The 57,671-nt window shown below is 29.2% G+C and carries 47 protein-coding genes and 1 other RNA gene (2 of these 48 only partly in view); 26 read left to right on the plus strand and 22 right to left on the minus strand.

Annotated features, from left to right (window positions below):
* The 3 genes in view from fusA to rpsL are tightly spaced (at most 27 nt apart) and all read right to left on the minus strand, a layout consistent with a single transcriptional unit that may run on beyond the window.
* On the minus strand, positions 1–884 hold the 5' end (the start) of the coding sequence (gene fusA / locus BW723_RS01580; RefSeq protein WP_068363276.1) for an elongation factor G. The gene continues 1,234 nt to the left of window position 1, outside the view; 884 of the gene's 2,118 nt are visible here — the first part of the coding sequence; its start codon is at positions 882–884; the stop codon falls past the left edge of the window.
* A 5-nt stretch (positions 885–889) separates the two neighbouring features.
* A complete protein-coding gene (gene rpsG, locus BW723_RS01585; RefSeq protein WP_068363273.1) occupies positions 890–1,369 on the minus strand; it encodes a 30S ribosomal protein S7 in 480 nt (159 codons plus the stop codon).
* Between the two features lie 27 nt (positions 1,370–1,396).
* Entirely contained in the window at positions 1,397–1,771 is a 375-nt protein-coding gene (gene rpsL / locus BW723_RS01590) for a 30S ribosomal protein S12 (RefSeq protein ID WP_018943587.1), read from the minus strand.
* A 175-nt stretch (positions 1,772–1,946) separates the two neighbouring features.
* Between rpsL and BW723_RS01595 the strand changes: the two genes are divergently transcribed.
* From BW723_RS01595 to BW723_RS01635, 9 genes are all read left to right on the plus strand, one after another.
* Positions 1,947–2,573, plus strand: coding sequence for a hypothetical protein (locus BW723_RS01595; RefSeq protein WP_076686303.1), 627 nt, complete (start codon positions 1,947–1,949; stop codon positions 2,571–2,573).
* A 107-nt stretch (positions 2,574–2,680) separates the two neighbouring features.
* The gene (locus BW723_RS01600; RefSeq protein ID WP_157578327.1) at positions 2,681–3,598 is read left to right on the plus strand and encodes a ShlB/FhaC/HecB family hemolysin secretion/activation protein; all 918 of its coding nucleotides are present in this window, start codon (positions 2,681–2,683) and stop codon (positions 3,596–3,598) included.
* 137 nt (positions 3,599–3,735) lie between these two features.
* A complete protein-coding gene (locus BW723_RS01605; RefSeq protein ID WP_068363266.1) occupies positions 3,736–6,900 on the plus strand; it encodes a SusC/RagA family TonB-linked outer membrane protein in 3,165 nt (1,054 codons plus the stop codon).
* An 11-nt stretch (positions 6,901–6,911) separates the two neighbouring features.
* Positions 6,912–8,366, plus strand: a complete 1,455-nt coding sequence (locus BW723_RS01610; RefSeq protein WP_068363261.1) for a SusD/RagB family nutrient-binding outer membrane lipoprotein — start codon at positions 6,912–6,914, stop codon at positions 8,364–8,366.
* A gap of 261 nt (positions 8,367–8,627) precedes the next feature.
* Positions 8,628–11,726: a SusC/RagA family TonB-linked outer membrane protein gene (locus BW723_RS01615; RefSeq protein ID WP_068363258.1), complete on the plus strand. Its 3,099-nt coding sequence runs from the start codon at positions 8,628–8,630 to the stop codon at positions 11,724–11,726.
* A gap of 12 nt (positions 11,727–11,738) precedes the next feature.
* Positions 11,739–13,196 (plus strand): RagB/SusD family nutrient uptake outer membrane protein, encoded by a 1,458-nt coding sequence (locus BW723_RS01620; RefSeq protein WP_068363255.1) that lies wholly within the window; start codon positions 11,739–11,741, stop codon positions 13,194–13,196.
* Positions 13,197–13,220: 24 nt separating this feature from the next.
* Positions 13,221–13,916, plus strand: a complete 696-nt coding sequence (locus BW723_RS01625) for a hypothetical protein (RefSeq protein ID WP_068363252.1) — start codon at positions 13,221–13,223, stop codon at positions 13,914–13,916.
* Positions 13,917–13,996: 80 nt separating this feature from the next.
* Positions 13,997–14,740, plus strand: coding sequence for a 23S rRNA (guanosine(2251)-2'-O)-methyltransferase RlmB (gene rlmB, locus BW723_RS01630; protein ID WP_068363249.1), 744 nt, complete (start codon positions 13,997–13,999; stop codon positions 14,738–14,740).
* 137 nt (positions 14,741–14,877) lie between these two features.
* Positions 14,878–15,516, plus strand: a complete 639-nt coding sequence (locus BW723_RS01635; RefSeq protein ID WP_068363246.1) for a peroxiredoxin — start codon at positions 14,878–14,880, stop codon at positions 15,514–15,516.
* Positions 15,517–15,563: 47 nt separating this feature from the next.
* On the opposite strand, the gene BW723_RS01640 is transcribed toward BW723_RS01635, so the two are convergent.
* Complete coding sequence (locus BW723_RS01640) at positions 15,564–16,241, minus strand: rhomboid family intramembrane serine protease (protein WP_068363244.1); 678 nt, start codon at positions 16,239–16,241, stop codon at positions 15,564–15,566.
* A 76-nt stretch (positions 16,242–16,317) separates the two neighbouring features.
* Between BW723_RS01640 and BW723_RS01645 the strand changes: the two genes are divergently transcribed.
* Positions 16,318–17,589 (plus strand): replication-associated recombination protein A, encoded by a 1,272-nt coding sequence (locus tag BW723_RS01645; protein WP_068363237.1) that lies wholly within the window; start codon positions 16,318–16,320, stop codon positions 17,587–17,589.
* On the opposite strand, the gene BW723_RS01650 is transcribed toward BW723_RS01645, so the two are convergent.
* Genes BW723_RS01650 through BW723_RS01665 form a run of 4 tightly spaced genes read right to left on the minus strand, consistent with a single transcriptional unit; the run spans position 17,586 to position 21,082 of the window.
* Positions 17,586–18,398, minus strand: coding sequence for a hypothetical protein (locus BW723_RS01650; RefSeq protein ID WP_083139849.1), 813 nt, complete (start codon positions 18,396–18,398; stop codon positions 17,586–17,588). The genes BW723_RS01645 and BW723_RS01650 overlap by 4 nt on opposite strands.
* Positions 18,399–18,400: 2 nt before the next feature.
* Positions 18,401–19,774 carry a DUF5723 family protein gene (locus BW723_RS01655; RefSeq protein ID WP_068363235.1) on the minus strand — a complete coding sequence of 458 codons (1,374 nt, stop codon included), beginning with the start codon at positions 19,772–19,774 and terminating at the stop codon, positions 18,401–18,403.
* A 1-nt stretch (position 19,775) separates the two neighbouring features.
* On the minus strand, positions 19,776–20,324 hold the full coding sequence (locus BW723_RS01660) for a hypothetical protein (protein WP_068363232.1): 549 nt from the start codon (positions 20,322–20,324) through the stop codon (positions 19,776–19,778).
* Positions 20,325–20,380: 56 nt separating this feature from the next.
* Positions 20,381–21,082: a YjjG family noncanonical pyrimidine nucleotidase gene (locus BW723_RS01665; RefSeq protein ID WP_068363229.1), complete on the minus strand. Its 702-nt coding sequence runs from the start codon at positions 21,080–21,082 to the stop codon at positions 20,381–20,383.
* A 125-nt stretch (positions 21,083–21,207) separates the two neighbouring features.
* Here BW723_RS01665 and BW723_RS01670 point away from each other — a divergent pair, with 125 nt between their 5' ends.
* Both BW723_RS01670 and BW723_RS01675 read left to right on the plus strand, forming a co-directional pair.
* Positions 21,208–22,410, plus strand: a complete 1,203-nt coding sequence (locus BW723_RS01670; RefSeq protein ID WP_068363222.1) for a lipopolysaccharide biosynthesis protein — start codon at positions 21,208–21,210, stop codon at positions 22,408–22,410.
* On the plus strand, positions 22,403–23,014 hold the full coding sequence (locus BW723_RS01675) for a DapH/DapD/GlmU-related protein (protein WP_068363219.1): 612 nt from the start codon (positions 22,403–22,405) through the stop codon (positions 23,012–23,014). Before BW723_RS01670 ends, BW723_RS01675 begins: the two co-directional genes overlap by 8 nt.
* On the opposite strand, the gene BW723_RS01680 is transcribed toward BW723_RS01675, so the two are convergent.
* The 4 genes from BW723_RS01680 to BW723_RS01695 are packed head-to-tail and all read right to left on the minus strand — an operon-like array spanning position 23,004 to position 28,123.
* Positions 23,004–23,867: a hypothetical protein gene (locus BW723_RS01680; protein ID WP_068363217.1), complete on the minus strand. Its 864-nt coding sequence runs from the start codon at positions 23,865–23,867 to the stop codon at positions 23,004–23,006. The two genes, BW723_RS01675 and BW723_RS01680, sit on opposite strands and share 11 nt — an antisense overlap.
* Positions 23,868–25,172 (minus strand): polysaccharide deacetylase family protein, encoded by a 1,305-nt coding sequence (locus tag BW723_RS01685; RefSeq protein WP_068363214.1) that lies wholly within the window; start codon positions 25,170–25,172, stop codon positions 23,868–23,870.
* A gap of 39 nt (positions 25,173–25,211) precedes the next feature.
* Complete coding sequence (radC, locus tag BW723_RS01690) at positions 25,212–25,898, minus strand: RadC family protein (RefSeq protein WP_068363211.1); 687 nt, start codon at positions 25,896–25,898, stop codon at positions 25,212–25,214.
* Positions 25,899–25,936: 38 nt separating this feature from the next.
* Positions 25,937–28,123 (minus strand): tetratricopeptide repeat protein, encoded by a 2,187-nt coding sequence (locus BW723_RS01695; protein ID WP_068363208.1) that lies wholly within the window; start codon positions 28,121–28,123, stop codon positions 25,937–25,939.
* A gap of 226 nt (positions 28,124–28,349) precedes the next feature.
* On the opposite strand from BW723_RS01695, the gene trkA reads away from it, so the two are divergent.
* The 3 genes from trkA to BW723_RS01710 all read left to right on the plus strand — a co-directional run bounded on the left by trkA (position 28,350) and on the right by BW723_RS01710 (position 32,564).
* Positions 28,350–29,696, plus strand: coding sequence for a Trk system potassium transporter TrkA (gene trkA, locus BW723_RS01700; RefSeq protein WP_068363203.1), 1,347 nt, complete (start codon positions 28,350–28,352; stop codon positions 29,694–29,696).
* Between the two features lie 3 nt (positions 29,697–29,699).
* Positions 29,700–31,199: a TrkH family potassium uptake protein gene (locus tag BW723_RS01705; RefSeq protein ID WP_068363200.1), complete on the plus strand. Its 1,500-nt coding sequence runs from the start codon at positions 29,700–29,702 to the stop codon at positions 31,197–31,199.
* A 237-nt stretch (positions 31,200–31,436) separates the two neighbouring features.
* Positions 31,437–32,564 carry a phosphoenolpyruvate carboxykinase (ATP) gene (locus BW723_RS01710; protein ID WP_068363197.1) on the plus strand — a complete coding sequence of 376 codons (1,128 nt, stop codon included), beginning with the start codon at positions 31,437–31,439 and terminating at the stop codon, positions 32,562–32,564.
* A gap of 518 nt (positions 32,565–33,082) precedes the next feature.
* Here BW723_RS01710 and BW723_RS01715 read toward each other — a convergent pair.
* Positions 33,083–34,435 carry a UDP-N-acetylmuramate--L-alanine ligase gene (locus BW723_RS01715; RefSeq protein WP_068363195.1) on the minus strand — a complete coding sequence of 451 codons (1,353 nt, stop codon included), beginning with the start codon at positions 34,433–34,435 and terminating at the stop codon, positions 33,083–33,085.
* A 170-nt stretch (positions 34,436–34,605) separates the two neighbouring features.
* On the opposite strand from BW723_RS01715, the gene BW723_RS01720 reads away from it, so the two are divergent.
* A complete protein-coding gene (locus BW723_RS01720) occupies positions 34,606–41,262 on the plus strand; it encodes an alpha-2-macroglobulin family protein (RefSeq protein ID WP_068363192.1) in 6,657 nt (2,218 codons plus the stop codon).
* Positions 41,263–41,364: 102 nt separating this feature from the next.
* On the plus strand, positions 41,365–41,811 hold the full coding sequence (locus tag BW723_RS01725) for a hypothetical protein (protein WP_068363189.1): 447 nt from the start codon (positions 41,365–41,367) through the stop codon (positions 41,809–41,811).
* An 81-nt stretch (positions 41,812–41,892) separates the two neighbouring features.
* On the opposite strand, the gene BW723_RS01730 is transcribed toward BW723_RS01725, so the two are convergent.
* Together BW723_RS01730 and BW723_RS01735 are read right to left on the minus strand one after the other, a co-directional pair.
* The gene (locus BW723_RS01730) at positions 41,893–42,411 is read right to left on the minus strand and encodes a DUF4136 domain-containing protein (protein WP_068363186.1); all 519 of its coding nucleotides are present in this window, start codon (positions 42,409–42,411) and stop codon (positions 41,893–41,895) included.
* Positions 42,412–42,416: 5 nt separating this feature from the next.
* The gene (locus tag BW723_RS01735) at positions 42,417–43,460 is read right to left on the minus strand and encodes a M28 family peptidase (RefSeq protein WP_068363183.1); all 1,044 of its coding nucleotides are present in this window, start codon (positions 43,458–43,460) and stop codon (positions 42,417–42,419) included.
* Between the two features lie 69 nt (positions 43,461–43,529).
* Here BW723_RS01735 and kdsA point away from each other — a divergent pair, with 69 nt between their 5' ends.
* Together kdsA and BW723_RS01745 are read left to right on the plus strand one after the other, a co-directional pair.
* Positions 43,530–44,348 carry a 3-deoxy-8-phosphooctulonate synthase gene (kdsA, locus tag BW723_RS01740; protein ID WP_068363180.1) on the plus strand — a complete coding sequence of 273 codons (819 nt, stop codon included), beginning with the start codon at positions 43,530–43,532 and terminating at the stop codon, positions 44,346–44,348.
* A gap of 262 nt (positions 44,349–44,610) precedes the next feature.
* Positions 44,611–45,567, plus strand: coding sequence for a transglutaminase domain-containing protein (locus tag BW723_RS01745; protein WP_068363177.1), 957 nt, complete (start codon positions 44,611–44,613; stop codon positions 45,565–45,567).
* 63 nt (positions 45,568–45,630) lie between these two features.
* On the opposite strand, the gene BW723_RS01750 is transcribed toward BW723_RS01745, so the two are convergent.
* A complete protein-coding gene (locus BW723_RS01750; RefSeq protein WP_068363174.1) occupies positions 45,631–46,002 on the minus strand; it encodes a DUF1801 domain-containing protein in 372 nt (123 codons plus the stop codon).
* Positions 46,003–46,034: 32 nt separating this feature from the next.
* On the opposite strand from BW723_RS01750, the gene BW723_RS01755 reads away from it, so the two are divergent.
* The 6 genes from BW723_RS01755 to BW723_RS01785 all read left to right on the plus strand — a co-directional run bounded on the left by BW723_RS01755 (position 46,035) and on the right by BW723_RS01785 (position 50,406).
* Positions 46,035–46,598, plus strand: a complete 564-nt coding sequence (locus BW723_RS01755) for a hypothetical protein (RefSeq protein WP_068363171.1) — start codon at positions 46,035–46,037, stop codon at positions 46,596–46,598.
* Positions 46,599–46,673: 75 nt separating this feature from the next.
* Positions 46,674–47,282, plus strand: a complete 609-nt coding sequence (locus BW723_RS01760) for a hypothetical protein (RefSeq protein ID WP_068363168.1) — start codon at positions 46,674–46,676, stop codon at positions 47,280–47,282.
* A gap of 29 nt (positions 47,283–47,311) precedes the next feature.
* Entirely contained in the window at positions 47,312–47,608 is a 297-nt protein-coding gene (locus tag BW723_RS01765) for a winged helix-turn-helix domain-containing protein (protein ID WP_068363165.1), read from the plus strand.
* A gap of 52 nt (positions 47,609–47,660) precedes the next feature.
* On the plus strand, positions 47,661–48,134 hold the full coding sequence (locus tag BW723_RS01770) for a Coq4 family protein (protein ID WP_068363162.1): 474 nt from the start codon (positions 47,661–47,663) through the stop codon (positions 48,132–48,134).
* A 2-nt stretch (positions 48,135–48,136) separates the two neighbouring features.
* A complete protein-coding gene (locus BW723_RS01775) occupies positions 48,137–49,552 on the plus strand; it encodes a DUF4153 domain-containing protein (protein WP_068363158.1) in 1,416 nt (471 codons plus the stop codon).
* A 488-nt stretch (positions 49,553–50,040) separates the two neighbouring features.
* Entirely contained in the window at positions 50,041–50,406 is a 366-nt protein-coding gene (locus BW723_RS01785; RefSeq protein ID WP_068363152.1) for a ribosomal maturation YjgA family protein, read from the plus strand.
* A gap of 8 nt (positions 50,407–50,414) precedes the next feature.
* Here the strand turns inward: BW723_RS01785 and BW723_RS01790 are convergent, their stop codons facing one another.
* The 3 genes from BW723_RS01790 to BW723_RS01800 form a co-directional block, all read right to left on the minus strand.
* Complete coding sequence (locus tag BW723_RS01790) at positions 50,415–51,641, minus strand: mechanosensitive ion channel family protein (protein ID WP_068363148.1); 1,227 nt, start codon at positions 51,639–51,641, stop codon at positions 50,415–50,417.
* A 64-nt stretch (positions 51,642–51,705) separates the two neighbouring features.
* On the minus strand, positions 51,706–51,933 hold the full coding sequence (locus BW723_RS01795; RefSeq protein WP_068363145.1) for a DUF3820 family protein: 228 nt from the start codon (positions 51,931–51,933) through the stop codon (positions 51,706–51,708).
* Between the two features lie 75 nt (positions 51,934–52,008).
* On the minus strand, positions 52,009–53,217 hold the full coding sequence (locus tag BW723_RS01800) for an NAD(P)-dependent oxidoreductase (protein ID WP_068363142.1): 1,209 nt from the start codon (positions 53,215–53,217) through the stop codon (positions 52,009–52,011).
* 174 nt (positions 53,218–53,391) lie between these two features.
* On the opposite strand from BW723_RS01800, the gene ssrA reads away from it, so the two are divergent.
* Positions 53,392–53,785: a transfer-messenger RNA gene (gene ssrA, locus BW723_RS01805) on the plus strand.
* Between the two features lie 128 nt (positions 53,786–53,913).
* Here the strand turns inward: ssrA and BW723_RS01810 are convergent.
* The 3 genes in view from BW723_RS01810 to BW723_RS01820 are tightly spaced (at most 38 nt apart) and all read right to left on the minus strand, a layout consistent with a single transcriptional unit that may run on beyond the window.
* Positions 53,914–54,954, minus strand: coding sequence for a YncE family protein (locus BW723_RS01810; RefSeq protein ID WP_068363139.1), 1,041 nt, complete (start codon positions 54,952–54,954; stop codon positions 53,914–53,916).
* A 38-nt stretch (positions 54,955–54,992) separates the two neighbouring features.
* Entirely contained in the window at positions 54,993–56,036 is a 1,044-nt protein-coding gene (locus tag BW723_RS01815; RefSeq protein WP_068363136.1) for a beta-propeller fold lactonase family protein, read from the minus strand.
* Positions 56,033–57,671, minus strand: partial view of a GMC family oxidoreductase gene (locus tag BW723_RS01820; RefSeq protein ID WP_317197674.1) — the 3' portion only. It continues 38 nt past the right edge of the window; the window shows 1,639 of its 1,677 coding nt (coding positions 39–1,677); the start codon falls outside the window, past its right edge; its stop codon occupies positions 56,033–56,035. The genes BW723_RS01815 and BW723_RS01820 overlap by 4 nt, the downstream gene beginning before the upstream one ends.

Here is a 57,671-nt window from a genome sequence, read left to right on the forward strand (position 1 = left end):
GTAGGAGATGGTAAATAACGACAAACAGCATCTAATAAGAACTGAACACCTTTATTTTTAAACGCAGACCCACAAATCATAGGAATGATAGCCATATCCATTACAGCAGCTCTAAGTGCGGCATGCACTTCTTCTTCTGTAATTGAATCTTCATCTTCCATAAATTTTTCTAAAAGATTCTCATCATAACTTGCTACTTCTTCAATTAAAAGTGCACGATACTTACGAGCCTCTTCTTTCATATCCTCAGGAATATCGATAACATCGAATGTTGCTCCTTGAGTTTCATCATGCCATACAATAGCACGATTCTTTACTAAATCAATAACACCTTTAAACTCATCTTCGTCACCAATGTTTAAAACGATTGGCACCGCGTTTGATTTTAACATATCTTTTACTTGTTGACAAACACCTAAAAAGTCTGAACCTTGACGATCCATTTTGTTAACAAAACCAATTCTTGGCACTTTATAGTTATCTGCAAGTCTCCAGTTAGTTTCAGATTGTGGCTCTACACCATCAACAGCTGAAAATAAGAAAACTAAACCATCTAATACACGTAAAGATCTATTTACTTCTACAGTAAAATCAACGTGACCAGGAGTATCAATTATATTAAAGTGATATCCTTTAGTATCTGGTGTTTTTGCTCCATTTTCAATTGGAAATTCCCACGTACAAGTTGTAGCAGCAGAAGTAATTGTAATACCTCTTTCTTGCTCTTGCTCCATCCAGTCCATAGTTGCTGCACCATCATGAACTTCTCCAATTTTATGAGAAACACCTGTATAATACAAAATACGTTCTGTAGTTGTAGTTTTACCAGCATCAATATGTGCTGCAATTCCAATATTACGAGTAAATTTTAAATTTCTAGCCATTATTATTAAAATCTAAAGTGTGAGAATGCTTTATTGGCTTCTGCCATTTTATGTGTATCTACTCTTTTCTTAACAGCAGCTCCTTCTTCCTTAGCCGCAGCTAAAATCTCAGCAGCTAAACGCTGTGCCATAGTTTTTTCGTTTCTCTTACGAGTATACAAAATCATCCATTTAATTGCCATAGACACTTTTCTATCTGGTCTAATTTGCATTGGAATTTGAAATGTTGCACCACCTACTCTACGAGATCTTACTTCTACGTGAGGCATTACATTAGATAAACCTTCTTTCCAAATTTCTAAGGCTGTTTTTTCTTCTCCTTCACCTTTTCTTTCTTCTACGATATCCATTGCATCATAAAATACCTTAAACGCTACTGACTTCTTACCACTCCACATCAAGTTATTCACAAAACGCGTTACTAACTGATCATTAAACTTTGGATCTGGTAATAAGACTCTTTTTTTTGCTGCTCTTTTTCTCATGTCTTTACATTAAAAAAGTTACTAATTTTACTTTTTTGGGCGTTTTGCACCATACTTAGACCTACGTTGAGTTCTTCCCTCAACACCTGCTGTATCTAATGCTCCACGTACCACGTGATATTTAACACCTGGTAAATCTTTTACCCTTCCACCTCTAACTAATACTATCGAGTGCTCTTGTAAGTTATGTCCTTCACCTGGAATGTATGCATTTATCTCATTACCATTTGTTAATCTAACTCTAGCAACTTTACGCATTGCTGAATTAGGTTTCTTTGGTGTTGTAGTATAAACACGAGTACAAACTCCACGTCTTTGAGGACAAGACGACAAAGCAGCCGATTTACTCTTCTTAGTTATTTTGGTTCTTCCTTTACGAACTAATTGTTGAATAGTTGGCATACTAAATAATTACTGTTTTTCGTTTATAATTAAACTTTGCTCTTTTTTAAGAGTGCGCAAATGTACGATTAATTTCTAATTATTCAAATATCAGTGAGTTATTTTTTGTTAATCATTTTTTATTCGTAGTTTTTTATGATTTTAAATTACATTTGAATCACATATTTAATTCAGATTGAAAAGAAACCCAACCACATACTTACTAACTATTTTTGCTTTATTATTAGTGAATACAACTTTGGCACAAGATTTATCACTCAAAATTACTTCTCTAAAAAAAAGCGAGCAATCTGTAATTGAAAAAATAGAATATCAAAAAAAACATAATGATTCTGTTTCAATTATTAATGAAGTAAATAGAATTTCTAATTATTTGAAAAACATTGGATACTTCACAAACACTATAGATAGTATCAAAAAAGAAAAATCTAACTATTCTGTTTACATTTCTTTAAAAAACAAAATTACACAAGCTATTTTAAATACATCTCATATTACAGATCTTACATTAAGTAATATTGAAATTATTGATAAAAAAATTTCAATCTCTATAAATGAATTAGAGACTTCACTTTCTAATATTTCTATGAACCTAGAAAAGCAAGGCAAATCCTTTTCGAAAGTTCGATTAAAAGATGTTGTAATAAAAAAAAATATTCTATATGCAGATTTGAATATTTATCAATCTAAAAAAAGAATCATTAACAAAATAATTATTAAAGGGTATGAAGATTTCCCAAAATCATATTTAAAAAATTATTTTAACATAAAACCAAACACTGTTTTTAATCAAAAAAAATAAAACAAATTTCTGACTACTCAAAAAACCTAGATTTTATAGAAGAAATAAAATCGCCTGAAGTATTATTTACAAAAGATTCTACCTTAATATATATGTATCTTAAAAAATTGCAAAATAACAGTTTTGATGGTATTGTAAATTTTGCATCAAAAGAAGATGGTGGTGTTTTATTTAATGGAAACCTAGACCTCAAACTAAATAACATTTTAAACACTGGTGAAAAATTTGAGCTATTTTGGAATCGCATTGGCAATGAGAGAGAAGAATTTACACTTAGTTCAGAAACACCTTATATTTTCAATTCTAAATTTACACCATTTGTATCATTATCAATTTACAAACAAGATTCAACTTTTCTAAACACCAAATTTGATTCAAAATTATCTTATAACATCAACTCTAAAATTAAAATTGCTGCAACATATAACTCTGAATCATCCGATAATTTAGAAGAATCAATAAACAACAATGTAGCAACATTTAACAACAACTTCTTTGGATTACAATTCAGTTATAATATCCCTAAAAATGATTATTTCTTTAACAACAAGTTTTCACTAGAAATTAATCCGACTTTTGGAACAAGAAAGCACAACAATACAAACACTAATCAATTTAAGATAGAAGCATCTACCTCTTATATTTGGGACATAAACAGACGGAACAGTTTCTTTGTAAAAAACGTTTCAGGACATTTAAACTCTACTACTTATTTAGATAACGAAATTTTTAGAATCGGAGGATCTAATTCACTAAGAGGTTTTAACGAACAAAGTATTTTTACAAATAGTTACTCCTATTTTAATTTAGAATTAAGACACCTCAACTCAAACACTTCATACTTTTATAGTATCACAGACTATGGAATTCTAAAAGATAATAAATTATTAGGTTTAGGGTTAGGATATCGATTTAAAAAAAACAATTCCATATTTAACTTAAACACAGTAATTGGTAATAGTTTAAATGACAGTTTTAAATTAAAGAATCCTCAACTAAATGTCAATTGGAAGACATTTTTTTAAATTTAAATTATCATTTACTTATTTTTAACTAATTATTTTTACCATTTTAACATTTTTAACATTTTTTTCATAATTTTTTATTGTTAGTTTATTTTATTTTTTCATATTTGACTTAACTAATTCAAATTAAATAAATAATGAAAACAACGTTTAAAGAAATTTTAACACTATTACTAGTGTTAGTTGTGCACACAAAAATACTTGCACAAGAAAAAACAGTTTCTGGAACAGTATCTGAAGAAACTGGTCCCTTACCTAGCGTAAGTGTTTCTATAAAAGGAACCGGAAAGGGTACTGAAACAGATTTTGATGGTAAATTTACTATTATAGCTAAACCAGGAGATATCTTGAGTTTTAGTTATGTTGGCTACAAAACTATTGAAAAGACTATAGGCAGCTCTTCCATTATTAATGTTACAATGATTGAAGACTCTAGTGTACTAGAAGAAATTGTAGTTACTGCCTATGGTATTAAAAGAGAAAAGAAATCCATAGGTTACGCTCAGCAAACCGTAAAAGGTGATGCAATTGGTAAAGCCCGTGAAATGGATATTTCTAATTCTATAGCTGGTAAAATATCTGGTGTACAAATAGTTGGTAATAATAGTTCTACTTTTGGAACTTCGGAAATTAAGCTTCGTGGTGAAGACAATGTACTTTATGTTGTAGATGGTATTAGAATAACAGATATAACAGATATTAACCCAGACAATGTTGCTTCTATGTCTGTTTTAAAAGGTGGTTCTGCAACAGCTCTTTATGGACCAGATGGAGTAAATGGTGTTGTAGTAATTACAACTAAAAAAGGAGAAAAAGGTAAAGCTACGTTTCAAATTAACCACGCTACATCATTTAATACTGTAACTAATTTACCAGAATATCAAAATGAATATGGTGGTGGATACTCTCAAACCTTCAATACATTTTCATACGACCCTACAATAGACCCTGTTTCTTGGGCTGCATTTGATGGTCAAAAAATAGTAGAATATTATGCTGATGAAAGCTGGGGACCTAAATTAGATGGTACTCTAGTACGTCATTGGGATTCTTGGATTGAAGATAGCCCAGAATTTGGACAACTTAGAGCTTGGAGCCCTACACCTAATGATGTAGACCATTTTTTTTCTACAGGAATCACAAACAATACTACTTTTTCTTTTTCTAAAGCAGACGAAGATTATAGTATTAGAACATCTCTTACTTATATAGATCAAGAAGGTGTTGTACCTAACTCAAAACAAGAAACAACAAGAGCTTTAATTAATACAAGTTATAAAATAAGCGACAAATTTGAAATTTTTGGTAATTTAAATTACGAAAGCAGAGGACGTTTAAATAATCCAGACCAAAACTATGGTAATTTAGGCTCGAACTTTAACCAATGGTGGCAAAGACAATTAGATTTTAGCAAATTAAGAGAATACGAACTTAATGGACAAGTATATTCTTGGAATATAAAAGGCGTAAGAGATACTGCACCTCTATATTGGGATATGCCTTATTTTGAATCTTATGAAAACATAAGAAATGATGACAAAACATCTTTCTTTGGAAAAATTGGAGGAACATATACCTTTAACGATAAGTTAAGTGTTTTGGTTGAAGGACGTAGCACTTTTAACTCATATTTTAGTGATGATAGAGGTACAACCAAAAGTCAACTAGTAACACCTTTTTACACAGAATACACATCTAGAAGAAAAAGAAATGAAGTTTTTGGTATGTTAACATATACAGACGAATATTTAAATGGCAACATTGATATAACTGCTAATATTGGTGCAGAAACAACAGATTATTTTTTTAGAAGTATAGATTCTGATACTTCAGGAGGATTAACTATTCCTGATTTTTACAACTTAGCAGGTTCTAAAGATGCTGTTACCACAACTTCATATACTTCTGAATGGAAATCAAGAGGACTATTTACAAAAGTCTCATTAGGCTATAAAGATTTAGCTTATTTAGATGGCTCATATAGATTTGACTGGAGATCAACTGCAAACCCAGATAACAACAGAGTAGACACTTACGGAGTTTCTGGTAGTTTCTTAGCCCACAAAATAATACCCAAAAATGATATATTAACTTTCGCAAAAGCAAGAGTAGGTATTTCTACTTCTCCATTATTTCCAACTGTTTATCAAATCTCTGCTGTTTACGATGTTTCTGATCCTTTATATCAAGGCGAAGGAACAATGCTGGTAGATGACACACAAGCTAACTCTGAACTAACAGGAGGATTAAGAGAAGAAATGGAAATTGGTACAGAATTAAATTTATTTAATAATAGAATTTCATTAGACTTTACATATTTTAATAGAAAAGACAAAGAAATACCAGTAAGTGTAGACTTAGACGGCGCTACTGGATACTCAAATACTTACGTTAACGCAGGACAAACTACATCTAAAGGTGTTGAAATAGGTATTTTTGGAGATGTAATAAAAAAAGAAGACTTTACCTTTGAATTGGGTGTAAATTTTGCAACTTTAAGTAAAACTGTAGATGCAATTTATGGAGACATACAAGCAAGAGATTTAAGCACCTATACTACTAGCATGAGACTGCAAGAAAGAGTTGGTGAAGAATGGGGCTTATTTTACGGTACTGGTTTTGCATTAGATGAAAATGGAAACCGAATAATTAACGAAAGTAATGGTAGTTATTCTTACGCCCTACAAAACAACAAAAAACTTGGTTCACTATTACCTGACTTTACAGGAGGTTTAACAACAAACTTTACTTACAAAAACTTTAACCTAAGCCTTGGGTTTGATTTTCAAGTTGGAGGTCAATATTACTCAAGAACAGACAGATACTATATACACTCTGGTCTTTCTCCAGAAACAGCAGGTTTAAACGATAAAGGAAACCCAAAAAGAGATGCTGTTGCAGATGGAGGTGGAGTACATATAGTTGGGGTTTTACAAACAGGTACAGATGCAGAAGGAAATCCAATATCAGATGGTACAGTTGTAGACACGTACTATGATGCTCAAAGCTGGTATGGATTAGGTAACATTGGATTAGTATATGAAAACAACTTATATGATGCCTCTTATGCAAAATTGAGAACAATCAGACTAAATTATAATTTTGACAAATCAATAGCAGAAAAATTCAAATTAGATTCAGCTTCTATTAGTGTTTTTGCTAACAATGTTTGGCTAATTTATTCAGATCTACCTTGGGTAGATCCATCTGAGTTAGAAAAAAGATCTGGCTACAACTGGGCTGAAAATGGCACTTTACCAAGTACAAGAAACATAGGTTTAAACCTAAAATTAACATTTTAAAAATTAATAAAATGAAAAAAACAATAAAAATATTAACACTATTTATATTTTCTCTAACCATTTTCAATTCTTGTGACACAGTTGACTTTGGCGATATAAATGACAATCCTAATGGACCAACAGCTCCAATTACCTCTCAATTATTAACATCCGCACAATCTTCTGTACCTTCCTTAATTACAGATGTAACAGGCATATGCTATGTACAACATATTACAGAAGGCCAATACCCAGGACCATCTAGATATCAAACAACACAATTTTCTTATGATAGTTGGTACGTTGGACCAATTCAAAATTTAAACAAAATTATTGAAGTAAATGAAGATCCTGAGCAAGCTGAATCTGTTGGAGCTTATGGAAATAATGATAATCAAATTGCTGTTTCTAAAATCTTAAGAGCCTATTTCTTGAATTATATGACAGACAGATGGGGTTATTTACCTTGGACAGAAGCTTTTCAAGGAGTACAAGGAACACAGCCAAAATTTGATTCTCAAGAATTCTTATATAATTATATTTTTGATGAATTAAATGACGCACTAGGAAGAATTAATTCAGGTGCAGGACCTTCAGGAGATGTTATGTTTAGTGGAGATATGGATAAATGGGCAACTTTTGCTAATACTTTAAAATTAGTACTAGCATTAAGAGTATCTGATGTAGATGCTGATTTAGCAAAAACAAATTTTGAATCTGCAATAGCATCAGGAAAAGTAATTTCTTCTAATGCTAACAATGTTGTATTTACATTTGGCTCTGATGATAATAGTGATAATCCTTGGGAAGATAGATTTGAAAGCAGAGAAGATTATATAATGTCAGAAACTTTAATGGAAGAGTTACGTTCGGAATTAGACCCTAGAATATTTAAATATTCACAACCTTCAAGAACTGGTTCAACTTCAAGTCCAGCTTTCCCTGGAGACATAGATGAAAAATATGTAGGCGGCCCAAATGGAAAGGTAAATGGTAATGTTCCTGATTATTCATTTATCTCAGGTACTGTAATTGATGACCAAACATATCAAATACCAATGTTTACTTATGCTCAAGTTAAATTTTCATTAGCAGAAGTTTCATTAAGATTCCCGACCTGGAATTTTGGAAGCGGCACTACAGCTTCATTATTTCAAGAAGGTATAGAAGCATCTATGGAACAATGGGAAGTTGACACTGCAGATATTACAGACTATGTAGCATCACATACAAGTTCTACTATTACAGACATTGCATACGAAAAATGGGTAGCTTTATTTTTAAATGGACCAGAAGCTTGGGCAGAATGGAGAAGACTTGATGCACCAACACTAACTCCATCAATCTATGCCACTGATCAAAGAATACCAGTAAGACACGGATATGACACCTCTATACAAGACAATAATGCAGAAAATTATGCAACTGCAGTTGCCGAACAAGGACCAGATACAAACCATACAAAACTATGGTGGGATATAAATTAAAACCTCATAAAAATTAATTAAAAGCACTTCTATAGAAGTGCTTTTTTATTTTAAAATAACTCATCAAATTGATAGAAAAAAACTAAAAAAAACAGAAAAACAATATTATAATTAGTTAAAAAATAAATTTGACATTATTAACAGAACTTTATTGATATATTAACATTAATTAACAAACTCTTGGTTTTTTTTTGTTAAATAATTGTTTTTTTAAGTTTAATTTAAGACTTTTGGCACTAATTAATTCAAATAATTATACAAATGAAGACAAAGTTTAATGGAATTTTAACGCTTTTTTTAGCGTTAGTGGTGCAAATTTCTTTTGCGCAAGAAAAAACTGTTTCTGGAACTGTTTCTGATGATTCAGGTGCTTTACCAGGAGTAAGTATTTTAATTAAAGGTACCAATAAAGGTACTGATACAGATTTTGACGGTAAGTATACTATTAAAGCTAACACAGGTGATGTTTTAGTTTTTAGTTACCTTGGTTATGAATCTGTTGAAAAAACAGTTGGATCTAAAAGCACTATTAATGTTACTCTTACAGAGGGTGGTGAAATTTTAGATGAAATTGTAATTACAGGGGTTGCAGGTGCAACTAGCAGAAAGAAATTATCTGTAACTGTAAATAAAATTAGTGAAAAAGATTTAGAGAACATTCCTACTACTTCTGCAGCTAATGCATTACAAGGAAAAGTAGCTGGGGTTACTGTAACAAACTTTGGTCAACCTGGTCAAGGAGCAACAATTCAATTAAGAGGTGCTACAAACATTTTTGGTAGCCAATCTCCTTTAGTAATTGTAGATGGTGTTATTGTTGAAAACGGATTACAGGATATTAACTCAGATGATATTGCATCTTACGAAGTTGTAAAAGGAGCTTCTGCTTCTGCATTATATGGTTCTAGAGCAGGTAATGGTGTAATTGTAATTACCACTAAAAAAGGTAAAGTTGGTAAAATGCAAGTTACTTTAAAAAGTGAAGTAGGTATTTCAAAACTTAATAGTTTTATTGAGTTAAATAACTCTCACCACTATCAGTTAGCTTCAGATTGGCAAAGTGCACAAGGTGTTTACACTAAGTATGCGGGTGTAACTTACCCAAGTAACTATAATGGTTCTAATTACCAAAATGTTTCAGGTGCTAGATTAGAAGAAGATGACAGAATTGCTGATAATCCTTATGGAGTTTATTACAACAACCAAGACCAATTCTTCGACTCTGGTATCAACAAAAACTTGTATGCTTCAGTATCTACAGCAACAGAAAGTTCAAATTTATTTTTATCTATTGAAAAAAACAATGTAGCAGGTATTTTAAAGAATACAGGTGGTTATGAAAGAAATGGAGTAAGACTTAATGGAGAATTTAAAGTTAATGAATGGTTAAAAATTAGTTCTAGAAACCATTTTGTACGTTCTTTTGACAACACTCCCGGGGGTGGAACTGGTGTTTTCTTTGCTGTTTCTGTAATGGATCCAGATGTAAATTTAAATGCCCCTAACCCTGATGGTCAACCGTATTTATACGCCCCTAACACTTGGGCTTCTACAGTTACAAATCCATTATATCCATTATATGCAAATCCTGAAAACAGAAACGATGTTAAATTTTCTAGTGCACTATTAACAAACATTAAATTTACAGATTGGTTAAATTTGGATGTGGAGTATGCTATTGAATCTGTAGATAGTAGATTTAAAGATTACACTCCAACAACTACTTATACAGGTGGAGGAACAAGAGCCGATTTATTTGCAACTTACTCAACAGGTAATTATTATACAGATTCTTACAGAAATACTTCTCAGAAATTACAAACAACACTTAATTTTAGAGAAAACTTTGGTGAAGATTTAACACTTACAGGTAAACTAAGTTATTTATTAGAGAATTCTGATTACGAATGGAATTCTGCACAAGGTATCAATGCTGTTGCAGGTGGTAGAACAATATCTTTAGACAACTACACAGATACTTTTATCAGTTCTAATGAAGAAAATGCTGTAACAAACAATTACTTTGCTATTTTAGGAATCGATTATAAAGACAGATATATTTTTGATGGTATGTATCGTATTGACCAGTCTTCATTATTTGGTGAAAACCACAGAACAAATGACTATTTTAGAGCATCTGCTGCTTACCGTATCTCTAAAGATGTAGATATTCCTGGTATTCAAGAATTAAAAGTACACGCTGCCTATGGTACAGCAGGTCAAAGACCTCAATACGATTGGCAATACACTAGAAGAAATATTAGTAATGGTATACCTTCTACGTCTCAAACAGTTGGTAACCCAGATTTAAGACCATCTACAACAACAGAAAAAGAATTTGGTTTAAATGTTGACTTTTTAGATAGATTTTCTTTTGAGGGTGTCTACTCTAATGCAAAAACTGAGGATCAATTTATGCTAGTAGATTTATTTGCACCATCTAGTGCAGGTTCAGATCAATTCCAAAATATTGGTACTGTAGAATTCAATACTATAGAACTTGTTTTAGATGCAAAAATCATTAACACTGCAGATTTTAAATGGAATACTGGTGTAGTATTCTCTACAACAACTAATGAGGTAACTCAATTAAATATTAGCCCTAGAATAGAAGGGCCAACTGACGGTGAAATTTTTAGATTAGAAGAAGGTGTAGAATTTGGTACTATGTATGGTAGAGATTTTGTAAGAAGTTTAGATCAAATGGCTACTCAATTACCTACAGGAATGGCTATTAGCGATTATGTAGTTAACGCAGATGGTGTTGTTGTAGAAGCTTCTACTATTGGTACTGTATATGAAAGTGCAATTTTAAAAGAAAATGCAGATGGTTCTACTTGGGTAGGAGATGTTGGTAATTCTACTGCAGACTTTAACATCGGTTTAAGAAACACGATATCTTATAAAGGTTTTGATTTCTATATGCTTTGGGACTGGAAACAAGGAGGAGACCTATATAATAGAAATGGTCAATGGTTAACTAGAGATAATAGACATGCTATGATTGACCAAAGTGGAAAAGCTGCTGGTGAGCAAAAAACAGTAAATTATTATCAAAGTTTATATGATGTAAATCAAAATAATGGTTTTTGGGTAGAAGATGCTAGTTTTGTAAAATTAAGAGAAGCTTCAATTTTTTACACATTAGATAGTGATAAATTAAAAAATGTTGCTAACGGTTTCTTTAATTCTTTAAGAATTGGTTTAACAGGTAATAATCTATTAACATTTACAGATTACTCTGGTTGGGATCCTGAAGTACAGCTTTATGATGGAGATACTTTCCAATATTATGCAGTAGACTATGGTGTATATCCTGTAAGTACATCTTATACATTATCAGTAACATTAAAATTTTAAATTTTTAGAAAAATGAAAAAAATAAATTTATATATAATGCTAGTTTTCACAATTGTTTTTGCAAGTTGTGAAGATTTAAGCACAGACGTAGCAGTTGATTATACAGAAAATCCTACTTCTGAAGAACTAGCTACTTACGTAGCTGCAAATACCTTTTTTCAGAATTGGTATAATACTGTAAATTCATACAACGGACCAGGTTTAGCCTTAGTCGGTATGGCTGATGCAGGAACTTGTTCTTGGGGTAACCAAGGAATGAGAGATACTTCTAGCGAACCAAGAGTTGCATGGAATAATGAAACTACTTATGGTAATGCAATAGCAACTACTACTTATTTTAACTCTTTATACAATAACATTAATGATATTAATGCTTTAATGGCTAAAACTATAGCTGATGGTGATTTTCCAGATGACCCCTCACCTAGAAGAACAGAATCTATAACAAGATTTTCTCAAGCAGCAACTATGGGTGCTGTAGCTTTAGTTTTTGATCAAGTATGGTTAAAAGATGAAACAGGACCTTTAAACGAAGGGGAGTCTGTAACTCCACAAGAAGCATTAACTTATTGCCTAGAAAAAATAGACTTAGCAATTGCAATTGCTGAAAGTAATAGTTTTGAAATTACTAGTACATTTATAAACGGGCAAACTTTAACTAGTGCTCAATGGGCACAATTTTTAAACACTTTTGCTGCGAGATTAATGGTAAATATGCCAAGAAATGCAACACAAAGAGCTGCTGTAGATTGGGCTAAAGTACTATCTTACACTAACAAAGGGTTAACTTATGATTTAAACGTTGCTTCTGATGGTTGGAATACTTGGTATACAGAATGGGTTTACTATCAAATTTATCCAGGTTGGGGTAGAACTGACATGAGAGTTATTAATATGTTAGACCCTAATACACCTGATTATTTTACTGAAGCTTCAGGCGTTTACCCAGAAAGTTCAAGTGATGATAGTAGATTAGCTTCAGATTTTGAATATTTAACAAGTCAAGATTTTATTGCTTCAAGAGGGGTTTACCACTACTCTACTTATAGACATTCAAGATTTGACGCTCAAGCACATGGATCTACCTGGACAGGTGCAACACCAGAAATGTTAAAAGCAGAAAATGACTTATATAAAGCAGAAGCTCAATTAAGAACAGGTGATTTAGCTGGTGCAGCAGCCACAATTAACGCAGGTAGCAGATCTTTAAGAGGTAATTTACCTGCTATTGGAGCAACTGCAACTGAAATAGAAGATGCAATACACTATGAAAGAATTATTGAATTAATGAATTCTGGTATGGGATTAGCATTCTTCGAAATGAGAGGTAAAGATTTATTACAAGCTGGTACTCCATTACATTTCCCTGTTCCTGGTGAAGTATTACAATCTGGAGGTTTCGAAATATACACATTTGGAGGAACTACAGGTGTAGCTGGTGAAGATTATTCAACTGGTGGTTGGAGATAATAAAATAAATAAAATATATAAATTATGAAGATTAATAAATTTTTAAATATAAAATCATTAGCAATTTTAGCATTAAGTTTAGTTATGTTAGTTGCTTGTAATGATGACGATGACTTGGGAACTGATGCTGACAAAATAGTTGCAAAAATATTTGACTTTACTGGACCTACACTAGTAAATTTAGATGAAGTTATAGAATTTTCTGTATCACCAAGATCTGGATCGACTTTTGTATGGGAAGTTACTGGTGCAGAAATGCAAGTTATTGAAGGTGCTACACACAAAATTAATGTGAACTATAACCAAATTGGTTTGGCAACAATTTCTGTTTATGAAGTAACAATAAATGGTAAAACCTCTGAAACTTCTACTCAAAATGTTGATGTTTTACAACTATGTGATTGGAGTGTAGAAATGAACGATACTTATAAAGATAATTGGAATGGAGCTGAATTACAAATTACTTTTGATGGAGCTGTTGATTTACCACCAGTTGTAATGGCTTTAACTAATGATGATGCTGGTTATAAATTAGAGAATTTTTCAGCACCTGTCGGTTATGAGATGACAGTAACATTTGTGTCTGGAGATTATGATAATGAAATATATTATACGATATTTGATGGTTCTGGAAATGAAGTATATAGTGTAGGCGATAACACTTACACAATAACACCTCCTGCAGGTGTTATTTATACAACGACAGTAGTTTGCCCATAATCTATTGTTATATTAATAATTTTAAAAACCACCTCAAAAAGAGGTGGTTTTTTTATTATATAATACCTTACATTTGCAATATGACTACAGAAACTACAAACATATTTGGTATTAGAGCCATAATAGAAGCTATAGAAAGTGGCTCTACTATAAATAAAGTGTATTTACAAAAAGGTTTAAGAGGAAATCTTTATTACGAATTAGATAAACTCATCAAACAAAATAAGATTGCAACGAGTACAGTTCCTGTTGAAAAGCTTAATCGTTTATCTAAAAACAGCAATCATCAAGGCGCAGTTGCACAAATTTCTCCAGTAGAATTTTATGATTTAGAAAAACTTATAGAATCTACTTTAGATAAAGGAGAAACTCCATTATTTTTATTATTAGATCAACTATCTGATGTTCGTAACTTTGGTGCAATTATTAGAACTGCAGAATGCACAGGTGTTAATGGAATTATTATCCAAAAAAATGGTAGTGCACCAGTAAACGCAGAAACTATAAAAACTTCTGCAGGTGCCGCTTTTAAAATGCCAATTTGTAAAGTAGATCATATAAAAGATGCATTATTTCTATTACAAGCATCAGAAATTAAAACTGTAGCAGCAACCGAAAAAACAGAAGATTCTATTTTTGATATTGATTTCAAGCAGCCCATAGCTATTGTTATGGGTTCTGAACACAGAGGTGTAAATCCGTCAATATTAAAAATGGTAGATTACAAAGCCAAACTACCTCTTTTAGGTGAAATAGCTTCTTTAAATGTATCTGTAGCTTGTGGTGCTTTCTTATACGAAACTGTAAGACAAAGATTACAATAAGCAAAAAAGAGCTATTTATATATAATCATTTGCATTCGTATATTTATTTTTTAACAGCTATTTAGCGCTTAAAATTGATTAAGTGATTGAATAAGTTGTAGTTTTATACTAGATTTTAATCTTAAAAAATAAAAATTATGAGCGTTATTAGATTAGGTGATATTGCACCAAATTTTACAGCACAGTCTTCTTTAGGAGAAATAAATTTTCACGAATGGTTAGGGGATAGTTGGGGAATTTTATTTTCACACCCAGCAGATTACACACCTGTTTGTACAACAGAATTGGGTACAGTTGCCAAATACAAATCAGAATTTGAAAAAAGAAACGTAAAAACCATTGCATTGAGTGTAGATGGAGTTTCTTCTCATCAAGGTTGGATCAAAGACATCAACGAAACACAAAACACAGAAGTAGATTTTCCTATTATAGCAGATGAAGATAAAAAAGTATCTACTTTATATGATATGATTCATCCAAATGCAGATAATAATTTAACAGTTAGATCTGTGTTTATCATTGATCCTGATAAAAAAGTGAAGTTAATAATTGTGTACCCTGCTTCTACAGGTAGAAATTTCGAAGAATTACTAAGAGTAATTGATTCTTTACAATTAACAGCTTATCATAAAGTAGCAACACCTGCAAACTGGAAAAATGGTGAAGATTGTGTAATTTCTCCTGCAGTAACCAATGCCCAAATTCCAGAAATGTTTCCTAAAGGACATAAAGAGGTTAAACCTTATTTAAGGATGACACCTCAACCGAATTTATAATTAATAAAAAAAGGGCATCTATTAAGATGTCCTTTTTTTTATTGCTTCTACTCTACTTCTGAGCTTTCGTTTTCTTCTTCTAAAACTGGCGGAACAAAATTTCCATTTTCATCGAACATTGTATCGAATTCTGTTTCTGTAAATTGATGTTCTTTTTTTACAATTCCTTTGTTTTTAAATATAAAAGCAAATATTAATCCAACCAAAAAACTAGATAAATGTCCTTCCCAAGACATCCCTTCTTTAATTGGTAAAACATACCAAATCATACTGCCATAAAGAAAAATGATAATTAAAGAAAGTGCTACCAATCTAAAATGCTTTTTTATCATTCCACTAAAAAAAACAAAACTAAACAGCAAATAAACAATTCCGCTTGCCCCTATATGATAAGATTCTCTTGCAATACACCAAGTTAAAAATCCGGAGAAAAAACCGCCTAATAATAAAACCTTAAAAGCAACATCTTTATAAAAATAAAAAAGACTACTTAAAAGCACAAATAAAGGAATCGAATTATTAAAAAGATGACTAGTATTACTATGGATGAAATGCGTAAAGAAAACACCTTTAAAACCGTCTAAAGTTCTAGGAAATACTCCATATTTATTAAAGTTGAAATCAAATTGTATTTCTATCCAATAAATAACCCAAATTGAAACTACAAATACAATTGGTACTATAAAAATTGATTTCGATATTTTAAGTTGATTCTCTTCATTCATCAAAATAAAAATAACAATAATCTAACCAAATACTAATTTTGCAAATTCTGTCAGAAATCTTTATTATTTTTACTGAATGAATGAACCTTTGGCAGAAAGAATTAGACCAAAAACGTTAGATGATTATATAAGTCAGCAGCATTTGGTTGGTAAAAACGGTGTTTTAACCAATTTAATTAAACAAGGAATTATACCTTCTTTAATTCTTTGGGGACCTCCTGGAATTGGAAAAACAACACTCGCAAATATTATTGCTAAAGAGTCTAACAGACCATTTTACACTTTAAGCGCTATAAGTTCTGGCGTTAAAGATGTAAGAGAAGTTATAGAAAAAGCGAAAAAAAGTGGTGGATTATTTACTGCTAAAAATCCTATTTTATTTATTGATGAAATACATAGATTTAGTAAATCTCAACAAGATTCACTTTTAGGAGCTGTAGAAAAAGGTTGGGTTACTTTAATTGGTGCAACCACAGAAAACCCAAGTTTTGAAGTAATCCCTGCCCTACTTTCACGTTGTCAAGTTTATATTTTAAATTCTTTTGATAAAAATGATTTGGTTGCTTTATTGCATAGAGCAATAGAAAAAGACACACTTTTATCGACCAAAAAAATTACACTTAAAGAAACTGATGCTCTTTTACAAGTTTCTGGTGGTGATGCCAGAAAACTATTAAATATTTTTGAACTGCTAGTTTCTAGTGATGAGGAAATTGAAATTACAAACGAATTAGTTTTAGAAAAAATTCAGAAAAACACAGTTAGATATGATAAAACTGGTGAGCAACATTATGATATTATTTCTGCATTTATAAAATCGATAAGAGGTAGTGATCCTAATGGTGCTCTTTATTGGTTGGCAAGAATGATTGAAGGTGGTGAAGATGTAAAATTTATAGCAAGAAGATTACTTATTTCCGCATCCGAAGATATTGGTAATGCTAACCCAACTGCATTAATTTTAGCAACAAATACGTTTCAGGCGGTTTCTGTAATTGGTAATCCTGAATCTAGAATAATTCTGAGTCAGTGTGCAGTTTATTTGGCAAATTCACCAAAAAGTAATGCATCTTATCTTGCAATAGATCATGCTTTAAATTTGGTAAAAAATACAGGTGATTTATCTATCCCTCTACATTTAAGAAATGCGCCAACTAAGTTAATGAAGGATTTGGATTATGGTAAAAACTATAAATATTCGCACGATTATCCAAATAACTTTGTAGCTCAAGAATTTTTACCTGATGAAATTTCTGGAACAAAAATTTACGAACCAGGTAACAATTCTAGAGAAAATCAGTTTCGAGAAACTTTAAAAAATAGATGGAAAACTAAATATAATTATTAGAATTTAACCAAGTATTCCTCTTTAACTAATTGATCGTTTTTATAATATTCAGCTACCCAATTATTGCCTTTTTTAGTAAGTGTACCGTCTTTACCTTTAATGATAAAAACATCACTTTTATTGGTTTTTAAGATGATAAAAACAACTTCTGGTTTCATATTAACCAATTGAAATCCGTTGTTTTTTGGTTGCGCGTATAATACTGGAGCTGGTTTTGAAGCTTTTACAACTTCTGGTTTCGCTGGTTTTTCAACTTTAATTGTTTTTTCTACCTTAGGTGTTTTTACAACTTTAGGAACAACTTTTACTGTCTTTGATCCTTCTTTTACAGGATGATGAGCTGGTTGATTAACTTTAGGAGATAATACCAAATCTTGATTATACGTGTATTCAAAATCTTCCATAGTTTCATAAGCCTTTCTTATGGCATCTTGATGACTTTTTTTGAATTCCTTTAGCTTACTTCTACCAACCTGAGATTCATAAACCACTTTATTTGTACAATCTTTAATTTCTATATAACTTTTTGTAGAAAGCATATTAGAAGCATCTTTAACGGTTGCAAACAATGCCAAACATCTATCTTTACTAATTTCTGTAGGAATTGTCTCATTACTTAAAAACACCTTAAACCCTTTTTTCTTCAATAAGAATTTGGTTAATGAACTGGTTTGATATTGATCTACTCCTTTTAAATTTTCGAACTTTACATCAACAATAATATATTGATATTTGTCAAAATTATAATCTTGACTATAAATAGAAATACTTATAAATAAAAGAACCGTAAAGCTTATTTTTTTTATCATTTTTAATTAAATATTAAATTTATACCTAGTTGTAAAGATACACTATTTGCTGATGAGAGGTTTTTGTAAGACAAAATATTATCGAACATTCCATAAAAATTAACTTTACCAAATTGCATAGAAAGACCTGCACCAAGATTGGCAAAAGAAATATCATCTATAGTATATGTAAATTTAGTATGTATTTTATTTGATAAAGATTTTTCATAAAAAGCTGTAAGTGCCAACTGTGGTCTTAGAGGTCTAAAAACACTAAAAAGCTGTACCCCTATTGCATCAGTATAAAAATCTTTGTAACGATTATCATAACAAACCTTACTCCTTTTTTCACCAAAACTGTATTTTACAGCTGCATTTATTTTAGTTGGTCTCCAAGAAATATAGGTTTCTTGATTATCTTCTCTTGGTAATTCTTCATCAAAACGTTCATCAATTTCATTCCAGTAATTGATGTTATCTTCACCAAAAAGAAAGTTTATCCCTTCAAAAACAAAATCGCCATTAACAATTGTGGTTTTTACATTTTTAGAATGAGATATAAATCCTACATCTAGAATACTACCAGAAAACTCTAGTTGTGGAGAAACCCTATAAGTAAAACCAGCATCGAAACCCAAACCTAAATTACCAGCTAAAAAAGTGTTTTTCACATATTCAGCTGCATCTCTATTGTATTTATTTGTTTCTGCATTTACAAGACCAGAAGTTCTAAAATTAGCATTTAAATTATTAAAATAATGCGTGTATAAATTATTTTCTCCTTCTATTGTGGTAAAGGTTCCTGTATTGTTATTTGATTCTACATTTAATGCTGATGAATAAATTTTAAATCTACCACCAATCGTTAATTTTTCGTCTATTTTTTTTGATACTCCAAAGTGCAAAACTCCCAAAACATCTAATTTGTAGCGAATTTTCGATACACTAAAACTTCGATTTAAATGTGCACTATTACCTTCGCTATAAAGATCGTACACATCTTTTGCAAAATACCCAATACCATCAACCTCTTCGTAAAAACCAAAACTGAAATTTATTTTATCATTTAAACGATAACCACCACTAAAAACCTCTATTTGTGTGTTTATTTTTACAAAATCTTCTGTGGATAATTTGCTAAAAGCTGCCGAAATTTTATCATTTATGTCTATATTATCTTTAGCAAATAAATCTGTTAATACTAAGCCTGTAGAACCAACATCCGTAGAAAAACCAGATAATAAAGGAATACCAACATAAAACTTATAATTGGTTTCTGCGGCAGGATTTAATAATTGTGTTTGGGGCAATTCTGCAAAATTGTATAAAATCTGTCTATTTTGGGCAACAGTTTTTTGTAACCAAACAATAAATAAAAGGAATATAATTTTCTTCATATTAAAGATCGGTCTCTACAAATAAAGTTACAGAAGATCTAAACTCAAACTCACTTGTATCTAAAGGGTTCATTTGAGTACCAGTATCTTCTAAAAAAGCTCTAAATCTAACTTTAGTTGCACTTAAAACATTAAGACTTGAGGCTATAATAATTTCTTCTTCGTAAGGTGGTGGAATTGTATCTCCACCTTCAACAATTATCGGAGCAAAAGAATAAATTGCAATATTATTCTCATTTAAAAAATCTACTTCTATTCTTACAGCTCTATCAAATTCATTTTTAAATTCTGCATTAAAAACAATTTTAACGACATTTTCTCGAAAAAATGAATTCTCGAAAACAATAAAATCTGTAATATCTTCTCTACTATTTTGTTGTACTCCATTTTCGTCAAAAAATTGAAAAGGTTGTACGTTAAAATAAGTTAAGGATGCTGTAAAAACAGGTTTTGCTAAATAATCTTCTAACTGATCAAAATCTAAACTTTCTGCACAAGAAGTAAAGATGAAAAAACTTAGTAAAAAGTATATTAATTTTGGTATTTTCATAAATAGTAAGGGGGAGGTTCTAAAAACGTAATATCTAAATGATAACGTGGTTAAAGTTACAAATATTGTTTTATTTCTAATAAAGAAGTAACACTTTTAAAGTTTTGGCTCTTAATATCTACATTATCGAAATTACAATGCAAAGCTTGCATGCCTACATTTAATGCACCCAAAATATCTGCTTCTACACTATCGCCAATCATTAAAGAGTTTTCGCTTTTTGCATTCGCTAAGTTCAAAGAATATGTAAAAACTTCTGAATTTGGTTTTTTAACACCAACAGATTCTGAAGTTATAATCGCATCAAAATAATGAATAATTTTAGAACTTTCCATTTTTTTAAGTTGCACTTCTTGAAAACCATTGGTAATAATATGCAGTTTGTATTTGTCTTTTAAATAGTCTAAAATTTCGAAAGTACCATCGAACAAATAATTAAAATGTGGTAAAAACTCAATATATTCTATGCCTATTGTATCTATTACATCATCTGAAATAGTATAATTTAAAGCATCGAAAGTTTTCTTTAGTCTGCCATATCTTAACTCACTTTTGGTAACTTTATCGCTTCTAAATAATCGCCAGAATTCTAAATTAATAGGTTTGTAAACTTCTAAAAAAGTATCTAAATTTAAACTTATATTTTGCTTTTTAAATACTTTCTGGAGTGCTAATTCTGAGTTTTTTTCGAAATCCCATAATGTATGATCTAAATCGAAAAAGATGTGTTTTATTTTATTTCTATCTATAGTTTTCATAAATTATTCAATAGTTAACTACCGCTTAAAGCCCTAAAGCATTTTTATGTATTTTTGAAAAAAAAAAATTGACTGCTAAAGTAAACAAAAAGCCAATATCTTTTTTCTACAAAAACATCGTTATAATGTTTAGAGGAACTATTATTGCTCAAATCATTGCTGTATTAGTAGGTATTTATCTTGCAAAACTCTATGGTGAAGAGGCTTATGGATATTTAGGTTTTTTTATTAGCATTACTAGCATAGCTTCAATAATTGGAACTTTACAATTAGATAATTGTATTATAACATCAAACACTAAAGAAGAAAGTACAAATTGGTTCAATTTTATTTTAATAATTATTCCAATTATTATCATTTTTCTATTTATACTATTACATCTTTTTTCAAAACTTATTATTTTTGAAAGACTTAATTCAATTATATTTCTTCTATCTCTTGTAGGCTCAGTAGTTATAACGTATAACTTAACTCATCAAAGTCTTTTTACTTTTCAAAAAAAGTTTTCCATTTTATCTAACTCGAAAATTTTTGCAGCAATTTTTAATGTCCTATTTCAATATATTCTTTATGCTTTTTACAATATTCTAGGTTTAATTATTGGTCTTTTGATTTCTCAACTAGTATTACTATCTTATAATTTTTACATTAATAATAAGCATATTAAGTCCATAAATTTTAAGGAAGTAAAGAAAGGTTTTAAATCAAACAACACTCTAATTAAATTTTTATTACCATCTAATATCATTAATAGTTTTGCTAATAATTTAATGCCTATATTAATCCTTACTTTTTTTGGCGCTGAAAAAGCTGGAGTTTACTTCTTTAGTATTAAAATATTAGCAACTCCTTTGTTCTTAATTTCTTCCTCAATATCTCAAGTATATTTTAGAGAATCGTCAGAACTGGTTGTTAAAAAAAATGATGAATTATTTTCCATAACGAAAAAAATTGTTATTTCAAATTTAATAATTATGCTTTCGTTTTTACTCATAATAAATACTTTAGGCATATATATTTTAAACCTATATTTTGAAAATCAATGGAAGGATTTAAATTCTTTTATTTTAATTTTATCGTTTTTAATTTTAGCAAAAAGTTCATTTAATCCGATTAGTAGCTTAATAATAGTTTTAAATAAAAATTTAATTGGTTTAATGTTTAATTGTTATTTATTTTTAATTAATGTAGTTGCTATATATTATGGCACATTATATAATAACATACTATATACTGTAATTATATTATCTTTATTTGGTGGAATAGGTTATTATATAATGTTATATTACTTCTTTAATCATTTAAAATATGATAAAATAAATGTTTAAAAAACTAGATTTTTTCTTTTTTGGTTGGATAATTAACTGGTTATACCCAGAATATTATCGCCCAAAATATGGGTATCAACGTTATTACATTTTGTTTTTTCATTATTTAATTCCGCAGAAATTATTTCGGTTAAATCCTAAAGTAAAATGGCCTGTTCATTTTACTTCTAAAGTAGTATCACCAGAAAATATTACGAAAGGTATTCTTTGTGATCCTGGAGATAATTTAAACAATTATATACAAGCAAACAACGGAATTATATTTGGCTCTAACATAGAACTTGGGCCTGGAGTTCATATTATTTCATCTAATCATAAGTCTAATAATTTAAGAGAACATACTTCAGGAAAACCTATAGAAATAGGCAATAATGTTTGGATTGGTGCAAATAGCACAGTTTTACCAGAAGTAATAATTGGTAATAATGTAATTATTGGCGCGAATTCTTTAGTAAATAAAGATATTCCTGATAATTCTATTGCAGTTGGTAACCCTTGTAAAGTAATCAAACAAAAAGAACTGTATTCTGAAGATTTATCAGAAATAGTTTTTAATAAAAAAGTACCTGAAACATATAAAAATTTTATGATTTCTAAAGCTTAAATAACTTTCTAGAAAACATAGTTAAAGTTTCTTTCTCTGCACCAAAACTTCTAAAAAAATCACCAATACTTTTAATATTACCCCCTTCAAAATCTAAAACTTTATTTTGTTGCTGATTTTGCTCTATAATATAATTTATTAAAAAACTAGCTGCTTGATATTTTCTTCCATTATTCGTAAAAGATGAAAAAAGATAAATAATTCTTTCTTGATGTTTTACAAACAATCCTCCACCTAAAAGTTCATTTTCTTTATAAACTCCTAATACTTCAACCCTGTCAGAATCTGTTGAAGAATCAGAAATTTCTAAAATAATAGTTTCAGAAAAACCATCATAATTATAATTTCTTTTTTGAATTTCAATCAATTTATCAATAACAACTGGTTTAACTTTTAAATTATTTTTTATTCCTAGTTTTACTCTTTGCCTTCTGGTTCTAGAAAAACTTGCTAATAAACTTTGATAATCAGAATTTAAATTTAAAATATAATTTTTTCGGGTATTAGAATCATCATCAAAATAATTAGAAGGATTTAAACACAAAGAAACTTTTACAAATCTTGATGACACTTTTTTAAAAAAAGTTTCCAGCTGATTTTTAGATATTATTTTAGAAGAAAAAACGCCCAATTGCTGACAAAAAAGTGGCTGAGTTACATATTTTAAAAGATATTTTTGTTTCCAAGGTATTGGCATTACAGCTTTGTAATCATCTAAAACTAAAACATCCCAATGGTCTGCAACAATATCTAAATACCAAGACAAAGCATAAATTCTACTTTGCAAGGAATTTTCTATACAAGCATCGTATTTATCGTCTTCTAAATCCTTTCTTTTAATGTACGTTATCATTTAAGAAGTGGCAATTTTAAGCATCGATTCGTACAAACGTTTCCAACCTTTCCAACGAATATAATCGCTTAAACTTTCGTTATGAAACAGCGTGATAAAAGTTCCGTTTACTGCTTTTACTTCATTTTTTAAATCTCTTATTCTACCTAAAGATTGTTTTGGAGTTAGTTTCATATAATCGTTTAAAGTGGTATCCATAACAGCAAAAGGAAAGATTTTTAATGGTGTTTGAATCTCAAAATCTAAATCGTAAAAATAAAAAGGAGTGCAAGTACTTGCTCTAAAACCTACATTACTGGCATATCCCATAGAATAATCTTCTTCTATTTCTAAATCGATTAAATTTTGATAAGTTTCTGGCAGACTAAAACGTAAATAATGTTGCCTAGAACTTTTAACTGGTGTATTAGTAATGCTCTCTAACCTTTCTTTTTCTTTCTTTAATTTGGCTGCATCTTGCATCGAAAAATAAGAAGGATGCAGACCTACTTTTGCATAATCTACCATTTCTTTAATAAGCAATCTGTATTTTTCTTTAGAGGCAGAAACATTGGTATCAAAAGTAGAATAATCGCCAATTAAGAAAAAGAAAATTGTTTTTACATTATAATCTTTTTTAAACCTTAAGAGTTTAGGAAAAGTATTAAAAGGATCGCTTTTTATATTAAACGTAACTGCAAAACGGGTCCAAACATTCAGTAATTTAAAATGAAATAAGTCGTTTACAAAACCACCAACACTTCTTACTAAACTTTTGTGTTTGTAAGCAAAGGCATTATCAATATCTACAGTAGAAATAAAGTTGTAGGCTCTAGTTTTATAAACGTAATCTGGGAATTTTTCTTTTAATGATTTTAAAAATTTGTATGCCCAAATATCTACAACTGGTTTTTCTAAAAACCCTTTTTTAAACGCTAAACTCTGTTCTGCTGTATAACGTCCGTGAACATCTTTAACGTGTGGTAAATATTCTTCGTAACGAGTAATTAGGTAAAAACTTGCCGCAAAAATATCAAAAGGAATAGATGACTTTGCATTGGTTGCAAAAAAACAAGGAACTTCTTCCCATTTGTTCATCATTATTTCTACATCATTTAAACCTTGCTCAAACAACAAATCGTTGCTTTTAATAAAAAATTCGGCACCTAATGGAGTTTTGGTATACGATAATTTAGGACCATTATGCGCAACAAATTCTTCGATTTTAGTTGTGAAATCTACCGAAATCAATAAGGTTCTGGTAAGAATATGCTTAAAAATATAGCGAATTCTTGGTGTTATTGTATGTGTATAAACTAATATCATTAAATGAGTTACGAATTTTGATTTATGAATTTTATGTAATTACAAAATCCCTTCATCTGCAAAGCTAAAATACGCTTTTTGAGTAATTATTAAATGATCTAACAATTTTATATCTAAAGTAACCCCTGCTTCTTTTATTTTTTGTGTAATGTTTTTATCTGCACTACTTGGCTGTAATTTACCTGAAGGATGATTATGGCAAACAATTAACCCCACACAAGCCAACTCTAAAGCTCTTTTAAATAACAACCTAACATCTACAATTGTAGCAGTTAAACCTCCTTTACTTACCTGAGATTTTGCAATAACTTTATTAGAATTACTTAAAAAAAGCACCCAAAATTCTTCATGTTCAAAATCGCCAATAATAGGTTGCATCAAATTAAAAACATCTTTACTACAAGTAATTTTGGGTTTTTCTAAAGCGGTTTCTAATTGCCTTCTTTTACCCAATTCTAAAGCTGTAATAATTGCAATAGCTTTTGCTTCTCCTATACCTTTAAACTCGGTTAATTTTTCTACGGATAATTTTGCCAATGCATTGATATTACCCTCAACAGATTTTAAAATTCGTTTAGATAAAGCTACAGCACTTTCGTTTCTATTACCAGAACCAATTAAAATTGCAATCAATTCTGCGTCAGACAATACCGTTTTTCCTTTTGCTAGTAATTTTTCGCGAGGTCTATCATCTAAAGCCCAGTTTTTTATTGTTAACTTTTCCATAAAACAGTTTCTATAAAAGTACAAAAAACCAAAAGAAACTATAATTGACTTATAAAAGTTCTGTATTGTTGGTTATTTGGGTATAGTTCAATTAACCTTTGTGCAATGTTTTTTGCTTTGTCTTTTTGCTCGGATTTTGCATAAATATAAGCCAACACATACAACAAACTTTCGTTAGTATTATCTACTTTTAAACCTGCAATAATTGTTTTTTCAGCTTGTTTATACTTTTGCTTTTTATCGTACAACAAACCTAAATTATAATACACTCTAATGTTATTTGGCATTATTTTTCGGGCTTTGTTTAGCTGACTAATGGCATCATCTACTCTATTAAGCTCAGCATACAAAAGCGCTATTGAATAATAAACAGGCCCGTATTCTGGCTCTAATTCAATAATCTTTTTATAGGTAGTTTCTGCTTTATCAAATTGTTGTGTATTGTAATATAATGTGGCTAAATTTATACGTATTTGATTGTTAATATTATCTATAGAAAGTGCGCTTTCATAACTTTCTATAGCCTCAAAAAGTTTGCCTTGTTTAATATAATAATCTCCTTTTTTAACTCTTGTACCTACAAAATCTGAATTTGCTTTAACGTGTGTCCAGAATTCATCTTTTACCTTTTGATAACTTTCTTGGTATGCTTTTGGAACCTGAGCTTCATCCAAAGTACCTAAACCAAAAAATGCTTTAATTCTAATACTTCTTTTCGGGTCTTCTAAAAGTGGTAAAAAATAAGATGTATAATCCGTATTATTTATCAAACTTAAAACATCAACACTTGCACCTCTAACAATTGCTGATTCATCGTTTAAGAGTTTTGTAAACTCATCTATAAAACCATCAACATCGTAATTCGATAATGCTTTTGCTGCGGATGCTCTTACGATTTCTGGTTGATGCTTTTCGTTCATCAACTCTATTAAACCCAAATGTCCATTAGGTTCCATGGTAATTCCTGGTGCTAGTTTTTCTGAATAATGTATAGAATCTACAGCTCCAAATAACTTTGTAAAACTTGCTGCTGCCCAAACATCATCTTTGTCTTTATGACAACCAGAACAAGCATTTGGAGTTCCATACTTTACACTTAAATCTGGTCTTGGTATTCTAAAACTATGATCGCGTCTAAAATCGTTACCCATATAATATTTACCTGTCATATGGCAATTAATACATTTAGATGATGCTGTATTGGGTTGATGAAAATGATGTTTTGGAGTATCATATTTTTCGGGTATATGACATTGTGCACACAATTCATTGCCATCGAACTTTAGTTTTAAAGAATGTGGATTATGGCAATTGGTACAAGTAACATCATTTTGATACATTTTACTTTGTGTAAAAGAACCATAAACATAAACCTCATCTAAAATCTGACCATCTGCTTCGTAAATTCGATCTTGTAATAATTGCGGATAATAATGATCTAACAAAGAACCTTCAAAATTAAAATCTTTAGAAAACTGTTCTCTACGCATATGACAACGCGCACATTGATCTACCAATTCTTTTGGCGCTGTTTCTTTCGTCATTTGGAAACTACCTGTAGCTGCATAATTGTTACCTAACTTTTCTACATCTGTTATATGCTGTTGTCCAGGTCCATGGCAGGCTTCGCAATTCACATTTATAACTGCATATTTTGTGTTGTAGCTATGTGTTTTTACATCGTAATTTTTACGAACATTGGTTGAGTGGCAATCTGCACACATATTGTTCCAATTTAAACCACCTCTAGACCAATGCAACCACTCTGAATGCACCACTTTAAAATCTGGATATAAATCGAACCATTTGTTTTTTACAGAATCCCAAGCAGTTCTTAAACATTGATAATGCCCATCTGGAAACTGAACTATATATTGTTGCAAAGGTGTAACCCCAAAAGTATAAACGATTTTATAATCGTGATTTTTACCATCAGGACCATCCGTATTTACATAAAAATCTTTCCCTTTTTTATAAAATGTAGAAGTAACTCCTTGGCTCGTAAATTTTTGATTATTAAAATTTGCCAAAATAGAAGCACTATCTGCAATTTGCATAGCTTTATCATGATGAGAACCTTGCCAATCTTTAAATTCATTTTCATGACATTCTTTACATTTTTGATCTCCTAAAAAATGACTATCAGGAATTACCTTACCAGTAAGAAATACATTTTTATGGGTATCAATCTCTTTATATTTTTCTTTTGTTTGACATGCATACATCAACAAAATAAAAAAAACATATTTAAAGATTATGAGCAATTTTTTTTGTTTTATTAGCAAAATTTGAGTCTTAAAAATTAATTTATCAGTAAAATTAAAATTTCTATTCTTTCAAAAAGAAGATAATTATCATAAAAGCATATTTTTTATCAACCTAAAAAATTAATAATTTGTATTTCCAATAAAACTCTTCATATCTTTGCACACTATATTCTATTTTTTAAATATGAAGATCATTATAGCTGGTGCTGGAGATGTTGGATTTCATTTAGCCAAGCTTCTTTCTTACGAATCTCAAGACACTTACATTATCGATTTTGATGGTGATAAGTTAGATTACCTTAATAATCATTTAGATGTTATCACTAAAAAAGGTGATGCCACTTCTATTAAATTATTAAAAGAGGTTGGTATTGCTTCTGCAGATTTGTTAATTGCTGTTACAGATAGCCAAAACACAAATTTTACAATTTCTGTAATTGGTAAATCTTTGGGTGTTAAAAAAACAATTGCAAGAATAGATAACCCTGAGTTTTTAAATGAATGTGAGGTCGATTTTTCTAAATTCGGATTGGATTTTATGATTTCTCCTCAAGAGTTGGCGGCTAATGAAATTAAAATGCTGCTAAATCAATCTTCTTTTAATGATACAGTTGAGTTTGAAAGCGGATTATTTAATGTTATGGGAACTACCTTAACCTATAAATCGCCATTGGTAGATTTAACGGTTATGGAAGCAAACCAAAAATTTTCTAGTGTAGATTTTACAACTATTGCTATAAAAAGAGAGAATGTTTCTCAAACTATAATTCCTAGAGGAGATACAGTTTATCAAATAGACGATCAAGTTTATTTTTCTGTACCTAATTATAGTATGGCAGATTTGTATCCTATTATTGGTAAAACTCAATTCCAGATTAAAAACGTTATGATTTTAGGTGGAAGTAGTATTGGCGAAAAAACTGCTAGAAATCTATGTGAAGACAACTTTAAAGTTAAGTTAATAGAAAAAAATAGAGAAAAAGCAGAATCTCTAGCTGAAACACTTTGCAGCACTTTAGTAATAAATGGTGATGGTAGAGATTTAGAATTATTAGAAGAAGAAAATATTAGAGAAACTGATGCTTTTATTGCTGTAACTGGTAATTCTGAAACTAATATAATGTCTTGTTTGGTAGCCAAATCTAAAGGTGTAAAAAAGACAATTGCATTGGTAGAAAATATGGATTATATCGATATTTCACAAACTATTGGAATTCAATCACTCATCAACAAAAAACTAATTGCAGCCAGTAATATTTTTAAACATATCAGAAAAGGTGAAATTTTAGAATTAGCCAACTTACATAATATAGATGCTGAGGTTTTTGAATATGAAGTACAGCCAAAAGCCAAAGTAACTGAAAAACAGATTAAAGATTTGCGTTTTCCTAGAGAAGCCGTTTTTGGCGGAGTTATTAGAGATGGTAAAGCTTTAATGCCTTTTGGTGATATGCAAATACAAACTGGCGATAAAGTTATTGTGTTCTGTTTGCCTGAGGCGATTACTACAGTAGAAAGATTTTTTAAATAAAATATGGGGAACTTAAACTTAAAAATAATCTATCGTTTTTTAGGCATAACAGCCATATTAAACGGTTTTTTTATGTTTATCGCTTTTCCTTTTAGTTTTTTTTCTGCTGAAGATGAAGCCTGGGGAATATTAAATGCCGGTGTAATCACCACTTTTATAGGTCTTTTATTATTTTTCTTTAACAAAACTAAGAACAAGAACATTCAAAAAAAAGAAGGTTATTTGATCGTAACACTAGGATGGTTAATTCTCTCCATTACAGGAATGTTACCTTATTTACTCTCTGGTGCTATACCCCATATTTCTGATGCTTTTTTCGAAACCATTTCTGGTTATTCTACAACTGGTTCTTCTATTTTAACGGATATTGAAGCAATGCCAAAAGGAATTCTTTTCTGGAGATCTGCCACACATTGGATTGGAGGAATGGGTATAATTGTACTTACCATTGCCATTTTACCTTTATTAGGTATTGGTGGTATGCAGCTTTTTTTAGCTGAAGCTCCTGGTCCATCTGCAGATAAATTACACCCAAGAATTACAGATACCGCAAAACGATTATACTTAATTTACGTAGTATTAACCTTTGCTCAATTTTTTCTTTTAAAAGTTGCTGGTATGACTTGGTTTGACGCCATTAATCACGCAATGGCAACAGTTAGTACAGGTGGTTTTTCTACTAAAAATAACAGTGTAGCTTTTTACAATAACTTACCTTTTGTACAATACATTATTATCTTTTTTATGTTAGTGGCAGGTACAAACTTTGTACTTACTTACTTTGCTTTAAAAGGTAAAATTCAAAAAGTTTTTCAAAGTGAAGAATTTAAATATTATTTATTTGGTATAATTGGAGTATCGTCTATCATCGTTATAATAATTTACTTTTTTCAAGACCCAAATTTACAAACAACAATTGCACATCCTAAAGTTTATGGAGAAGCAGAAAGCGCTATAAGACACGCACTTTTTATGGTAACTTCTGTAGTAACTACAACAGGTTTTGTAACTGCAGATTTTACAATGTGGAGTTTCTTTGCAACTGGTATTTTCTTTGCTTTATTTTTTACAGGTGGTTCTGCAGGCTCTACAAGTGGTGGTGTTAAAGTAGTAAGACATATTGTAATGTTAAAAAATAGTTTTTTAGAATTTAAAAAAGCGTTACACCCAAATGCAATTATTCCTGTTAGGTATGATGGTAAATCTGTAAGTAAAAACATTGTTTTTAACATACTTTCATTTTTCATAATCTATATGTTAATTTTTATAATCTCATCTGTAATTTTAACGTTCTTCGGATTAGATTTTCTATCTGCTTTAGGTGCAGCGGCATCTTCATTAGGTAACATTGGCCCTGCAGTTGGTTCTGTAAGTCCTGTAGATAGTTTTGCACACCTTTCCTCTTCTGCAAAATGGTTTTGCTCTTTTTTAATGTTAATTGGTAGGTTAGAATTGTTTACAGTTTTAATACTTTTTACTCCTTTCTTTTGGAGAAAAAATTAAATTTTAAAATAATTAATAGATTTCTTTAAAAAACAGGAAATAAGGGAAAATATGCAACTTTAAATGTGCTAAGCACTTATATGATTTTAAACCTACAGAAAGCACAAGTATTCTCTGCTCCAGCAGATCCTGGAACTTGATTTTAATAAAAAAAAACCTTTTAAACGCCTCAAATATTTTGAGACGTTTTTTATTGATATCAATTTAAAATAAGTATTTTTAGCGATATTAGATTCTATGAAAACACTTTATAAAAAAGTTGAGGATAAAACTATTACTTGGTTCGAAGACAGAAATGAATATTTAGTCTTAGAAAATACAACTGCGGATGTTTTAAAACGGTTAGATAAAGGAATTTCGGTTAAAGAAATAGCAATTTCATTATCAAAAAAACTGGATGTACCTGTGGATAAAGCTGCAGATTTTATCATCAATTTAAATCAGGAATTAAATGAATCGAAAAATGAACACCCGAATGAAATCATTAACGATTACAGAGATATAGAAAAACCAAAAAAATATGAATTTATAAAATTCTATAAAGTAAATAATGTTGTTTTTAAAATTTCATTTTTAAGTGAAACAGAATTATCTTTAATACATCATAAATTTGAACATCTTGTTATTGAACAAAATAATCATTTTGATAATGAATTCGAAATTTTCATCAATAATAACTTTATATTTCTATATGTAAACAATACATACATTGGTTCTTGGAGCCATCAAAATGTGCATTATTTTCAGGGTAAGTTTTCTATGGAATTTATCCAAAGAATTCATCAAAAGGAAGAAAATGAATGGCTCGGCGTTTTTCACGCATCAGCTGTAAGTAATGGAAAAAAATCAATGCTTTTTTTAGGCGATTCTGGTAATGGAAAAAGTACTTCATTAGCACTTTTACAAGCTAATGGTTTTACTTGCTTAGCAGATGATTTTGTTCCTGTTGATGTAAAAAAACAGGAAGTTTATAGTTTTCCTGCTGCAATCTCTATCAAAAAAAACAGTTTAGATACTTTATTGCCAATTTACCCAGAATTAAAAAATGGTAAAGAATACAATCTAATTAGGTTAAACAAGGTGGTAAGATACTTAAAACCAAATAACACAAATTATTTTGCACATTTACCTTGTAACGATTTGATTTTTATTAAATATGAAAAAGATAGTGAACTAACGTGTACAAAAATTTCTAAAATTGATGCTTTTCAGCAATTGATTCCAGATTCTTGGTTATCACCTAAAACAGAAAATGCTCAAGTTTTTTTAGATTGGTTTGCTACTTTAAATTGTTATCAATTAACCTATTCAGATAATAATAAAATGATTGCTATTGTGCATAAATTATTCAATAATGACTTATAAAGAAACGCTTTTTTTTGTTGCACAATGCTTAACCATTAATCACTAAGAGCGTAACAAACAAATCGTTGAAAATCAATTAAATTTATCAATATTAGCAAAACAAATTAATGATAAAGGCTATTTATATAAAGACATCTCTTTAAGAAATGCATACGATGTTTTACTGTTATCAAAAAAAACAAATACAAAAAAAGCTTTTGTTCAATTCAACAAATTATTCAATCCTATCAATTGTTTTTTAAGCATATGTTTTACCGTTTTTAACGAAATAAACTCTTTAGATTACATTAAAAATCAAGAAACATCGTCTTATATAAAAACTTTTCGTAAATCAATATTAGATGATTCTTATAGAGAAAAGTTCAATAAAAAATTATCAAAAAAATTATTTATTAAAGCAAGAGTAGATTTTATTATAAAATCATTTTCGAGCAAAGTGCATAGAAAATGGATTTTAAAAAGGGGAACCGATAAAATTTGGTTGAATGAAAAACTAAATCAATTCGGCCTAAAAAAACCTAAACCAAACGTTTAACTTCTTCAAAATCTAAACTTCCATAATTTCCAGAACTCATTAAAACAACTGCTGATTTGTCCAAATTCTGACTAAATAAAAATTCTTTAAATTCAGCAGGATTGGTATAAATAACCAGATCGTCTCTTTGAAAAGCATTTGCTATTTGATCCTTTGTAACTTCATCTAATTGTTTAATCTTAACTGCATGTGGAGAATAAAATACAACAGCTTTATCTGCAAAATCTAATGCTCCTTTGTATTCTGACAGAAATTCGGCATTTAAACTAGAATACGTATGCAATTCTAAACAAGCTAAAACTGTTCTTTCTGAATATTGTTCTTTTACAGCTTTGGTAGTTGCAGCAACTTTACTTGGGCTATGTGCAAAATCTTTAAAAATTACAGTAGAATTACTTTCTGCTATCTTTTCTAAACGTTTACTGGCTCCAGCAAAACTAGCAATAGCTTCATAGAAATCATCTTCATCAATTCCCATATGTTGACAAATCCATTTGGCGCCTGCTAAATTTTGTAAATTATGTTTTCCGAAAACTTCTAGAGGTAAATTTCCTTCTGATGTTTCTAAATATGTAATTCCGTTTTCTATAAAATGACTTGGAGTTTCGTAAGGATATTTTTTAATATGATTCTCAGAAGATTCTACAATTTCAGCTACATTTTTGTCCTCACTATTATACACCATACTTCCACCATTTACCATAGAATCTGTAAAAATTGAAAACTGTTCTTTATAATTTTTAAAAGTTGGAAAAACATTAATATGATCCCAAGCAATTCCGCTTAAAAGTGCAATATTTGGTTTGTATAAATGAAATTTAGGTCGCATATCAATTGGCGAACTCAAATATTCATCACCTTCTAAAACAATAAAATCATTTTCTTTAGTTAAATGCACCATAGTTTCAAAACCTTCTAATTGTGCACCAACCATATAATCTACTTCTTTTTCGTGATAATTTAACACGTGTAAAATCATAGAAGTTATAGTAGTTTTACCATGAGAACCACCAATTACAACTCTGGTTTTATCTTTAGATTGCTCATATAAAAACTCAGGATAAGAATATATTTTTAATCCTAACTCTTGAGCTTTCAGTAACTCAGGATTATCTATTTTTGCGTGCATTCCTAAAATAATTACATCTAAATCTGTAGTTATTTTTTCAGGAAACCATCCAAATTCATTTGGTAATAATCCATATTTTTCTAATCTAGATTTTGATGGATCGTGTATAGTATCATCACTACCAAAAACTTGGTATCCTTTTTGGTGTAAAGCAATTGCTAAATTGTGCATTGCACTGCCTCCAATTGCAATAAAATGAATGTTCATATCTAAAAATTATAAAAAAGTAAAAATACAAAAGCTTACCCAATATTAATTATCTTTAGAACTAAACTCAACTAAAAATTAGTTTTACGAACTCAAAATACAACTACACTAATTTTAAATTGTTTTACTAAATGATTTATACGTGCTTTACAAGACTAAATCTATTGATTATGAAAAAAATTATAACAACTCTATTAATGCTCATATTATTCTCTACAATTTCTACTGCTCAAAATAATTATGACAATCTCTGGCTACAAGTTGAAAAATTTGAAGTAGAAGATTTGCCAAAATCAGCATTAAAAATTGTAGAAGAAATATATACAAAAGCAGAAAAAGAGAACAATTCTCCTCAAATTATAAAATCGCTTTTTTATAAAAGTAAGTTTGCATTAACTTTAGAAGAAGATGCTCAGCTAAAAATAATTAATAGTTTTAAAAAGCAAATTGCTAGCAGTAATTTTCCAACTAAAAATATCTTAGAAAACATTTTAGCTAATTTATATTGGCAATATTATAATCAAAATAGATATAAATTTTACAACCGAACAAAAACGAGTCATAAAATAAATACTGATGATTTTAGAACTTGGGATTTAGACACCTTATTCAAAGAAATTAATGGCTATTTTAATGTTTCTTTAGGTGATGAAAAAGCACTTCAAAAAATAGAAATAGAAGCTTTTTCTGATATCCTTCATATTCAAAAAACAACAAAAAAGTACACACCTACTCTATTCGATTTTTTAGCACAAAATGCTCTTAATTTCTATAAAACATCAGAAAATTCAATTACAAGACCAGCATATAAATTTATAATTGATAAACCTGATTTTTTAAGCGATGTAAGTATATTCAAAAGTTTAAAAATAGATTCTAAAGACAGTTTATCATTACAGTTAAACGCCTTAAAAACGTATCAAAAATTAATTAAATTACATATAAATTCAAATCAAAAAGAAGCATTAGCAAATATTGATATTGATCGTTTAAACTTTATCTCTCAAAATTCTAATTTTAATGATAAAGAGAATATTTTACTTGAGACTTTAAAACTATCACAAGAAAAAATTAAAAACCATAAAGCTAGTAGTTTGTATGCTTTTGAAATTGCTAAAATCTATAAAAAAAATTCTCAGAATAACGAAGCTTTAAAAATTTGCAATAGCATTATCAATAAATTTCCTGATAGTTTTGGTGCAGAAAAATGTATCATATTAAAAAAGAAAATTAAGGCAAAAACACTTTCTATTCAATCAGAAAAATACATTCCTATAAATAAAAATTCTAGAGTTTTAGTTATTTATAAAAACATAGAAAAGCTTTTTTTTACGAGTTATAAAATCAACAAAAAACAACAAGAAATTTTTAATAAAACTTATAAAATAGAAGATAGAAAAGCTTTTTTAGAAAAGCTCGACAAACATAAAACTTGGCAACATCAATTAAGAAATGAAGACGATTATTTAGCCCATTCAACAGAAATAATTGTTCCGAAATTCACAAACGGAATGTTTTTAATTGTGGCTTCTGAAAACGAAAATTTAGATGAAAACTTAATTTACGGAACGTCTATTATTCAAGTTACCAACTTAACTTTAATAGAAAATACTTTTGATGGAAAGTACAATTTTCAAGTAGTTGATAGAAACACAGGAAAACCAATAGAAAATGCAGTATTAGATCTTCAGAATAAGCAAAGAACTAGTGGGCAATATTTTCACAAAAAACTAATTACAGATAAAAACGGATTTGCGTCTTTTCAAGGTAAAAACTATTCTAATAATGTAGATATTTCTGTAAAAACCAAAAATGATGCTGCAATTTTTGGCAGTTATTATTTTAGAAATCAAACTAATAAAACGATTACAGAAACAGATGATGAAATAACCATAAAGCCTTTTATTTTTACTGATAGAAGTATTTACAGACCTGGACAAACTGTATATTTTAAAGTAATTGCAATTAAAAAACAAGGTGAAACATCAACAGTTTTAAAAAATGAATATGTAGAAATTACCTTATCAGATGTAAATAATCAAATTATTAAAGAACTAAATTTAAAGTTAAATGAATTTGGTTCTGTAGCTGGCCAATTTACACTACCTAACAATGGTTTAACAGGTGAATTTGAAATAGAAGTCGATGAAAGTATTGAATATGATAGCAAGTTCTATGATAGTAAAAATGTTTATTTTGATAATAATTATAAACAAATTTCTGTTGAAGAATACAAAAGACCAAAATTTGAAACTAATTTTAAACCAGTAACTGAAAGTTATAAAATTAATGATTCTGTAACTGTAAATGGATTTGCAAAGGCTTTTTCTGGTGCAAATATTACAGATGCAAAAGTAGTTTATAGAGTTTTTAGAAAAGTACAATACCCTAGTTGGTATTATTGGCGAAATCCAAATTCGTATTCAAGTTCTCAAGAAATTACCAATGGAGAAAGTATTACAGATCATTTAGGTAATTTTTCAATCGAATTTAAGGCTTTGCCTGATGAAAGTGTTTCTAAAGAAAGTTTACCAATTTTTAGCTACGAAATAACTGCTGATGTTACAGATGTTAATGGCGAAAGTCGTTCAGCGACTTCAATTATTAAAGTTGGCTATCATTCTTTAATCGCTTCTATTTCTGTGGATGCCAAAATTGACAAAAACGAAAAAAAAACCATTTTAAAAATTGATACAAAAAATTTAAATGATGAATTTGTTGCTGCCAAAGGAACTCTTAAAATATACAAATTACAAGCACCTAAAAATCCGTTAAGAAAAAGACCTTGGGCTGCACCAGATTATCAAGATATTTCTGAAACTACGTTTAGAACTTTATTTCCAAACGATTCTTATTTAAATGATGAAAATGATGCAAAAAACTGGAAAAAAGGTCAACTTGTGTATAGTGAAAAATTTGATACTGAAACCTCAAAAGGGCACATTTTAAAAAACACTAAAAATTGGATTTCTGGTAAATACCTAATTATTTTAGAAAGTAAAGATAAATTTGGTAAAGAAGTTAAAGACGAAAAAATAATCACGCTTTTTTCATCAAAAGACGAAAAAGTTTCAGATCATCAATTATTCACAATCAGCAATATTAAAGCGAATTATAGGATTAATGATAATGTTGAACTACAAATTGGTTCTGCCTCTAAAGACATTACAGTAGTTGTTCAAATAGAGAAAAATCATAAAATTGTAGATACAAAACTCATCAAACTAAACAATAACACAAAAACAATTCAAATACCAATATATAAAGAAGATATTGGCGGTTTTGCCATTAAATATCACTTTGTAAATTACAACTATTTTAAAAGCGGAACTTTATTAATAAATGTTCCTGATCCTATTAAAAATAACTTAAAAATTGCAACCAACATCTTTAGAGATAAATTACAACCTGGCCAAGAAGAAACTTGGAGCTTTACCATAAAAGATGATAAAAATGATGCTATTGCTGCAGAAGTTTTAGCCTCTATGTATGATGCTTCTTTAGATGAATTTAAAACCCATAATTGGAATTTTAACCCAAGACCAAATAAACCAAATTATTATTCTTATAGCTCTAGCAGCGCATATAAAAGTTTTGGAAACTCAAATTTTTACATAAAAAATAATCAAAGGAATTATTATAATTACCCATCAATAAAAAACACAACTTACAATTGGTTTGGCTTTAGTTTTAGAAATAATAAATGGGTTAATCAACAGTATTTAAACAAAATAGCGCTTAAGTTCGAAAAGGAAAATCAAGAATCTACTTTTGTAAAATCTGGAAAATTTAATGGTACTATTCAGGGTAAAATTACCGATAAAAATAAGCAACCTATAGCTGGTGCAAACATCTTAGTAAAAGGCACTCAAAAAGTAGCAATTACCAACTTTGATGGTAAATACAGTATAAAATCTAAAAAAGGAGATGTTTTAAGTTTTAATTATTTAGGTTATCAATCCATAGAAATAAAAACAGCAGATTTTTCTATTCTAAATGTAGCATTAGCAGAAAACTTAGAAGATTTAGATGAAATAGTTGTGGTTGGTTATGGCTCTCAAAAAAAGAAATCTGTAACTGGTGCTGTTTCTGTAATTAGCAGAGATGACATAGAACAAGAAACCATTTTAGATGAAATTAATGCTTTTAGTGGTAGAGCTGCTGGCACTAACACAACCGATAATAATACAAGTATAATTCTTAGAGGTGCAAGTTCACTAAATAACAATAATGCTCCACTATATATTGTTGATGGTGTTATTGTTGAGTCTTTAGATATAAATGAAAGTGAAATTTCAGAAATTAATGTTCTAAAAGATGCTGCAGCAACTTCAATTTATGGTTCTAGAGCTGCAAATGGAGTTGTAATTATTTCTACAAAAGAAGGACAAGCAAAATTAGATAAAGCATTAAATCAAGTTAAAACACGTAAAAACTTTAAAGAAACCGCTTTCTTTTATCCGCAGTTAAAAACAGATAAAAACGGAAAAGTAAGTTTTTCTTTTACAATGCCAGAAGCATTAACCAAATGGAAATTACAATTACTGGCGCATACTAAAAATGTAAAATCGGCAACAAAAACTTTGCAAACTGTTACCCAAAAAGAATTAATGGTTGTACCAAATGCACCTCGTTTTTTAAGAGAAAAAGATACTATTACTTTAAGTGCAAAAATTACCAACTTAACAAATAACCAATTAAGTGGTTTTGCAAAATTAATTTTAACGAATGCTATTTCTGGAAAAGAAATTAATACAGAATTACAAAACACGAATACAAACAAAAATTTTATAGTAGACAAAGATGGCAACACCAACGTTTCTTGGCAATTAGTAATAGCAGAAAACATACAAGCTGTACAATATAAAATAGTAGCAAAAGCTGGCGATTTTTCTGATGGAGAACAAAACGTATTACCAGTTTTATCGAACAGAATGTTAGTTACAGAAACAATTCCTATGTGGGTTCGTTCTAATCAAACAAAAACATTTACGTTAGACAAGTTGAAGAACCACAACTCAACAACCTTAAAAAATCATAAGTTAACTTTAGAGATTACTTCAAATCCTGTTTGGTATGCCATTCAAAGTTTGCCTTATTTAATGGAGTATCCTTATGAATGTGCTGAGCAAACTTTTTCTAGATATTATGCAAATACTTTAGCGAGTTTTGTAGCAAATTCTAATCCTAAAATTCAAGAAGTTTTTAATGCTTGGAAATCTTCGGATGCTCTTTTATCAAACTTAGAAAAGAATCAAGAATTAAAATCTTTAATTATTCAAGAAACACCTTGGTTAAGAGATGCACAATCAGAAACTGAGCAAAAAAAGAGAATTGCATTGTTGTTCGATTTAAATAAAATGAAAAATGAACAAGAAAAAGCGATTCGAAAATTAGAAGACATTCAAATGAATTCTGGTGGATTTCCTTGGTTTAAAGGTAGTAAGTACGAAAGTAATTTTATAACTCAACATATTGCAACAGGTTTTGGGCATTTACAAAAATTGGGCGTTACAGGTTTTAATTCATCAACAGAAAATATGATAAAAAATGCTGTTAATTTTTTAGATGGTGAAATAGCTGAACAATATAAAAAACTCTTAGACAAAGCTGAAGAAGTAAAACAAAAAGCAAAAACAAACAAGAAAGGAGAAAGAGGATACAAAGATTATTTATCAAACAATAACTTGAATTATTTTACCATTCAATATTTATATATGCGTAGTTTTTATGTTGATATTTCTATGGATGATAATCTTAAAACGGCTTTTGATTACTATCAAAAACAAACAATTACCTATTGGAAAGACTATAATTTATATGCAAAAGGACAAATTGCTTTATCACTATTTAGAAATAATGAAAAAACAATAACCAATAAAATTTTAAAATCATTAAAAGAAAACGCTATTATTTCTGATGAATTGGGTATGTATTGGAAAAATAATACTGCTGGTTATTACTATTATCAAGCGCCTGTAGAAACCCAAGCTTTATTAATTGAAACTTTTTTTGAAATTTTAGATCCTGATCTTCATCAGGACAAGCAAAAAACAATCGATAATTTAAAAATTTGGTTGTTAAAAAACAAGCAAACCAACAGATGGAAAACCACTAAAGCAACTACAGAAGCTGTATATGCAATTCTTTTAAATGGTAGCAATTGGATTTATTCTACTGAATTAGTTGATGTAAAAATCGGAAATCAAAAAATAGAGCCAACAAAGTTGGATGACGTAAAAGTTGAAGCTGGAACTGGTTATTTTAAAACTTCTTGGAATACTGATGAAATTAAATCAGAAATGGCAAATGTTACCATCAGTAAAAAAGATAATGGTATTGCTTGGGGTGGTTTATATTGGCAGTATTTTGAGGATTTAGACAAAATTACATCCGCAGAAACTCCTTTAAAAATCAACAAAAAATTATTTTTAAAAGTAAATTCTGATACTGGTAAAGAACTAAAAGAAATTACAGAAAGTACAACCGTAAAAGTTGGCGATTTAATTACAGTACGAATTGAATTAAGATCAGACAGAGATATGGAATTTATTCATTTAAAGGATTTGAGAGCTTCTGGTATAGAACCTATAAACGTACTTTCTAAATACAAATGGCAAGATAATTTAGGCTATTACCAAAGTACAAAAGATGCTGCCACCAATTTCTTTTTTGATAGACTACCAAAAGGAGTTTATGTTTTTGAATATGATGTTAGAGTGAACAACGCTGGTAATTTTAGTAACGGAATTTCTACCATACAATCTATGTATGCTCCTGAATTTAGTAGTCATTCAGAAGGTGTTCGTTTAAAAATTGAGAATTAGTATTTATCGATTTTAACAATATCTTATCCATATGAGTTAAAAAAGTAAAACGAATACATTTAGATTTGTACCATTAATAATTTTAAAATATAGACTAACAATATGAAAAAAATCATTTTAACATTCGGTTTACTATTAGTAGGTATAATTTCTGTAAACGCACAAAGTATTTCTGACAATGCTATTGGTTTACGTTTTGGTGGCGGAGATGGAGTTGGTGGAGAAATTTCTTATCAAAAAGCTTTGGGTAGCAACAATAGATTAGAAATTGATTTAGGTTTGGCTAACGAATTCTCTAATTTTAAAGCCACTGGTTTGTACGAATGGGTTTGGAATTTAGAAGAGCAATTTAATTGGTATGCAGGTTTTGGTGGTGGAATTATTTCTGCAAACGGAACAGGTATTTATGGTTCTGGAGTTATTGGCCTTGAATATGATTTTGATGTGCCAATACTTTTATCTATTGATTATAGACCAGAAATTGGAATTGCTGGTGGTTTAGATGGACTAAATTCTAACGTTGCTTTGTCAGTTAGATATCAATTCTAAAAAAGAAAAAAGTATACATTATAAAAAATCCTCTAAATTAATTTTTAGAGGATTTTTTTTGAGTTTCAACAATCTTATGTTTTAACCTTTAGGCGGATATTTGTCTAATATTTTATTGATAATATCAGTAAAATGACTCTCTTTTTCTTCTGGTGTTCTTTGCTCTTTAATTGTCGAATTTAAAACTCCTTCCCAAATAATTTCATTAGTTTTGGCATTTACAAACTCAATTATAAATTCTTCATTTAATTTCTTACCTCCTATTGGTATTCCTCCAGAAACTCCAAAACCTCCATTTCTATTTCCAGAACCAATGCCAATTCCTATAGTATTCCTATTTTGAGCTTCTGAATAATTGGCAATTACATTAATATAAAAATCAGGATTATCATTTTGTGCTAATCCTTTTTTATTGAGTTCTGTATGTAAAGTTGATACAACTCTTTTTACATCAAACTCGTTTAATCCTTTACCAATATCTTCGAAAAAATTATAAGTTTTAAAATTATTAAAATTGATTTCAGCATCGTAATCTGATATCACTTTAGATGATGAGCAACTCATCAATAAAAACAAAAAAAGAAACTTAATATACTTCATTAAACCTATTTTTTCTTCTCTTCTAACACCACTCTTGTTGGTGTATCTTTACCATTAATTATACTTTCTGTTCCTTTTGCAACTGCTTGTATGGTTTGGGTAATAATTGTCATATTTAAAGTTTCTGCTTCATCAGAGGCTTTATGATAATCTTTATCTACATCAATGGCAGTTGTAGAAAATGTATGAGAAGGCACACCCAATCTTGCTAAAGAAGCATTATCTGATCTAAAAAATAAATTAAACTTTTTATACGGATCTGGAAATAATTGGTAGCCTGAACCCTCTAAATTCTTTTGAACAATTTTACCAAAATCAGAACGCTCAAAACCAGTTAACCAAGCTGTATTAGGACCAAAACTTGGTATTTTACCAATCATTTCTAAATTAATACCAGCTACAAATTTACTAGCATCAATTCCTTTACCAAATTGAGTAGAACCTACTAAGCCCATTTCTTCTGCAGTAAATGCAGCAAAAACAATAGTTCTTTCATTACCTACTTTCTTAAAATATTCTGCCAAAGCTAAAACGCCAGTTACACCAGAAGCATCATCATTTGCGCCATTATAAATGCTATCTAATTCGCCCTCCTTTTTTCGGATTCCTAAATGGTCATAATGAGCAGAAATAATAACATATTCATCCTTTTTGCTTTTACCTTCTAAAACACCAATAATGTTTGCACTTGTAATTTCTTCTTTACTTCTTCTTGGTGTAAAATTAAAAGTTTGTCTGTAAGAATCTAAACCTTCAAAAGTAGTTAAGCCTATTTTCTTATACTCGTTTTCTATATATTTAGCTGCTTTTTCAATACCTGCTGTTCCTGATTTTCTACCTTCCATATCATCAGAAGCTAAAGTATACAAGTGTTTTTTTACGGTTACAGAATCAATAAAAAATGGTAAAACTTCCTTTTTAATAGTACCCGTTTTTTCTGCTGATGCTCCATCTACTCCATCTTTACCATCATTTCCTTTAACTGCAACTTTACAGCTACCCAATAAAAACAATCCTGATACCACTACTATTTTAAATACTTTCGTCATAATATTTCTAAAATTTTAAAGCATAAATATAACTAATTTAAATGCTTATTTTTGTGTAAAATTTTACAAATGATACTATCCGAAATTCCGAATATAAAACATACAAGTGCTAATAATTTCTTTTTGCTTTGTGGTCCTTGTGCCATTGAAGGCGAAGAAATGGCATTAAGAATCGCCGAAAAAGTAATTACAATTACTGATAAATTAGCCATTCCTTACATTTTTAAAGGAAGTTTTAAAAAAGCAAACAGAAGTAGAATTGATAGTTTTACAGGTATTGGAGATGAAAAAGCATTAAAGATTTTACGCAAAGTTTCAGAAACGTTTAATGTGCCAACAGTTACAGATATTCACGAAGTTTCTGATGCTGCAAAGGCTGCAGAATATGTAGATGTTTTACAGATTCCTGCTTTTTTAGTTCGCCAAACAGATTTGGTAGTTGCTGCTGCAAAAACGGGTAAAGTTGTCAACTTAAAAAAAGGACAATTTATGAGTCCTGCTGCAATGAAACACGCAGTACAAAAAGTAAAAGATGCAGGCTCTAACAAAGCTTGGATTACTGATAGAGGTACAATGTTTGGCTACCAAGATATGATTGTAGATTTTAGAGGAATACCAGAAATGCGCGAATTTGCACCAACTGTTTTAGATGTAACCCATTCTTTACAACAACCAAATCAAACAGTTGGAGTTACAGGTGGTAGACCAGAAATGATTGAAACAATTGCAAGAGCAGGAGTTGTAAATAATGTAGATGGTTTATTTATAGAAACCCATTTTGACCCTGCAAATGCAAAATCTGATGGTGCAAATATGTTACATTTAGACAAATTAGAAAGTCTATTAAGTAATTTGGTTGCCATACGTAAAACAATAAATAGTTTATAATTACATTCTATTTTAAAATAATTTTTGGGCGTTTTAACAGGCTTTCGCTACTCGCTTTTTTTCTGAAAAGAAAAAAGAGCTCAAACAAACCGCTCAATCCTTAACGCGCTCACTCAATTCCATAAAACTAAACATATATCCTGCAAGGTTTCCAAAAACCTTGTAGGTATTTATTCTTAAAAATAGAAAACCAAGAAGCTTTTAAAGCAACCTTGCAGAAAAGGCACAATATTTGATTTCTTAAGTTGTTTAATACTCTATAATGAAACAACTTTTCTTTTTTCTTTTAATTTCTACTGCTACTTTTTCTCAAAATTTTGAAAAAGTTGATGCAAAAGTTCTAGAATACCCAAGATTTTCTAAAGTTGATGATTTAGCCCATAAAATTGAAAATGATTTTTCTTCAGATGTTGATAAAGTTAGGGCTGCTTTTTTTTGGCTGACAAAGAACATCAGATATAATTTAAAAGAATACTATAATCCTAGACAAAGAAAATATCAATTTAGATATAAATCCGAAGAAGAAAAAGTACAAAAACTACAAGCTATTAAAGACCAATTGGTAAATACAGCTTTTAGAACAAAAATGGGGGTTTGTGAAGAATATGCACAATCTTTTAAAAAAATATGCGATTTACTAAACATTGAATCTCAAGTAATAAAAGGAAATGTTAGAAGTGATGCCAGAAAAATTGGCAAAGTACAAAACTCCACAAATCACGCTTGGAATACTGTAAAAATTAATGGTAATTGGATAATATTAGATGCAACTTGGGCTGCAGGTTACGAATATAATGGCAAATGGATTAGAAAATTTAACAACTACTTTTTTAATATGCCTAAAGATAAAATTTTTAAAACCCATTTTCCAGAAGATCAACTTTGGGTGTTACATTTTGGCAGAATGAGTATTCAGGAGTTTTATAATCAGCCAATTTACAGTCAGACTTTTTTGAGTTTAAAAGCCGATTTAATTTTACCAAAAACAGGAATTATCAATCTAAAATCATCAGAAGACATTTTATTAAAATTTAAAAACTTAGATACAACTGCACTTATTTTTTATACATTAAAAGGTACTAAATATGCATTAAAACCTATTGTAAAAACAGAGAATGAAATATCTACTTTGGTTATCAAAAATCCGAAGAGAAATACAGATTTGGTATTGTACATCAATAAAGAAGATGCTTTGCATTTTAAGGTTAAAGTTAGATAAGATCTAAAAGCATTCAGCACAAAATTTCTAAAAAAAGAAATTTCACTCTGAGGGACACAACTTTTAACTTCTTTTATAAAAACCTTTGTCTTTTAGTTGATGAGCTTCATCTAAAACCGTTAGTAGAATTTCTTCATTAATATCTTCTAACTTAAAATATCTTAACGATTTTACTACCTTTCTGTTCTCTGAAATAAGGTACTCATTATACTTTGTTAAATGCGCAGAAACCCAAAAAACAACATCTACATAACCTTTCTTTTTAGACGGGTTTAAATAACAAAAAGGTTTATCATTTAAATAATAAAAAGGAATTTTCCATTTAAATTGTAAATCTACATCTGGAAAAGTACCTTCAATTAAAATCTGCAAATGCATTAACATCGATTTAAAAGGTTCTGGCTGATTAAGAATGTATGCTTCTGCAGGTTTCATTTTGTTGTATATTTGCCCAATTTAAATATTTTATGGAGAAACAAGATCATATTCAGCCAAATTTTTCTTTACGTGGTTATTCAAGTATTTTAATAGGAATCTATTTTTTGGTTGCTGCTTTTTTAATAAAAAAATTATTAATGAGTTTTTTAGTTGATGAAAATCCTATGGGTGCTTTATCTCCTCAAATTATAGAAGTTCTTATTATCACAATACTTTTTGCAACATTTATTTTCTCTTCTTTAACACTATTTTTTAACGGAAAAGCAAAGTCTAAAAAATTAGATTATAAATTATGGAATTCCAGAACAAAAACTATTTTATGGAAATTTCTGATTAGTTTTATTGTTATTTTCTTTGTGCTTGCTTATCTAATATTCTTTAATTATAGTGATTATTTAGCACCAATTTTCTTGTTATTATATGGAATAACACTACCCTTTTTAAAACTCAAGAAGAGCAAAAATCTTTTTATTTTAGCTGGTGTTTCTTTGTTTTTAGCCTTAATCTGTTTCTTGATTCCTAATTATTGGTACTCTGCATTATTAATATTAGGAATTGGTCATATTACTTATGGATTGGTTGTAAAAAATTAGTAAAATAATTATTTATCATTTTTATTGCTGATGTAAAAAATAATTATTTACTTTGCAATTCAAAGTTCTTTAAAAATGAGTTCAGAAAATTATTTAAAAGACATATCAGAAATTAAAACTTTAATGAATAAATCATCAAGATTTATTTCATTAAGTGGTTTGTCTGGTATTTTAGCAGGTTTTTATGCCTTAATTGGTGCCACTTTTGCTTATTGGTTTTACACCTTAGATGGTAATGAATACATTGTAATAGAAAGTGAAATTTTTAACTTTCTTATTTTAGACATACTTATTGTAGGGATTTTAAGTGTGGGAACAGCCATTTTTTTAACTACAAAAAAAGCAAAAAAGAACGATGAAAAAATATGGGACTCTTTAACAAGAAGACTATTAACAAGCTTTATTGTACCTTTATTAGCTGGTGGAATTTATATACTCATTATTTTAAACCAACAAAAATATGGGCAAACTGGAGCTTTAATGCTTTTGTTTTATGGTTTAGCGTTACTAAATGCATCAAAATATACTTTAGGTGATGTTAAATATTTAGGTTACACTCAAATTATTTTAGGTTTGCTTTGTGCTGTTTTTCCTAGTTATGGCTTTTGGTTTTGGGTGATTGGTTTTGGGTTTATGCATATTATTTACGGAGCATCTATGTACTACAAGTACGATAGAAAATAGATGTAATTTAGCAACTTAAAAATAGGTTTTTGAAAAACATCATCTTAAATATTAATAAAGCATTCGATCATAGAATTAGATTAGGCATAATGTCTGTTTTAATGGTAAATGAGTATGCCGATTTTAATACATTAAAAGAATTGTTGGGTGCAACAGATGGTAATTTAGCTAGCCATACTAAAGCTCTTGAAAAGGTAGATTTTATTAAGGTTGAAAAACAATTTATTGGTAGAAAACCCAACACAAAATACATTGCAACAGAATTAGGCAAAAAGGAGTTTAAAAAACATATTGATGCTCTTGAAAAACTAATTAAAAACAAATAGAATATTTTTTTATCCACTTACTTTGAAAAACAAAGTACTTTAAGTATTAAAAATGAGAAAGAAATTTATTTATTGGTTGTTTGAGCATTCTCAAAGAATTTATATCAAGTTTAAAAACAAAAAACCTTGGGATATAAGTGCAGACGAACTACTTACCTATTCTAAGGAGAGTTTTGGCTATTATTTAGGAAAACTGTTAGTTGTAAACAATTTTGAGTTGTTACCGAAAGTTGAAAGACACGATTGTTATCATTTAATAACTGGTTATGGAACTAAAGTAGAAGATGAAATTGCGTTACAATATGTCTGTTTTGGTAATGGAAAACGAAGTCTCTATTTAATTGGAGTGCTTTTAATTGGCACATTAATATTGCCTGATTATTACAAATACTATATAAAATCATACAATTTAGGTAAAAGCTGCAACACCTTTCATCATTTTAATTATAAGAATCTTTTACACTTTTCTTTTCAAGAAATACGAGAGGCTATTTTTAATAAACAACAAATACTACAAACTCAATAACTATGGAAATCGACATTCAAAAACAAGAAACATCTAAAAAATGGATGAAACTAGTAATTTTATTAGGAGCTATATTTTTTAGCTTACTTTTTTATCAGCAAAATTTTGGGTTAAATTTATTTCTATTTACAGTATTATCAATAGCAGTATTGGTAATAAATAACCCTAAATCTTTTCATAAAAATACAATACGATTAAATGCAATAGGATATTATATTACAGGAATTACCATATTTCTTTACAATTCTAACCTAACAATAATAGCTAATATAATCGCTTTTTTTACGCTTATTGGCAGCATTTCTGAACATAAATCATCAGTTTATATAAATTGGATAAATGGAATATATACAGCAACTGTTGCCGTTTTTACTTTACATTTTGAAAAAATAAATAACGAAAAAAAACCAGTAAAAAGAAAAAAAACAGATTATGCATATTGGTTTAAAATTGTTGGTATACCTTTAATAATAGCTATAATTTTCATCAGTTTATATAGAAATGGAAATCCAAAATTTGATGAATTAATAAGAAAAATAGATTTTAGTTTTATTAATTTTCAATGGCTTGTTTTAACAGGTTTAGGATACTATTTGTTCTATAATATTACAAATCCCATTCAAATAGAACCAGTAACATCTACTGACTTAAAAACTGGTAATAATCTACTTAAAGAAAAACTAAAATACACATCACCAAAAAAACTTAAAGGTGAAAAACAAATGGGTATTATATTATTAAGCACTTTAAATCTTTTAATTGTACTTTTTTTAATTACTGATGCATTATATCTTTTTGAAATTCATAAAATGTCTGCTCCAGAACTATCTGAACAAGTACATACAGGAGTAAATGCTTTAATTATCTCTAACTTATTAGCAATTATAGTTATTCTATATTTTTTTAGAGGAAATTTAAACTTTATAAAAGACAATAAAAACTTAAAAGTGTTAACATTTATATGGATTTCTCTAAACCTTATAATGATTCTAATCACAGCAATAAAAAACATAGAGTATATTTTTTCATTTGGGTTAACCTACAAAAGAATTGGAGTTTTATTTTTCTTGTTATTAACTGCAATTGGTCTAATTACAACGTATTTTAAAGTAACTAATATTAAAAATTTATGGTACTTAGTTAGAAAAAACATACAAATTGCATTTATGATATTTATAATTTCATCCACAGTAAATTGGGATAAAATAATAACATATTACAACATTAATAATGCAGAAGTAATTGATTTAAAATACCTCATTAATTTATCAAACAATAACGCATTTTTATTGAAAGATTATATTGAAAAGAATAAAATTAAAAATTATAAAATAAATGAAAAACATAGAAACTATGTAAGCGAATTAGAAAACAATTCTTGGCAAGAAATGGTGTTTGATAATCTAAAAATAAAGTAGATGGAAAGTTCAAATAAAATTCCTAAATTATTGGTGAAAGCATCAATTTTATCAGCAATAATTTTTTGGATACAAGTTCTATTTGAAGATTACAACACTGTTATAAGAATTATACCTTATGTTTTTCTATCAATAATACCAATCTTTATAATATGTTCGTTTACTGTTTTTTTTAGCATTCTAATTTTATATTATTCAGTTAGAAATAAGATGAGTAATCCTGAAATTTTTAAAAGATTTTTTCCATACTATACCATCGTAATTTTTGGAATTTGTTCATATTTTATAATCATTTCAAACTTTCAAACATTTGTTTGCATTTTCTTTATAACTGCTTTTTTTACTCTAATGCAAACTTGGATTTGGCTTTGCAAACTTGAAATAAATAAAATATCAGAAGAAAAAAATGTTAGTTAGTTGTTAGTTGATTTGAGCAAAGTTTTAGACTTTAAAGTAAATAGCTTTGCTCTTTTTTAAAATAAATGATAATGAAATTTAATGCAAAATATTTCGTGATTTTTATAAGTCTATTTGTATCAGAAATCTTAATTGCAAAGTATGCTACAGGGTTTATAAGGCATACATTTGGAGATTATTTGTCTGTAATGCTATTATATACTTTTATTAAAAGCTTCATAAAAATATCAGCTTATAAAGTAGCTTTTTTTGTTTTGTTAATTGCTTATCTAATTGAATTTTTACAATTGACAAATCTTCAAAATTTTTATCCTTTAGAATATAGAAATATTCTTAAACTTATATTAGGCACTTCTTTTTCTATTCCAGATTTAGTTGCTTATAGTTTAGGTATAGCAACGATTTTATTAATTGAAAAGTTAGTTGTTAAATTATAATATTAGAATTATCCTCCAATGTTAAAACCACCTACTTTAAAGCCAGGTTTTACATAATCTTTTGGTACATTTTCTGGTGGAACAGTAAGTACATTTCCGTCACGAATTGCACTGTAATGTGGAGACAATATTTCTATACCAGCATTGTGTAATTCATTCTTTATACTTTCGTGTAAAAATGAATAAATTAGTGCTGATTTTTCTGGGTTTTTAGTATGACAATTGATTTCGTAATTAATGTAAAAATCATCTAAACTTTTTACCAAAACAAAAGGTTCTGGCTTGTCTAAAATCATTTGCGTGTTTTTAGCTCCTTTTACTAAGGCTTGTATAACATCTCCACTTGGCACATCATAACCAATAGTAACAGAAGTATGTAAAATAACTCCAACATCTTCTGCAGCATTTTTGCTGAAATTGATAATATGATTTCCTAAAATGGTTGAATTGGGTACAGTAACATCTAAATTTTTAATGGTTTTAACTCTTGTTACTAACAAGCTTCTTTCTGTAACATCGCCAACAGTATTGCCTATTTCTACTCTATCACCCACTTTAAAAGGACGCATATAAGTAATAACAACACCAGCTACAATATTAGAAATTGCTGCTGTAGATCCTAAAGAAAATAGTACTCCAAAAAATATAGAAACACCTTTAAAAGCATCTGAACCAGAACCAGGAATGTATGGAAAACAGACAACTGCTGCAAAAGCTATAATTACAATTCTAATTAAATTAAAGGTTGGTTTTGCCCAATCTGCATGAAAACCTTCTAAACGAACTGCTTCTCTTTCTAACTCGCCAGTTAAATATTTTAAAAATTTTAATAAATATTTAGTAGCAAAAACAATCACTAATATAAAAAATAATCCAGGTATAAAATCTAAAAAACCATCAACAACAAAATTTACAGGCATTAAAACATAAGAGAAAACTTTGTCTGCAATTTCTTTAGTTTCTGGAATAAATTTAAAAACAAATGGTAAATAAAGTACTAAAAACAAGATGCTAATACCAATTCTTATAGTTCTGGTTGCAAATTTTAGAATATGTTTTTCTCTTCTAGGTGTAATAAAACGAAAGAGTTTTGCAACTTCTTTATTTTTAAAGAGTACATTTCTATCTAGCTTATCTAATTTGGTTTGTAATTTTTTGAATATTTTTTTAAAAATGAAGAAAAACAGGAAAATTCCTAAAATGGAAACACCAAAATAAACATAATTTAATATCATAATATAATGAGCGTAATTTGTTAGATTAAAAGTAAATATATACTTTTTTTATAAATACATTAATTTAAAGAAAATCTTGTTGAATTTTTCTAAGAATATCTTCTAAACCATTTAACTTTAATTCATAAACCAACTCTAATTGTTGCCCTAATTTACCTTTTGGAAAACCTTTATTATGATACCAAACTACATAATGTTCTGGTAAATCTATTAAATATCTACCTTTAAATTTTCCAAATGGCATTTTCATTTTTGCCAATTTTATTAATTCTTCTTGTTGCGTTGATAACATTTATATTGAGCTATTTCTATTAATAAATAATATAGTAAAAAAGAGGTTGCTTACTAAAAAAAAACAAATAGTGAACTACTCTTTTCCATCTACAAAATCTTGTAAGTAAGAAAAACGTGCTGTAAGTTTTCCGTTTTCTGTCATTTTTGCTCTAGATAAAACTCCATCTTTATCATCATTAAAAAAAGCAGGAATTACATTTTTCAGAAACATTTCTCCAAAACCTTCGCTTGCGTCTTTTGGCAATTCGCAAGGTAAATTATCTACAGCCATTACTACAATTGCGTTATCATCTGTAAAATCTACTTCTTTTTCTGTCTTTGGATTGTAACAATAAATGGGATCTGCAATTGTTGATGCTCTTAAAGTTGATGCTACAGGACCATCAACATCACAAGAAATATCTGCTACAAATTTTATATTAAATTTATCTGATTTTGCATCTTCTCTAGTAAATAAATAAGGTGCTCCATTACCATAAAAATGCCCAGCAATAAAGAAATTGGTTACTTCTGCAAAACGCATAAAATCAGATTCGTAATTCTCTGGATGATTGTAAAAATCAAAATTATCGACAACTTCACCATCTTTGCGCTTGTTATAATCTAAAACATCTGCCAAACAATACACAGGTTCATTAAATGTTTTATTTAGATATTCATCAACAGAAACCTCTTTTATATTTATTGCATCTAACATTTCTTTGGCTCCGTAAGCAACTTTTCCATTACCTGTTAACAAGATTTTAAATTTATTAGGTAATTTAATATTACCAAGCTCAGCTATCAATTCTTTTTGAGAGTCTAAAGTTTCTGCTTTTGGTAAACTAAAGGTTTTATTTTTTAAACCAATAGCTCTAAAACCATTGTAAGCACCAACTATTCCTGCATAACGTCCAAAACCAATTAAACGCATTCCGTTTTCTTTTACAATAGTTTCGTGATCGAACAATTCTATATTTTTATCTAAAATTGCCTTTAATAAATTTCTATTATAAGGTTGTTTTTTGATAGTATGACTAAAGAAAAAATATTTTTTATTCGGGATTAAAGCATCAATTGGCACTTCTTTTACACCAAGTAAAACATCGCAATCTGACATATTTTCTGTGATTTCAAAACCCGATTTTCGATAAGCTTCATCAGAAAAAACACGAATAGGAGAACTTTCTACTTTTATAGAAGCTGCAGAAAACTGATTTTTAAATTCTTGTAATTTTTCTGGTGAAAATACCACTCTTCTATCTGGTGGGTTTTTACGTTCATTGATAATGCCAAACTTCATTTTTAATGATTTTTAAAATGCTGATAACTTAAATATTTTCAATAGAAAACAGATCAGCATAAGATGGTACAATATTTGTTCGAAGATATTAGATTTTAAAGAGATTAGCAATTGTATTTTTTATACTTTTGCAAACCGTATTTTATTTTATATAAAATATTTCTTTGACATTTTGGGGACGACTGGTTTTGACAGCAAGGTCAGTGAATTGGTAAGCATATCGAGTTATGAAATAACACTCGTTAAACCTAATTTCAACTTTTTAAACGGCGAAGATAACTACGCTTTAGCTGCTTAATCCGAATCATAGTAGGATTAGCCTAGGCTCACAAGGTGAGCAAGCTTTATGTCCACGAAAAGCCTTGGTTTATGGCGTTTCATTTTTGGGCATCGTAAAAATAAACATAGAAAACTTAAAGCTTTGGTAAGTTTTCGAAACTAAAAAAGATAAGTTAAAAGTGGGTTGTTCTTAATCAGCTTTTAAACGAAAATCAAATAAGAACTAAATATGTAGAAAGCTTTTTGGCTACTTGTTTGGACCCGAGTTCGATTCTCGGCGTCTCCACAAAAAACCCTGTAAATATTTAATTTACAGGGTTTTATTTTTTAATCTATTTAGTAATTATGGATTATCTTTACTTTTAGTTACAATAACAAAGTTGTTGTTATTAACCTTTTTCCTAAATCTTATTATAGCTATTGAATAAAAACTAAAGCATCTGGTACATCATCTGTACCAATAGTACTTACAACTTTAAAAGACTTCATATCAATCACTTCTATTTTATTGGCATTAGAGTTAGATACAAATGCATATAATCCATTAGGATGCATTAATATGTTTACTGGTCGTGGCGTATGATAAAGTACTTTTTCTAAGATTGTTGTTTTACCGTGCAACGTAATAGTTTTAATTAACTTTTTAGATTGTTGATTAAATATATCTATAGTACCATCTGTAGAATTTGCTACTAAACAATATTTACCATCAATGGAAAACTTTAGTTTTAATGATTCGTTGCCAGAGGTAATGGTATCTGTTATGAGATTAGTTTTAGTGTTTATAACTGTAATTATATTTTCCTTTGTGTTTGTAACCCATATTTCAGAACCATCAGGTGTAATGTCAATTCCTTTTCTACCAATACCACAAGAAATAATTTTGATAACTTTATTTGTATTTATGTCGACAACACTTACAGAACCAGAATTTATATTGGTTGTATAAGCAATTGCTTTCTTAGGATGAAGTACTGCCAGATGACTCTTTTTCTGGTTTGTTGCTATAGCTTTTTCTATCTGCTCGGTTTCAATATTTAGCACTAATAATTGATTGTTAACATAGTCTACAACAGCAACTTTATTATCTTCTGGATACTGAACTATACCATTAATTTTAATATTGCCTTTTAAATCTATTCTTTTTTTAACCTTCTTTAACTCTGTATCGATTATTTTAACATCAAAATCAATATCTGAACCATAATTTGTAAGTACAATATTTTTATCATCTGTAGTTGAAACCGCTTCATGAGATAGCATATCTAAAGGTATATCTGTAATTTCTTTACCTGTTGATAAGTTAAAAACCTGAACAGATTCACTTAACTTACTTATAATATACAATTTACCATTTGTACTTATGGTATAAGATGGTAATCGAAAAATAAGAATAGAAATTCTTAATACTATAAATAATAAACCAAAAAATAGTATTAAATATTTTATACGCTTCATTTTTTTTCTTAGTATTTTTTTTTCTTAAGCTCGCAAATTTAATTAATTATTGCCAAGCCATCTGGCATTTGGCCAGCTTTAATACTGCTTATAATTGTAAAATTTTTCATATCTACAACCTCTACTCTACCCCCAGTAAAATTTGATACAAACGCATACAATCCATTTGGATGCATTAATATACCTACAGGACGTGGTGTATGGTACAGTATTTTTTCTAAGATATTTTTTTTACCTGGTATTTGTATGGTAGAAATTTGTTTTTTGGTTTTACTGTTATAAACAGAAATAGTCCCATCAGTAGAATTAGAAACTAAACAGTACTTACCATCATTCGAAAATTTTAAGCGTAAAGGTTCTTTTCCTGTTGGTATGGTTGCTAGCGTTTCATAAGTTTCAGTATTAATAATCGTAATTATATTTTCTTTAATATTGGTTACCCAAAGTTCAGAACCATCAATAGAAATATCAATACCTTCTACTTTATTAGTAAATGGAATAATTTTTACAACTGAATCTAAATGAATATCAATAACACTTACAGACCCTGAGTTAATATTTGACACATATATTAGTGGTTTTTTAGGATGTTGAACTAATAAATGACTGAATTCTTGTTGCGTTGCTATTTGCTTTTCTAGCTTACCCGTTTCTATATTTACGATAGATAAATGACTGCCAACATCTGTAACAACAGCCACTTTATTTGATTCTTGAAGCGGAATAATACCATGAGGTTTTGAGCTTTTACCAAGTGATATTTCATGGATAATTTCATTACTTTTTGGATCAATAACAGAAATATTATTGTCATTTTTACTGGACAAACCATAATTAGTAACCACTATTTTATTAATGCTTTTAACAAAAGCAGCTTCATGAGGTTCTACAGCCATTGGTAGTTCTTCTAGTTCCTTACCTTTAAATAAATCAAAAACAGTAACACTTTTACTTACTTTATTAACAATATATAATGTGCCTTCTGTTTGAAGGCTATACGAAGGTTGTTTTATTAAGTAAAACACTGCGAAACCCAAAAAGAACAACCCTAAAATAGCAATTAATGCTTTTAATTTTCTCATAAAATATTTGATTTAAATTGCTCAATTGCATAGCTACAAGCTCTTGCTGTAAGTGCCATATAGGTTAAAGATGGATTTTGACATGCTGATGAAGTCATACAACTTCCGTCAGTAATAAATACATTTTTAACATCATGCATTTGATTATGTTTATTCAAAACTGATGTTTTAGGATCATTTCCCATTCTTGCAGTTCCCATTTCATGCACAGCAGATCCTGGATCTGGACTTGTTCTATAACTTCCTACATTTTCGAAACCTGCTTTTCTTAACATTTCTTCACTAGCCTGAGTCATATGTTCCATCATTGCTTTTTCATTGGCTCCATATTCAAAATGCACTTTTACTAGAGGTAAACCCCATTGATCTAAATTATTTTTATCCAAAGAAATTTTATTTTCATAATAAGGTAGTACTTCTCCTCTACCTCCTAATGAAATTTTCCATTTTCCAGGAGTTTCTAATTGCGTTTTTAATTCGGCTCCAAAACCAGTTGTGGGTTTTGATTGCCAATTTTCTCTTTCTCCTTTTCCTTGAATTCCATACCCTCTTACAAAATCATTGGTTTGAGTATCGTATCCTAAATTTTGAAATCTAGGGATGTAAATTGTGCCTGGCGATCTGCCTTTATAATATTTATCTAATAAACCATTAAAGGTTCCATAAGTACCTTCATTTACGATATGGTCCATTAAATTATGACCTATTTGAAGACTAGAATTTCCTAAACCATTTGGAAAAGTTTCTGAAACAGAATTTAACAAAATAGAAGCTGTGCCTATTGTTGAAGCATTTAAGAAAATAATTCTGGCATAATAATTCATCTCCTTTTTGGTAACAGTATCTATTATGGTAACTCCTACTGCTTTTGCTGAATCTTTATCATAAAGAACTTCTTTTACAATTGAATTTTCTCTTAAAGTTAGCTTTCCTGAATTGTTGGCATCTACAAGAGTTGATGTATTACTATTAAAGTAACCTGAATAAGGACAACCTCTACTACATAAATTACGATACATACATCTACCTCTACCCTTTTTGTATTGCGTTAGATTTGCTACTCTACCGTTTATAATTACACGATCTGTATATTTTTTGCTAACACTTTCTTTGAGATGTTTTTCTACAGCATTCATTGGTATAGGTGGTAGAAAAACTCCATCTGGAACGTGTTCTAATCCTTCTAAACTACCACTGACACCAACATACTCTTCTACATAATCGTACCATTTTTCTAAATCTGCATATCTAATTGGCCAATCTACACCATGACCATCTATTTTATTCGCTTTAAAATCGATATCTGCCAATCGATAACTTAAACGCCCCCAAGTTAAAGATCGACCACCAACTTGATAGCCTCTTATCCATTTAAATGGTTTTTCTTGAATGTATGGATGTTCTTTATCATTTACGTAAAAATCTTTATTTCCAGCATCACAATGACTGCTTTGAACTGGTCTTTCTTTTAATTCTTCTTTTGTTAAATGGTTTCTATATTTAAAATCCCAAGGATTATTAGAAGATGTTTTAAATTCTTTATCTGCACCACGTTCTAAAACCAATGTTTTTAGTCCACCTTCTGTAAGCTCTTTAGCTGCCCAGCCTCCACTAATTCCAGACCCAACAACAATA

It is taken from the genome of Polaribacter reichenbachii (genome assembly GCF_001975665.1).
In the GTDB taxonomy this organism is placed as follows: domain Bacteria; phylum Bacteroidota; class Bacteroidia; order Flavobacteriales; family Flavobacteriaceae; genus Polaribacter; species Polaribacter reichenbachii.

Bases quoted from the DNA above. Each gene is read 5' to 3' on its own strand.
- rpsG (WP_068363273.1), bottom strand. From the start codon at position 1,369: ATGAGAAAAAGAGCAGCAAAAAAAAGAGTCTTATTACCAGATCCAAAG.
- rpsL (WP_018943587.1), bottom strand. From the start codon at position 1,771: ATGCCAACTATTCAACAATTAGTTCGTAAAGGAAGAACCAAAATAACT.
- BW723_RS01605 (WP_068363266.1), top strand. From the start codon at position 3,736: ATGAAAACAACGTTTAAAGAAATTTTAACACTATTACTAGTGTTAGTT.
- BW723_RS01610 (WP_068363261.1), top strand. From the start codon at position 6,912: ATGAAAAAAACAATAAAAATATTAACACTATTTATATTTTCTCTAACC.
- BW723_RS01615 (WP_068363258.1), top strand. From the start codon at position 8,628: ATGAAGACAAAGTTTAATGGAATTTTAACGCTTTTTTTAGCGTTAGTG.
- BW723_RS01620 (WP_068363255.1), top strand. From the start codon at position 11,739: ATGAAAAAAATAAATTTATATATAATGCTAGTTTTCACAATTGTTTTT.
- BW723_RS01625 (WP_068363252.1), top strand. From the start codon at position 13,221: ATGAAGATTAATAAATTTTTAAATATAAAATCATTAGCAATTTTAGCA.
- rlmB (WP_068363249.1), top strand. From the start codon at position 13,997: ATGACTACAGAAACTACAAACATATTTGGTATTAGAGCCATAATAGAA.
- BW723_RS01635 (WP_068363246.1), top strand. From the start codon at position 14,878: ATGAGCGTTATTAGATTAGGTGATATTGCACCAAATTTTACAGCACAG.
- BW723_RS01640 (WP_068363244.1), bottom strand. From the start codon at position 16,241: ATGAATGAAGAGAATCAACTTAAAATATCGAAATCAATTTTTATAGTA.
- BW723_RS01645 (WP_068363237.1), top strand. From the start codon at position 16,318: ATGAATGAACCTTTGGCAGAAAGAATTAGACCAAAAACGTTAGATGAT.
- BW723_RS01650 (WP_083139849.1), bottom strand. From the start codon at position 18,398: ATGATAAAAAAAATAAGCTTTACGGTTCTTTTATTTATAAGTATTTCT.
- BW723_RS01655 (WP_068363235.1), bottom strand. From the start codon at position 19,774: ATGAAGAAAATTATATTCCTTTTATTTATTGTTTGGTTACAAAAAACT.
- BW723_RS01660 (WP_068363232.1), bottom strand. From the start codon at position 20,324: ATGAAAATACCAAAATTAATATACTTTTTACTAAGTTTTTTCATCTTT.
- BW723_RS01665 (WP_068363229.1), bottom strand. From the start codon at position 21,082: ATGAAAACTATAGATAGAAATAAAATAAAACACATCTTTTTCGATTTA.
- BW723_RS01670 (WP_068363222.1), top strand. From the start codon at position 21,208: ATGTTTAGAGGAACTATTATTGCTCAAATCATTGCTGTATTAGTAGGT.
- BW723_RS01675 (WP_068363219.1), top strand. From the start codon at position 22,403: ATGTTTAAAAAACTAGATTTTTTCTTTTTTGGTTGGATAATTAACTGG.
- BW723_RS01680 (WP_068363217.1), bottom strand. From the start codon at position 23,867: ATGATAACGTACATTAAAAGAAAGGATTTAGAAGACGATAAATACGAT.
- BW723_RS01685 (WP_068363214.1), bottom strand. From the start codon at position 25,172: ATGATATTAGTTTATACACATACAATAACACCAAGAATTCGCTATATT.
- radC (WP_068363211.1), bottom strand. From the start codon at position 25,898: ATGGAAAAGTTAACAATAAAAAACTGGGCTTTAGATGATAGACCTCGC.
- BW723_RS01695 (WP_068363208.1), bottom strand. From the start codon at position 28,123: ATGTATGCATGTCAAACAAAAGAAAAATATAAAGAGATTGATACCCAT.
- trkA (WP_068363203.1), top strand. From the start codon at position 28,350: ATGAAGATCATTATAGCTGGTGCTGGAGATGTTGGATTTCATTTAGCC.
- BW723_RS01705 (WP_068363200.1), top strand. From the start codon at position 29,700: ATGGGGAACTTAAACTTAAAAATAATCTATCGTTTTTTAGGCATAACA.
- BW723_RS01710 (WP_068363197.1), top strand. From the start codon at position 31,437: ATGAAAACACTTTATAAAAAAGTTGAGGATAAAACTATTACTTGGTTC.
- BW723_RS01715 (WP_068363195.1), bottom strand. From the start codon at position 34,435: ATGAACATTCATTTTATTGCAATTGGAGGCAGTGCAATGCACAATTTA.
- BW723_RS01720 (WP_068363192.1), top strand. From the start codon at position 34,606: ATGAAAAAAATTATAACAACTCTATTAATGCTCATATTATTCTCTACA.
- BW723_RS01725 (WP_068363189.1), top strand. From the start codon at position 41,365: ATGAAAAAAATCATTTTAACATTCGGTTTACTATTAGTAGGTATAATT.
- BW723_RS01730 (WP_068363186.1), bottom strand. From the start codon at position 42,411: ATGAAGTATATTAAGTTTCTTTTTTTGTTTTTATTGATGAGTTGCTCA.
- BW723_RS01735 (WP_068363183.1), bottom strand. From the start codon at position 43,460: ATGACGAAAGTATTTAAAATAGTAGTGGTATCAGGATTGTTTTTATTG.
- kdsA (WP_068363180.1), top strand. From the start codon at position 43,530: ATGATACTATCCGAAATTCCGAATATAAAACATACAAGTGCTAATAAT.
- BW723_RS01745 (WP_068363177.1), top strand. From the start codon at position 44,611: ATGAAACAACTTTTCTTTTTTCTTTTAATTTCTACTGCTACTTTTTCT.
- BW723_RS01750 (WP_068363174.1), bottom strand. From the start codon at position 46,002: ATGAAACCTGCAGAAGCATACATTCTTAATCAGCCAGAACCTTTTAAA.
- BW723_RS01755 (WP_068363171.1), top strand. From the start codon at position 46,035: ATGGAGAAACAAGATCATATTCAGCCAAATTTTTCTTTACGTGGTTAT.
- BW723_RS01760 (WP_068363168.1), top strand. From the start codon at position 46,674: ATGAGTTCAGAAAATTATTTAAAAGACATATCAGAAATTAAAACTTTA.
- BW723_RS01770 (WP_068363162.1), top strand. From the start codon at position 47,661: ATGAGAAAGAAATTTATTTATTGGTTGTTTGAGCATTCTCAAAGAATT.
- BW723_RS01775 (WP_068363158.1), top strand. From the start codon at position 48,137: ATGGAAATCGACATTCAAAAACAAGAAACATCTAAAAAATGGATGAAA.
- BW723_RS01785 (WP_068363152.1), top strand. From the start codon at position 50,041: ATGAAATTTAATGCAAAATATTTCGTGATTTTTATAAGTCTATTTGTA.
- BW723_RS01790 (WP_068363148.1), bottom strand. From the start codon at position 51,641: ATGATATTAAATTATGTTTATTTTGGTGTTTCCATTTTAGGAATTTTC.
- BW723_RS01795 (WP_068363145.1), bottom strand. From the start codon at position 51,933: ATGTTATCAACGCAACAAGAAGAATTAATAAAATTGGCAAAAATGAAA.
- BW723_RS01800 (WP_068363142.1), bottom strand. From the start codon at position 53,217: ATGAAGTTTGGCATTATCAATGAACGTAAAAACCCACCAGATAGAAGA.
- BW723_RS01810 (WP_068363139.1), bottom strand. From the start codon at position 54,954: ATGAAGCGTATAAAATATTTAATACTATTTTTTGGTTTATTATTTATA.
- BW723_RS01815 (WP_068363136.1), bottom strand. From the start codon at position 56,036: ATGAGAAAATTAAAAGCATTAATTGCTATTTTAGGGTTGTTCTTTTTG.